Source organism: Methanolobus psychrotolerans (assembly GCF_002243045.1).
In the GTDB taxonomy this organism is placed as follows: Archaea; Halobacteriota; Methanosarcinia; order Methanosarcinales; family Methanosarcinaceae; genus Methanolobus; species Methanolobus psychrotolerans.
Genome location: NZ_MBKP01000005.1, coordinates 1 through 57,671, shown reverse-complemented (window position 1 = coordinate 57,671; position 57,671 = coordinate 1). Strand labels below are relative to the sequence as shown.

The following is a 57,671-nucleotide window of genomic DNA, read 5'->3' as shown; positions in this document are numbered from 1 at the left end:
AAAAGCAGCAGAAACTTGAACAAAAAGTGACCAAACAAAAAGAGGATCATGTGGATGGCTATCTTGAGGATATGAGGAATCAGAAGTTTGAGGAATTCAAAGATAGTACAATCAAGCTCTGGAAGAAAGGCGGGATTAACTGGCCTCGTACTGTTGATCTCTATCAATTCAAGAATGTTGCTGAAGCAAAGGAATGGTTTGCCCGGAAAATGGCGGAGGTGGATTCATGACATTCATACCCGTCTCCAGGCGTTGCCATGAATGCAACAAACTTGTCCACGTAGTTGCGAGGGACCAGAAGGAAGTCACGTGTACATGTGGAGCGAAGTACAAAGTCTTTAGGGAAGGGCGGTACCTTGAGAAGATTTCCTCCGGAGCGGAGATAGAAGAAAGATCTCCCTGGGAGAAGTTCGAAACGAATCATGATTCGAACCAAAACGAATGAAGTGAATCAACCATGGCTACAAATAAAATTATAAAGTTTAATCTTGAAACCCGTGCTGTTGATCTTCAGGAGAAGAAAAAGCCATATGCTGAAATTGCAGAGCTCCTATCCAGCGAATCCGGGGAGGATATCACACAGTCCTCAGTGCAGCGTTTCTTTGCCTCCCGGGAGAAGGAGAAACAGATAGCTGTTGCAAAGTCCGACAAACTCAAGGCCAGAGTCGCGGAGGCAGAGATCAACACTATCGACGAGGCCATGGCATGTATTGGCGAGCTCAAGGATATCTGTAGCCAGGCAAAAGAAGAAGGGGATTTCCGGACTGCTATCCAGGCGATTGACAAGATCTACACAGGCCTGGACATTGTCAACAAGGTCCTAGGCAAATACAAAGTATCTCTTCCGGAAAGCAACTGTGGAGTAAACATTATGTTCTACTTGCCAGGAAACAACCGCGACGAACCAAAGATCGTAGGTGCAGGCCATGGCGATGAAAATTAAACCCCAGCCCGGGCCACAAGAAACATTTCTCAGCACACCCGCAGACGTGGCCCTATATGGTGGCGCAGCTGGAGGGGGCAAAAGCTTTGCACTTCTCCTTGAGGCACTTCGTCACATCAACCATCTTGGATATAGTGCTGTTATCTTCAGGAGGACATCTGTGCAGGTCCGAAATGCAGGATCCCTGTGGGACACGTCAGAATCACTCTATCCTTTTGCAGGTGGCCATCCAAGTGAATCAACTTTAGAGTGGAACTTCCCAGCTGGCACACGTGTCAAATTCGCTCACATGGAACACGAGAAGAACAAACTCGACTGGCAGGGGTCTCAGATCGTCCTGATTGGTTTCGATGAGCTCACACACTTCACGGAATCGCAGTTCTTCTATATGCTCTCAAGAAACAGATCTACCTGCGGGATCCGGCCATACATCCGGGCTACAACAAACCCGGATGCGGACTCGTGGGTGGCAGAGTTCATTGATTGGTACATTGGAGAAGACGGATATCCAATCAGGGAACGCTCCGGAGTCATCCGCTGGTTCATCCGAATTGATGGAACCATGATATGGGGTGATTCAAAGGAAGAGCTGATGGAGAAATACCCTGGCACCCTTCCAAAGTCTTTCACATTCATTTCTGCAAAACTGGAAGACAACCAGATACTGATGCAGAAAGACCCATCGTACAAAGCTAACCTGGAGGCACTTCCATTTGTGGAAAGGGAACGACTCCTGGGAGGTAACTGGAAAGTTAAGCCGGCGGCGGGACTCTACTTCAAACGCGAATGGTTTGAGGACAAGTTCATTGATGCGGCTCCGAAGTGTTCCAGATACGTGAGATTCTGGGACTGTGCGGCCACGGAAGCCAAGAACACAAATAATCCTGACTACTCGGTGGGTGTTCTTGCGGGAGAGCTTACTGGCAAATACTATGTACTCGATGTTCAACGGTTCAGGAAAAGTCCGGGTGCAGCAGATGAGCACATGAAACAGACAGCATATTCAGACGGCCGTGATGTTATGGTTCGGGAAGAGGAAGAGCCGGGTAGTTCAGGAAAGCGAGTGATAGCAACCCATGCAACAACCATCTTCAAAGGTTTTAATTTTCTCGGTGTGAAATCAACCGGTTCAAAGGTTGTCCGGGCTGGTCCGGTGAGTGCTGCTTGCCAGAATGGAAATGTGTACATCGTTCATGGATCATGGAACAACGAGTTTCTGTCAGAGCTTGAGGGATTCCCCGAACGTGCTCATGATGATCAGGTTGATGCTCTGTCGGGGGCATTTAATTCGCTGTTCCATAAGCCTGCAAAAGTGCCCACGTTTAGTCCCGGTTTTGGATTGTCAGGAGGACTGAGAATATAATTCAACTTTCCTTTATATACTCACATCCTTAACCATTTCTTCATGTCGCTATTCAATAAACTATTTTCAACTACTTCCCCCACTCCAACATCAAAGAAAAGCACCCCAATTGGGGCACATGTTGGTGACGATCCCTACCAAACATACATCACCACATTGGCATGGATAAAGGAAACCAAAGCCAAAATGCCTGACGGTTCTGTGTTTGAAGTTACTCCCTCAATGAGAGAAGAAGCATTCAAATCAGATCCTCTTTTGAAAGGTACCATCACACCATTCCTAATGAACAGTCTGTTGGGCAGTTATGTCCTCAACACAGCGGACAACAAGAAATTCCAACCAGCAATCAAGGAAATCAGGCAGTACCTGGTAGAAATCGGTTTGCTTGCTGCGTTCAGAGACGATTTCAAAGACTATACAATCATCCATGGTCATTCGTTCAGGAGAAAAGACCCCAACAACGACAGTATCGAACGCCTTGCGCCTCTAAAGAATTCCACAATCGCGACTTATAGGGACCCATGGGACTCAACTGTCGCTGCATATCATCAGAAAATCTACGTCAATAATTCGTGGACAGAGAACTCATCCACAACTGAATACAACACCTGGTTCATCCCGGGGGGGAAGATGTATGTGGAAGGGGAGGTCAGTGATCCGCGAGCTCTTGATATATTTGGCAGTATCAAAGAGAAGTATGGTATCACTGACACTACTAACCTGAGAGTGGATTCAACCGATCGCATCATTGCAATGCACAGAGTAGAACCTGGTGAGCCTGCACCAATCGACAGCGCAATCCTTGCAATCTGGCTCAAGCGTCTCCTTCTCACAAACTCTCCTAACATCATCTTTAGAGTGCTCTCTCCCTTTGTACACATCAAAAATGGACTTGTCCTCGAGGTCACCGGTGCAGATGGCGGTAAGGATCTCATCACCACTGTGCCACAGCAACCCCCGGCCGGAATGGAAGAGACAGACCCTGAACAATACGCTGCTCAAAGCTCAATGTACAACACGTGGATCAGTGCCTGCAAAACAGCCGCAGCAAATGTTTTGAAATCACTCAAAGATGGAGGGGTGTTTTCCTCAGGGCCAGACACTGAGATGCAGGTCATTGAGTCCGGTAGGTCTGTCCCGTCTGCATTCATCAAAACCATGCTCGATCTTCTTGATCAGGAGATAGGGCAGGCATTCGGTTTCCCTGTTGCCCTGGTCAAAGCCAACGGTTCGGAGCTGGCAACATCACGGACTATCCTGGAACTGTTCAATACTACTTATGCAGGCGTGAGACATGACTACGAAGTTGTCGCAGATGAACTTATCCGGGATAAGTTTGCAGGGAAATCATGGACATACTCAGTTCCAGGGAAAGACGACACCACGGAAACAGGCACATTCACGTTCGCAGATATGGAATGCAGGTTCCAGCTCGACACAGTAGATGTGAAGGATCGCCTGAGTGAAGCACAGGCAAAGCTCACGGATGCTCAGACCCTCCAGGCCATCAAGTCAGTTGGTGCTGGCCGGTCAGATATCCAGGCACTTGGGGAAGAGGCTGGCTTTGGTGTCCTGGACCTGGACAACTTTGACAATACTCTAGTCGATACAGGACAACTATCTGCCCAGGAAGATCTTAATACACAGGCAATCACGAGTACATCAAGGGAAGATCTGACACCATCCGAATCAGATGAGAGTGACCTGAAGGAAGATCTCCTGAAAGCCTACAAGGACATCCAGAACGACTTCCAGGAGCTGGTATAATGGACTTCCGGACAACTATCACGTGGTATTGCGTTGGCATGGTTACGGCCATGATCTACATATGTGGACTGATGGTCAATGCCCGCTGAAACCATCCAGGACCTGGAAGGTCAGATAGACCAGCTCATTACCAGGTTGAACATCCGGATGAGAGATATGGTCGCTCTGAGATTAGCAGCTGCTTTTGTGGCAGGATCCCGGAACCTCACGTCAACGGTTTATTCTGCAGATAAGGAAAGACTTTCACAGGTCCAGCAGAATGCTATCAAGCGTCTATCTGCTGAACATTTTGGATATATTTCCGAGTTTAACAGGGCAGCCGGAGAGCAGATCAAGGACAGGGCAAGAGAACTTCTTACAGAAGGCAAAGGATATGCAGATATCTCAAAGGAGGTACGGGAATATGCCAAAGGTGTTTTTGGTGGCAGCGAACGTATCATAATCAACCATGTAGGTCAGACAAGGACTGTTATCCAGGTAGGGAAGAACGGAACACTCAGAAAGATCGAAAAGAAAATCACAAAACCATACGTCACCAATTCAAAGGCATATGCTGACATGTTGGCCAGGACTTCCACACACTCTGCCTGGGAAGAAGGCAGAGCACTGGAATACCAGAGAATGGGGTTCAAGTTCTGGAGGTTCACTGGTCCGTCTGATGAAAGGGCCAGGGACCATCATATTGCAGTCCTGGGAAGGGTATATGAATATGGCACCGAACAGTCAGACCTTGCCCTACAGCTGCTGCATGAGCCAAACTGCAGGCATCGACAAATCCCATTTTTCAACGATGAAGATCTTGATACTCCACAATCCTTTTATGACGAAATCAAGAGGAAATCAGGACTGTACTGGGACGAGGAAGCAGGGGAATGGAATTTCAGGAGGAAGACAGTTGACTTTGGCACCACTCCAAAGAAGGAAATTCCATACACGATGCGCGAAGACCTCACAGGCGGCGAGAAAGAGCATATAGGGACCTGGCAGAACGAATCAAAGCCTATTAATGCAATCCCTAGAAAAATAGAGGCAGTCACAAAAGATATGACTGTGGAGGAAGTCGAGCGATACACAGGTATCGGGCTGGTACTCGAAAGTATTGTCAAGAAGAGCAAGCTCGAAGACGATATGGTTCTGAGGCGAGGCATCGGGGAACCAATCATCTCCCGGATCAAGGCAGGAGAGATAGAGCTACGCGACCACGGCTTCTCCGCATTCTCTTATCATGATGGAGTGCCAATCAGGTATGCGGAGTTAGTTAAAGGGGATGACGGGGTATGGGAGAAGCACTTCTTTGAGATGAAAGCGAAGAAAGGCCAGACTGCGCTATTCATCGGAGACACCAACGGGCACTATGATTCGGAAGTATTGTTTGCAATGGGGACTACTTTTTATAGAAAAAAATCCAAGTCTATGATGGTATCAGAAAACGGCGGAACTCTTCGATACGTATATCATACAGTTGAGCTAAACGAGTGATGTCATGGCTAAAAAAAATAAATGGGCAAAGGACAGCGGGGAACGATTTGTGATGAAAGGTCCAGGAATTATTGGGAAAAAAGGCCAGATTAGCCCCAGGGCCGCCGAGGAAGGCGAAAAACACTTCCTCGAACTTGAAAAACTGTGGGGTGTCAAGTTCGAACCGTACCCTCTTCCGGGTGACCCGGGCTACGACGAAAACAAACAGTAACTTATTTTTTCAACTTTCCTTTTTATACTGCATGCTCTGACTCTAGAGTATGCTAATTTCAACAATTCTATCCGAAAAACCACTCATCGAAGGTAACTCGGTCACATTGCCCATGGTTAAAGTAGGCACAAAAGCTTATGACCGCAAAGGCAAGGAGTATGCCCTAACAAAAGAAGCATTGGAATCTGGTGCAGAATCCTGGATTAACGGAATTGTCACAATCAACCATATGGTCAAGGAAAAGGGTAAGATAACAAAGTCCTGGTTTGAAGATCCTTATGTATACGCTACTTTTGAGGACCTTTCCCAGGAAACCATTGATGCTATCAACTCAGCTGCATACAGAGGGGTGTCCCAGGAATCAGAGCCATTGGAAGTCAAAGGATCAGATATCCTGAAGCTTAGGGGTACAGGAAGTACTTTCGTATTCTATCCTTTCAAACCAGCCTGCCCGATGAAGGAAGGGTGTGGTCTACCAATCGTATCATGTGATCCAGATTTCAACTTTCCTTTATATACTCATACTGAAAATTCTGAAGTAGATACTCCCGGAGGGGTAAACATACCAGAAGACGCAACAAAACTTGAATCAACTATCTCTGACCAGAAAACAGAGATTGAAACACTCAAGTCCACTATCGAGAAGCTCCAAAAGGAGTCTATCGCAAAGGACGAGAGCCTGAAAAGCACAATCGATGCAGCCGTCAAAGCAGGCATCGAGGGAATACTCAAATCAACACGGGAGCAGGCAGAAAGAGAAGCGGTCATCACCGAACTCAAATCGTGTGTTTCAGATGAGACCATTGCATCCTTCAAAGACGTTCACGTGGATGTTCTGAAAAGCACACTCGCAGCCATCCGAGAGAGTGTAGGCAAGCGCATCGGTGCATCTGCAGGAACTGGTGTCCAGAGCACAACCAACGAGGTAGACTATGCCAGCCTCGGTGTAACATCAATTGAGGTGGAATAATGGCAGTTGGAGACCTGAAGGGCGAGGAATGTGTCGTTATAACAGTAACTGCCGGCACCACTGTCACAAAGGGGCAGGTAGTACACCTCGAAGCAGACGGGAAATGGGACCCAGCTGTCCTCACAGACGCTGGCAAGTTTGGAGTAGCAATCACAGGTGGAGCAGACACCGAAACCATCAGCGTGTGCATATGGGGGAGGGTAGAAGTTACCTCAACCGCCGCAACGATTGCAAAGGGTGCAACCGTGATGGCTGGATCAACCGGTCTTGTAGTCGCATCTGATTACGGGGTATACGGCGAAACACTTGGAACAGCAATGGAGGCAATTGGATCTTCCTCTGCTGGAACTGTATGGATAGGGCTGGTGAACTAATATGGCTGGAACAATTACACCTACAAACATAGATGGCTCACTTGATGCCAAAAACATAGCAATGAGGGTGCTCAAAGGCGCTGTAGAACTCACTGACCTCGCACCGATGTGTATGAGTGTTCAGGTACCGGAACTTGTAGCAACCATTCCAGTATACAGTGTGCCATCTGGGAACGAAGATCTCGAGCCGATGGAAGAGTCTGATATCGGTGGTTCCGATTTCACAAAAGTGGACTTCGACCTCAAAAAGGACCGTGTCAAAGTCGCGGTCACTGACGAAGCCAGGTACAAAAGCAGAGCCGGGGATCCCCTCACCCTTCAGATAAGTGGTGCATCCGACAGGCTTGCTCAGCTTCTCAACAAAAAGATCGTCGCAGCAGCAAAAACCACTCCGCAGACAGACGCCGGGGCAGATTGGTCAGGCGCAAACAATCCACTTGTAGATCTTGCAACAGCAATTGCTGCACTGAGGCCATACAAAGCAGACTACTGCCTGATGGGAAGCACTGCATTTGCCAACTACACCGGAAAAATCAGCATTCCAACCGCGAGCCAGATAGGAAATGCTGTTTCTGTGATACCTGGGTACAACATCCCTATCATGGTGTCAACGGAAATGACAGCCGACTCCGCCGCCGTGGTTGCATCCAGAGCACCGGGCATGGTGATAGGCAATGGTCCGGTCAAGGTTCGCAGAAAGGACCTTATGAGTGGTGCTGAGGTGTACCAGATTGACGTCTGGAGAGAGGTAGTTTCCAACATCCACGACACTGGAAGCACGACCAACAAGGCAGTCTATGTGCTCACCGGCCTGGACGGCTAACCCCGTCCTCTGTTTTTCGGGTGAACTATCGTGGCACTCATCTCAGATACAGACGTTGAGCTGGAACTACAGACCAGCTTGCCGGCGGGATATACAACCGCTTTCATAGAAACCCTTTCCGACACAGCCGAAAGCATAGTTCAGAATGCAACTAACCGGACATCATTCACCGGTGGTGCTGCTGATCTCTACTCAAGGGTAGTGCTCTGTTGGATTGTCAACTCTCTGGTTTCTCCGAATCCTTCACTGATGAAAGGTTCGGTGACACAGATCAAAGAGGGCGATTCACAAATAACATTCGGGAATGGTCGTGGTGTATCCACCTATGCGGTTGAGTATAGTGCCTTGATAGAAACCCTGAAAATACGGACTAGCGGAACCAACTACACTTACACTAATGAATCAACATTCTATTCTGAGGAGGATTCTGAATGAAATATACCGACGAGTTCACACAGGAGCAGGGGGATAAACCTCGTGGAATCCCCCTAACAGACTCCGAAGGTGTTGAACTCACACCTGATACTGATGCACCTGCTTTCTATTGTCTCACAGCAGCTGGTGCAGAGACTCTTAAATTCTACATCGATGCTGAAAAGATCAGATACTACAGCATGGTCGATATCAATGTGACTGCGTCTGCTTCTGTTACACTGGCAGTTGCTTTGAAGTGGCGTGTTCTTGGTGCAGATAAGGAGAAATATGCATATTCAATGGCTCTCACCGGAACACAGGCACTGCAGGGAATGTCAACGGCATACCCGCTGATTGAGGATGTTCCGCCTGGCACAAAAGCATGGATTGAGGTGGCCACCGGTGGAGCTGCAACTGTCGCTGTAAACGTAATGGGGAGGTACAAAGCATGATGTATCCCACACAGGAGTTTGTCAAAGCTCAGATCAAAGCAGACAGGTGGCCAGCTCAACCAGGGGAGATCCTTGACATTAGGTCCCTTTCTGATAGAGAAGTGAAAATCATTGAACTGTACAATCAGGAAGAGATCATCAAGCAGTTGAAAAGGATAGGTGACCTGCTGGAAGGACAGCCAAAACCTAAGAAAAGGACTGTTAATCGGATAATCTCTGACCTGTTAGATGATGGTCAGTTGAATAATAGTGTTGAAAAATAGTAGAGAAGGGTTTTTATTTCCTTCTCTTGAAGAACAGTGCTAGTCCTATTATCGCTATCATGGGGAGTGCGATTGTTGGGAATTCTGGTATATTGTTTTCCTGATTTGCCCACTGAACAGGGTTGCCTTCTACAATTATCCTAAGTTCAGTATCCCCACCGAACGTACTTCCTGGGTAACATATTATGGCGCCGTTGTTATAGACTGTTTCAAAACCCATGAAGTCACCGTAATTGTTAATAATGCCGTTGTTAGTTATGCGTTTAGCTAGAGATATTAAACCGTTATTATTGATAATCCCAGTTTCCATGTTTTCAAAATGGTATAATGGTAGTATATTCATTTGACCAAATGTTTCAATCAAACCATGGTTATATACACTGCCTATAAACCCAAGGGTGCCAGTGTTATACACTGTCCCATAATTGTTGAGGATAGCAAAATCACTTACACCAAAAGAACCACTGTTATTGATATAAGCAAAATTGTTAATACTCGTGTCCCCAAAATAAAGTGTCCCTTCATTGATGATAATGCTATTGTTTTCAAAATTAAACTCGCTCATCTGCGTTCTAAACCAGTCACCCCGATTGACAAAAGTTCCATTTTGCTTGACAGTGAACTGACTAACACTTACCCTCAGTGAATCCCCTTCGTTGATAAAAATACCACCTGACTCGATAACAAAATTTGCTGCTATGGAAAGCGAGTCACCTGGGTGTATCCAAAGAGTTTCACCATCGTGAACTATAAATGTTTCGTTTATTTCACCTGGGTTGAGGATCTCCCCGGCTGCTGCCGTACTAACAAAAAAGATAGCTAAAGCTAAAGCTATCAACAATATTTCATTTAATTTCATTATACCACCGTTAATTAAATTTTTAACCCTATTATGTATAAGAAATCATATCATGTTTATTAAGTTTTCTAAACACGTTTCAACTTTCCTTTATATACTCCAATTTTAACTTTTTCTCATGCAATTTAATTGGAATATTAAATCCCTCTTTTTCATATGTTTTGCAGTCTTAATATTGACATCAGGCACAGTGAGTGCAGACAAAGTGAATATCACAGTATCTGAAGATACATCGGTAAGAGAAACAGAACCGAATACAAATTTTGGAACAAATACAACATTGTTTGATAGACGTGATGCTAGTTACAATGATAGAGTGTATTTCAAGTTTGAAGTAGATAAACCGGTCACATCTGCATGGTTGAACATCTATGTAAATAATGGATACCAAATCAACGGATTTAATTATTTGACTTACATATCTAATAATTGGGCAGAGAATACAACTACATGGAACAGTGGCAGACCCACCACGGATGTTAATGTGAATGGAGCCACAATTCCAGCATTCACGAGTGGATGGAACAGTATCAATGTTTCTAGTTATATATCCAGCAGTGGCACTCATTCTTTTGGAACAGCTACAAGAAATGGCTGGTGGTTGTTACTTAGTTCAAGAGAAGGAGATTATCCAGCATATATAAACGTTACTTATGCAGACACATATGATACAATTTATGTTAATGCCTCGCATCCGTCTGCCTCTGATTCTAATAACGGAACAGAAGATTATCCATTTGAAACCGTATCGGGAGCAGTACAATTAATTAATTCAAGTGGGAATATCTACATCACAGGAGAATATAACGAATCTGTTACTATTTCCGGTTCTGCTAAAAATGTAACTATATCCGGATACGGCGATTCTGCAAAAATATATACCACTGGTGACGAGAACCCAATCACATTATCTGGTCAGAACAACCTGACAATCAAAAACATTGACATTGAAACACAATCAACAACTACTGGACAAAATACACTAGTATTTGATACTGTTTCAGGCTCTAACATTTTAATTCATAACTGTAATATTTCATCATTTTATGGAACACCTGTAAGTTTCGCGACTGGTTCTGATGTAACAAATGCAACTATTAGAAATTGTAATATTACAAGTGATGAATCCTATGCTGGTGGTTCTTTTTACTTTTCTAGCAGTGCATCGGTGAACGGCGTTACTCTGCAAGATAATTACATGTATTCTAGTTATTCTAGTAGCCATGGCATAACAATTGATGGGAATGCTGGAAATAACATCACAATACTAAACAACAATATCACTGCTGGCTATGACGGAATAATGACAACAACACAGACAAGCGGTACATTTGTAGAAGGCCTAAACATCGCAGGAAATCATATATGGGCTGCTCAAAAGAACAACGGTGGTTCGGGCATATATATCCGTGCAGGCGCAAATAACAATACAATTGCCTATAACCACATACATGAAGCTGTGTATACTGCCATAAAATTAAATCTGAATGATTATAATACAGTTCATTCAAACGTTGTCTATCCGGATGGATACGGTCATAATGCAATCGAAACAAAGGGTTCGTTTGGCTGGTTCTATAATAATTCTGTGCTTGGTCACAATGCGAGCAATGGAGACTCTTGGAATGTGTTTTATGGCGCTGGAGAAGAAATGGAATCATATAATCTAATTGAAGATTCTACTGCGCAAAACACAAGAGACAGGCTCATTGCAGCAGGCGGTCATCAAAATAATATAATATTCAGGAACATAACCGCAACCAATCACGATGGACAGGGAATATATACGTTTGGATACTGGTCACCAGGATATGAATATCTAACATCTGATAAACTTCTATTTGATAATATTTCTATAAATTTTGCAAATAGTGATGAGTATCCGATTACAGTTTTCTCACCCGGAACATCGACTACTGCAATAAATGAAACCGATAGTGCAAACTATTCAAGAGATACTATTACATTTATTGACACTAACGTGACTGTCAATACGAAAATGTGGTGGATGGTTGATTATTATAATAATGGTGGAGTTGAAATTCACAAAGCTGACGTATATGCAATTAATCCAAGTTCAGAAGCAACATACTGGCAAATCAATTATCCCGATTATTGTGATTCAACGCTACATCTTGGATATTATCCAAACATCAAAGTAGTAAATCCATCCGGTCAGAATGTTGAAGGGGCAACACTATCATTCTCAACAACTGCAACTAATCCAGAAACAGGAGAACAGATATATCCTCATAATCTGGATTATGGTGGTGTAGAAAAGGCATACACAGACACTATAAACAGTTCTTTGACTCTTTCAGATGGCGAGCTTCCCGACAGATATGAAAATGCATCCGGTGCAGTTGCATTGACAAAATCAACGAAGTATTACACAACAACAGGACAATCGCAGGATGTTACGTGGACTGTCACTGCAACTAAAGACGGAGAAACAGATACTGCGACTATTACCCCTGATATGCTTGTGTATTCTCCTGATTCATCAGATAGTCAGAGTACACTCGTTACATTAACATTAGATGTTGATGGGGAAAGCGGATCTGGTGGATTCATAGCAATCGTAGGAGCATTCATTCTCGCTGCAGGATATTTCTGGAACAGGAGAAGATGGTAATCAATTAGACGGAGGCATCAGAATATGACCGAAAATGAAACAACGAAAGGAAATGCAATACTTTCCCACAACGCCGATGAAATAGCAGCACTTGTCACAATCGTAGCGGGTGCGGGTGTGGCAGCCTATATGCTCGTCAATGGAATAGACGTCAACGAGACTGCAGTAGGGGTCCTCACCATGATGATGGGCACTCCACTGGGGTATCTGTTCGGGAAAGCATAAGGGGCTAGAAATGGCAGAGAACGACCTACTCAGTGAAATATGCAGATCACTTGGGAGAATTGAACAGAAGGTTGACGATGTTCGCAGTTCATATTCTCGACAATTGGTTGCGCATGAGAAACTCGATGAGAGGGTTTCTTTTCTTGAGCAGTGTAGGCAGCATGACCGGGGAATAGTGGCAGGCATTTCCCTGGTTGTGTCTGCACTTGTGTGGTTTTTTTTGGTTTTGACGGGGAGGATATGATGCCATTTTACGCATTTAATTATCCGCGGACCATTAAAAAAGTGGATGTCACAGAGGGATACACCAACCAAAGCACGGGGGCATGGGTCCCGGAATCCACAACCGAAACTGCGATGTCTGGCCATGTTGCAGATATCAGTTTGAAAGAACGTCAATACCTGGATCCTGGTATAGTTGAGAAAGGTGTCAGAACGCTAACCTGTGATTCCTCGCTTGCAATTGTTCCGGGCGACCGTATCAAGATCACAGAAGAGGACACCACCATCACAGAATGGCTGGTCAACTCAAAGATGAAAGAGTCCAACCTGATGGATCAGTATGTTGATGTGTCCCGCATCACGTACTTGATGGTCAAAAGATAAATATAAATATAAATTATATAAGAGTATATATGGTAGTATGTTTTTGTGCAAGAAATATGGACGTGTGGCTGAAACGGAGTATCCTGTCATCTGCACTAACAAATGTTCTGACTTCTACAAATGTGACCATCTCAAAATACCCCTTTTGATCCACACAGTCAATGTTTCCTGTACTGCACCGAATATTGCAGAAGATATATTTTGTATTTCAGTATTTCCAACTGTTGAGACACACGAAGACGCTTACATCAACGACATAGTAAACCATGATAGAAACAACATTGGTATCCTGTGCGAATCCCGATTGTGATACTCTTATCCCGATGACTCGTATTCAGAAGAGGAAGTTCAATTCGGTCTACTTTGTAAAATATAGGCAAGTCGCACTCCCCTACTGCTGCAAAGCATGCCAAGAAAAACATCGGAGGGAACTGAATGGTAGTCCGTGTGAGTGCTGATACAGCTGGTACTCTAAAGGCCCTGGACAAACTCAGAGAGGATCTTGATAATGGTACACAAGAACGTCTTGAGAAAGCCGGTGTGTTCCTGGAAACAAAGATGACAGAGAAGATCATGTCACGTTTACAACCACCACTGAAGGCTCGTACTGTGGCCAGCAAGGGAAGTTCAACACCTCTTATAGACGAAGGCGAGTTGTTGGACCAGATTGACCATAAGGGTGGTCCGGGATACGTTGAGGTCGGTGTGTTTGGATCAAGAGCATTGATTGCACGGCATCATGAGTTTGGAGCACCGAAGGCAAATATCCCGGAGAGGTCGTTCATGAGATCAGCCTCCCGGGAAAACAGAAAACAGATTAAGAAGATCGTCAACGGCAAATAATTCAACTTTCCTTTATATACCCGAAAACCAACCACCTCTTGCAGAGAACCTGTGTTTCTAATTACAAGTGGAGAACCCACCGATGGCAAGAGCATTATCCGACACACAAAAGAAATCTATATTCACATCCATTCCCGCATCGATTACTGGTATAAGTGCCTCAAAAATATGGAGCAATCAGGCAATCACATCCTATCCTACAATCACGCTCAATATTTCTAATGATGGTATTGCATCATATGTCTTCGATGTTTCTTCCGGACAGCTCTACTATCAGTCCACTCTCACGATCCACATACTCACTACGAACCAGTCCGGGCAGAACGGGGCAACTATCGCAGAATCATTTGCATCGCTTGTCTGCTCCACGGTCGAGGGCTGGACAACGCCACTCACCGGTGATGTCAGGATATTCAACGCGCAGGAGGATATCGCCAGCATAGGCAATCTGGGATATGACGAAGGGGTTTTTGATTACATTGTTTCGATTACACTCTACCACTCATGAGGTCAAAATATGGCAGAAAACACCACCGAAAAGACCAGCGAGCTTGACATAGCCAACGCTCAGCTGGAAATACTCGAAGCCAAGGTCATAGAACTGAAGGCCGAAAACAACGGTCTGAAAGCACAGAACGCAGAACTCATCCGGCTGATTGCCGAGAACACCATGGCACAGACTGTTCTATCAACTGCAGCTGCTGAATTGTCAACTGTGATAGACAGCAAACAGAACTCTCTCCACGTTGTTCCCGACAGTTTGACAGGCACGGAAGCAAATGTACTCAGGGCAGCCAGGCAGGCAGAAATTGATGAGCTTGTGCTGAAACAAAACAAATACAAGGCATACATCAGAGGTGAATTATAATGGCAGTGATTGACGGAAGAACGGTCCGCTGGGCTGAATATATTGGCGAAGAAACTCTGGGAACAACACCCACAAACCCAACCATGTTAGCATTTCCTGGTGATCTCGTCGGGATTGATGTGCAGTCAGGACCTGAGATGGAATCCTATAAGATCCTCAAGGGTGCTACTGACACAGACCCCCTCTCATGTGGGGAATCTGTCAAAACCGGAGAAACACATCAGGTCACCATCACTTTGAAAGTATCCGGAGTTACATGGCTTCCATATATCCTGCTGGGAGCGACCACGTCAGCGTATGCACCGGGAATTGTATCTCACCCTATTAGTATCGGTCTTGTGGCCGGTACGGAATACTGTGTTCTTGAAGGCTGTGGATGGAAGTCTGCCGTTCTCGACTTCCCTGACACCAGAACAGCTGCAACACTCACACTGACATTCATGTGCATCGGAAAAACTGACTGGAGCGAAACAGATTACAAAGGCACTGGCTCCCACGCATCTGCACCAACCGCAGCACCATACACAATGTCAAGTATCACGCTGTTCGAGTATGATGATGTATCCCCCGACACATCAGATGTCTACCTCGAATCTCTTAAGATAAGCATTGAGAACGACATCGAACCGGTCTATGATCTCAGTTCAGAGGCAGCCAGCAAGATAGGCGACTGGTCGTTCCTTTCACGGTCAATGCAGGTGGACATGGGCATGTCTATGATAGGCATGGGCGTCCACGACGACATCCTCGACGGCGATGCTCATAAGATTGACTTCACACTGGGGACCAAGGCATTTACTTTCTCAAACCTGTACTGGACCAACGCGCCATCGGTGAACCTGTCCCCTGCATCAAAGGTCGGTATGACCCTCACCAGTGATGGTGAAGCAACAAGGATAGCAATTGCATGAGGTGAGTAGGTTGGAGTACATGGGAATCAAAATATACGACGAGCCTAGAAAAGGCTCTGTCAAACGTGTTCAGAATCTGAAGAATCAATGGTACATCCGGAACTTACCGCTTGAAAAACTTGACCCGAAAATGACTGTATCGGGTGCTATTCAGGAATGTCTCAGCAAGGATCCTGAACTGCTGTTCAAGTTCACCGAGTTCCAGCAGGATGTAGAGGATTTCCAGCTCATCATGCTGGCAACCGTGCTCACATACGATGAAACAAAGGCCCTTGAAGACCAGATGACCGTGAAAGAGTTTGAGGAGCTTGTGAAAACATGCAAGACTGCTATCGGTGGTGGTGTAGATACTTTTTTCGGAGAATCTGCTTCCGATATGTCCTCGACAACGGAGACGACCCCGGAGAACCTCGACTATATGAGCTCATCCGGCCAGCCTGGTGGTTTGTCGGAAGAGTCAACCGGGCATTAGACGGACACAGGAACGAACTGCCTGAACTATCAGAGTTTTCGATATGTGAGAATATGAACATGACTCCGGAAGAACTCGATATGATATCGTACGAAACATTCATGCAGTGGAGTATATTTCTGAACAGGAGGGCAGAACACAATGCTAATAGGTAATGTTGAACTACCTGCTGTCAATGTTTTCAGACCCGGCAACGTTGTCAGGCCGACTGAGAACATATATCCACTTGGTAGTATGGGGATTGTTGTTGCTGAGTTTGAACCGGACCTGCCTGAAATATTGATATCTGGAAACATCCTGCAAAAATACGCAGGGACACGGACAGTATACCAATTGAAGGAGGATGCAGAGGCTCTCACACAACGCCTGTCGGGGTATAACTACATCCATAACATAAAAGGTCGCTCTGGGTGGATATCCGTAGATTCAGTAGACGTGGATGACAACACCGGGTCACTGTGGCCAGTGACAATCACCGGACAGTGGTTTGATAAGGGCAATTATGTGATGATGCTGACTGCTGACCAGACCACGCATCAGAACGACTGGGACATAACGGGAGAATATCGTTTTGTAGTTCCAATTGGAGCTTCGTGGTACTCACCTGAAGAGACCGTACACGACAACATCACAGTTGAGGATGGTACTCAAAAATCCATACAACCCGATGCAGTTCATGTCTATGTTGAGATGGGTAGTGCAGAAACAAGCACTGGGGAATGCAGGTGTTACGATTACCCCTCCCCCCCTCAAAAACAGGTATTTTCGACCGCACATATTTTTGAAGGTTCTGTGGTGGTCACAAACGGGCTATACAAAATAATACTTGCTGCAAATGTTCTATATGTGTATTATTTGAGTGGCGGTGAGTGGACCCTCATGACCACTCTCAACACATGGGTCAACGGAACCAATGCCGTGACCACACTCACCCAGGATAAGATTATTGTCAGGCGTGGCAACGACCTTAAGATCACAATGGAGACAGCCCGGCCTCCACACATATACTGCGATACTGCTGTTCTGATTGTGTCACCTTCCGTTGATGATCAGACCACGACGACAGACAACTATCTCACATTGGCAAGCGGGGTCTACGTTGCATCTAACATGGAGTTTTCCATCACTGATAATTACATTGATGCTGGTCACATGTGGATATTTCGTGCAACCTCTGGGGCTTCCGATGCGGCCCACAACTGCCTCGTGAAAGGAAATGTTCTTAGACAGGTGGTGAGGCGATAATGGGATCAGAAACAATTGAAAAGACGGTAATTCGCATAGAAGCGGATGTCAAAAACGCGCTCAGCCAAATTGACAAGGTCAAAAAGGAAATTGGTGGTGTAGAAACAGAAACCAACAAAGTATCTTCCGGTACAGGCAAATCGTCTGTATTGATGACAGCAGCATGGGCAGCGGTTGCTGCTGCGGTGGTTGCTGCTACGGCTGCCGTTACCGCATTCACGTTATCGTCCGCAAAAGCAGCTTCCGAAGTAGAGCAGTATATGGTTTCGCTTGGCGTTCTGTACCGGTCCGAACAGGCCGCCGCAGAACAGATGCAGTGGATATTCGAGTTTGCAAAAAGTACTCCTTTCGAGGTTGCAGGGTTAGTAGATGCAACTGTCAAGCTCAAAGCATTCGGCCTGGAGGCACAGGACGTACTGGAGATTATAGGCGATACTGCTGCAGCTACAAGCAAACCAATCGACCAGGTGGTCAATGCCTATGGCCGTCTTTCCGTGGGGGATACTGGCCAGGCTATTGCTATGTTCCGAGACATTGGAGTCAACCTGAAGAACATAGAAGAACTGCAGTTTGATGCACAGGGTTCGCTCGTGACCCCAATTGCCGAAGCCATGCCTATGGTCAAGATGTACCTGGAGGATCAGTTCGGTGGGCTAATGATAGCCCAGAGCCAAACCGCACAGGGTATTGGTTCCAACATCAAGGATGCAATGTACCAGGCACAGCTTGCGTTTGCAGGGTTCGACCAGGAAACTGCCGAATTCCGAGAAGGTTCTCTTTTTTCCGGGGTGAAGGATAGCCTGCAGGGTGTTCTGAATGTGCTGAACATGATCAACTTCGACGAGATAGGGAAAACGGTGGGTAGCTATCTCAAAACATCACTAAACCAAATTGAGGATATGAAGAGAGGTCTCGACGGTGTTGATATATCCGGTATCATTGGCATGCTCAAACTGTTTGGTGCTGCCTGGTGGAAAGTTTTCCAGTTGATTGACGAGTATAACATCTGGGAGTATATAGGAAAAGCCGTGAAGATCTCCATCAACGCCATCAATGCATATCTGAATTTCTTTGTGAACGGATATGTAAGCGCAATGAATACACTCATCGACGTCTACAACACCATGGCCCCGATGCTCGAGAAAGCAGGCATGGAGTTGGAGTCTCTCCAGCGCATCAGCCTGGACAAGAGTCTGTCAAACCTTTTCAAAGACACCGAGGACGCAGCCGGAAAAGCAAAAACAGAAATTGAGGAAACAACCGACGCGGTGAAGAAACTGCAGGAACAAAGCGGATCTATTCCCGGGTGGGCAGGCCAGAGCGACTACATAAGAGCACGCTTGACAGAGACAGGAGGTCGAAACATCAGCGATCTTCTAGGGATGGCCGGAGTCTCCTCAAACATCGGTGGTAATCAGACGGTGGGGTCACTTACAGCAGTGAACAATCAAAACAGTCTCAATCCCACTGCATCACTTGTGGACATCAACCGCAGCGGATTCAATACGTTGGCAGCAAAGTTGGATAGTGGGTTTGCAGGAATGATCAATGCAATAGGGAGTATATCATCACCCGGTAGCAGTGGATTTGCAGGAACATCAAACAATGACAAAGTGAAAAACAACATAATAGGATCCACCCTGAGCGGGAAGCTTGGTGTGGGTCAGGTACGACTGAGGTATTGAAAATGGCGTTTCGAGCAATGAGAGAATACAAAATGGTGGTTCCTTCTGGGTCCGTGTTCACGTGGGCTGCAACAAACCACTCGCACATGATGCTGTCCAGCGATATCACTATACCTGCCTCGATGGGTTCATCTGCAATCACCTATAATTATCCGAACTCGCCCAGCAGCGGTACAGCTTCATTTTCGTTCATATTTCCGGAAGTATACGATATAGTAAGTGTTTTTGACGGCACAGCATACGGAACAGTGACAGTGACCGTGAACATGCCAAGTATCAACACCACAAATTCAATACAGATTACTTCCTGCACAATCAATCTTGTAGCTGTTGACCAGGACGGCAATGAGCGGGACCTGATACCGCTGACAACCATATATTCTACAAGCTTCGGGCTGGCCGGTTCTGGCGCAGAGACGATGACAAAAACTTTCATGTGGTGGCAACAAATCAACTCCGTTGACATTCAAATCAACGAAAGGATGAGGTTGGATTATACGATGCCGTGGGTTGCTGCAGGAAGTCTGTCCCCTCGGAGCGGAACAATCGTACTGCAAAACGGAGAGGACGGAGACCAAACAACGATATCACTACCGGTTGTGATTTCATGATCTACCCGAACATAATCTATCATCCTGATTCAGATACAACTGTGTTCATAGATACACTGCAACAAATAGGCAACAGTGCATCAGCCGAAGTGGTTGTGTATCAAAGTTCCCTCGATGCATCTATTAAGGCATTCACGGGGGGTTTGGGTGCCAGAGAACTCACCCTTGTAGGAAAAATCAGTTCAGACAATGTTGATACTCTTAGAAGACAATTACAGTATCTCCGAGGAAAACAAGTATACTTGATGCTGGGGGCTCAGAACCTCGCAACAGTTGCCAGGATCACGAACTTTGACATGCCAGTTGCTGTGGGGACATACACTCCCCTTACACTGGACGTTGTTGCTGAGAGTGAGACCGAGGGTCAGTTCTGGGAAGCAGAGGACACGACGCTCACCGATGGAGGAGGTGCAACGGTATCGGCAAGCACGACCGCGTCGGGTGGTAGTGTAGTAGGTATCACTGCCCAGAACGGCGGATGCTATGAGACCATATCACAATCCGATTTTGTGCTTCCGGTTGGCAACTATACCGCATTTGCCCGCGCAAAAGACGCAAACAACATCACGGACGACTTTGAGCTGCAGCTGTACAACATCACTGAAGGTGGGGTCCACACAGCATCAAACGAGACGCTGGCCAGCACATATGGGATGTACACGATGGATTTCACAATCGATTCTTCTGATGCCGGTGATTCGTTGTATCTGGGTGTATTCAAGGACAAGGCCAACGTCAACTTCCTGATAGTTGACTTCTTCGGGTTCGTGAGACTATGATTGCCGAGATACTGAACATTGTGTTTCCGGTTCCTCGGCAGGCATCCGTGGCAAGGATCTACAAACCATATCTCGCCAATATGCTGGAAACAAAATTTCCAGATGCAGACATCAGATTATCAGACACATCATTCAAGCTTGTCGATGCCAAGCAATTCAAGGCGTTCTTGAGTCGCAATGCAACCGATGGTAGAAAATATATCAGGGAATCCCACGACTGTGACGATTTTTCTTATATCCTGCTGGGCGACGTCACAAAGTGGGACTCAGATCTTGCGTTTGGGATAGCCTGGGGAACCAACTCCTCGGGAACTAACCATTCTGTCAATCTGGCCATCACCACGTCAGGAGACATTGTATTAGTAGAACCGCAAAATGACGAGATCATCCATAACCTAAGTGCGTGGGATATCAGATTCGTTTTGATGTAGTTGTCTATCTACGTTTTACGATTCATCTCCATGCTCTTGTATGAACCTTATTTTTAGCTTTAATTATTACCGTCTTAAACAATCTTATTTATATAATTTCTTATAAAATAAGCAAAAGGTTTTATTTTATGATTTCACATAGATAACTAAAAATATCTTAATCCCTTTTGTGTGGTGATTAAGCATGGTATCATCTGCTGATAAAAAAAAGGTAGCATTGTCTATAGATGGCGAGAAAAAAGTGCCTGCCATAGACTTTATAAATTCAATTCAACATATCCAGACCATTCTATATAATGTTGGAGATTATCTTTATGGGAATCCCTTCCGGACGAGTGGGGACTTCCCGCAGGCAGTTAAGGACTCATGTACATTACTTTTTACTGACCTCAAATTAGGTAGTGTTGATGCAGAATTGGAAGTTGGCAACGGCCAAGTGGGAATTACAAATCAAGGCACATTAGGTGAGATGGCAGTTTGTACTACACGAAATCTCATGGAAGCTATTTCTAGATTTGACATTTCTAAAGAAGAACTGCACAATATAATAAGTGATCCACATAGACTTAATAGGTTATTAAAAGAGTTTTATTTAATGTCTCCTGAAACAGTTTCTCCCAGAACAGTTTCAATCGGATTCTGTGGTGAACCAATGATACCACTTAGCCCCAATCACAGATCAACGTTGAAGGAGCTAATGCATAAACCAAGTGAAGAACACGAAAAAGAAGTATTTGGTTGGGTATTCGATTTAAGGGTCGATCAGCAGAAAAAGATTATGATTGACACTCCCGAGGGGCAAATCAATTGTTCTTATAATTCTTTGATCGAGGCGGAAGTTGTTGAACACATTGGCAAATTTGTGAATATTAAAGGCACAACTAGATTGCACAACCGTAATTATATTATGTACATAGACACCGAAGACTCCATTGAAAAATCATCTCAATACTTTATTAAAGAAATGAGCATAGAAACTCACAGAAAGAATATTGAGTGGCCAATAACACTTGAATTTGAAAAAGAAGATGACCTTTATATTGCCTCTAATGATGAATTAGGAATACTTGCCACTGGTAAAAAGATGAGCGATGTAATCCAGGACGCAAAAGAGCAACTCTTTATATTATTTAAAGAATATGTATTGTATGAAGGAAAACTTTCTGAAAGTGGGCATTCTCTCTCAAAAAAACTCAAGGGGATAGTAGGGGATTGCCGTGGTTTCCTTTAAAACAAAAGATATAGAAAGCGCTTTTATAAAGAAGGGTTTTCAGGTTATTCCTGATAGTCATCATCGATTGTATATTTATCATACAGATGATGGTAGGTCTGCTGCAAGAACATTTATCAGCCATGGAAATAAGGAATATGGAGATGCTCTTTTGAGTAGAATGAAAAACCAATTAGGGCTTACTAAAGAAGAACTGCATGATTTAATCAAGTGCCCTTTAACAAAAGAACGGTTAAGAGAGCACTATAATAACGGATGGTAGTGTTAAAGCAATTCCCCGAACTTCTCCGGATACTCAGAGATATCACTTTTCATTCTCTGCTAACCTGGCAATTTCCCGTGCATCGTATAGTCGCATCTTTTCTTCGAGTGCATCTATCCTGTTCATCAATATACCCTGTGTATCGTCACGTTGCTTGAGCTCTTCCTTGAGTTCGAACTCTTCTGATATCAACAGATGTGGCACAAATCTCATGTAGATTTCTTTGAGCTGCTCGATGTCTGGGCGGTAGTATGCATCTTTTGTCCCGCCCAATGTATGCCCCATAAAATATTCGACAAGGTCAGAATCACAGCCTGCATTCTTCAGTCTGGAATTGAATATCTTTCGCATATTGTGACTACGGATAATATTGTACTGTCCTGGCGGTGTGTCTTTACCAGCTTTATTGGATATCCTTTTGTACATCTTTACAATTGCCACAGGCGCAAGCTTCCGTATTACTTCGTCTCTGGTTTCGAGATAAGTGTCGGGGATTTTTTCAGCAATGAAAAGATAACTGTCTTTCGTTGTCCTCTGCTTTTCCAACTGTTTTGCAGTCAAAGAGCACCCGGTCTCGCATGGCCTGTCCCTGTATTCCAGATACTCCCATACAGCCTTTGAAGCCTCGGGACTGAGGAACGTAATAAAATCAAATACAACTTTGCCACGCCTCAGATCGAGCATGGTTATTCCGGTTTCTTGATCATAACCTTCTTTGAATTGCATTATTGTCAGTTCTGAAAGTTCATTCGCACCCATCCCAGATGAAAGACCACATAGCATTATTGCACGTTCACGGTGTGTAGTAGATGACAGTGCATCTCTTGTATCCTCTGGAGAAGGTATCTTCGTGTGCTCTTTTTTTGGTCTGTCCCTGCTGCCGTTTCGTGGTAGCTTTGGCAGATCAATATCATTGCGTGCATAGAATGACCGCACCCCTGTCATATAACCAGAGATTGTAAAAGGCGCAAGACCCGAGTCTATCAAATGCTTCCTGAAACTAACGATGTGTTTTTTTATCCTGCGTTGTCGCGGGAGTTTACCGGACCTAATATCTTCTTCGGCTTCTTCTATCAATGCCGTGGGCGACATCTTCACAAAATCAGTATATTTTTGCATACTCAATATGTACAGCTCGCGTGTTTTGGGACGCGGATTAAGAACATCTAGCCACTCAATTATTGATATATCGTCTTCTAGGTCGCCTTTTTTCATAATTAAAATCAATAGTAACCATATTATAAGTACTTACTTAACCATAGTGGACTGGAATCTGTGATTGCAACAGATTTAGTCAATTTTCATAATGTCTAAAATCATAAAAAATGAAGAAGAGGAAGCTAAGAACTATCTTCACTTCCTGTAAACCATGCAGTAACCTGCAAGGAAAATTGACAATATACCCATCATGCTTCCAAACGCAGGAGTACTCTTCGGCTGAGGTTCGGTAACATTCTCCCCGGCAGCTCCATCCAAATCATTTACTGAACCTGTTGGCATCGGAGTTGCAGTGTCATCAGAACTCTTTTCTTTTGAATGGCCTACTATTGCAAATGGAGAGAATCCATTTGTACCGGCTTCAAAGTGAAAATACTCACTATCTTCATCCACCAGCCTTGTATCAAGTTCCTCCCATTCCCCGCCTAAATAGTGCAAAAGCCGGACGGAACTCTCATCAATGCCATTTTCCAGTAGCCATAACTTACCGACCTTGAATCCGATCACACAATCCTTTATATTTTCGGGATTTGAGAATCCGGACTTGCCAACCCATATGTTAACATGACGATAGACAGTCCCTTCAGGCTCCTTGTCAACAAGGGTAGAGGTATCATACAGGCATTCGATAGTAGCTGAGATCTCACCCCAGTTACGTGAAGCTGTGAACTGGATATATTCTACCTCATTGTTGTCATCGTCAAAGTCGTATGATGTAACAACATCCTTTTTCACGAACTCTGATCTTACGTCCTTAAACGCGATGTTCTCATAAGTTTCACCTGTGGTACCACCACCACCGCCTCCTCCGCCACTGCCGGAGCTGGTAGTAGTGGAAATGGAACCTGTGCCTGAACCTGCTTCTACAACCAGATTTGCTGAAACCTCATTGGACCAGTCACCATTGTTATCTTTGACTTTAAAGTAGATCGTGTGATTACATGCAGAGAGTTCGGAACTTGTGAAAGTGGAGTATGTGCTTAACTGGCCATCGATGTTAGAGCGCCAGTTGTAGGCAACTATGTAACCATCTTGATCGGTTCCATTTCCATAGAAGCTTACTTCTGAGCCGTATGTTGTTTTGTTTGTTGATAGGAGTAATGAGGATACAGATGGTGCATAATTGCTCATTGATCCTGTAGTTTCGTATTCTCTATAAGGGTAGAAACGTAGTGAATCACTGTCAGCAATTCTTAGTTTGACACCTTCGGCAAGTTCTATTTCGTACCCTTTCCCTATAGAAATAGCTCTAAAGTTAAACATACAAATATTATCCTCTGTAATAGAATCTACTACCAATTCCCCAAATCTGTCTCCTGTATTAATTGCAAGATAACTTTTAGAATCTACTAACCAGAGTCCATTCAGGACTATATAACTGTCTGTTTGTCCGGAAGTTATTTCTTTGATATTTGTGCGGAGAACAATGATATTTTCCTGAGAACCTATATCTTCTTTACATTCCAGAGTAAACTCTCCAGCAAAAGCATCTATCTTTTCACTATACAGTAGTTCTCCGTTCTTGAATATGCTTATAACCGCAGTATTATAGTCTTCAATATCATTTACGATTAATTCATAACCTTCTGGAAGCTCCAGTGGTGAACCTATTTTCAAAGTATATTGTGAATCAGAATCGATTATCAGTTTTGCTAACTCATCCGGTCTGCTGTCTGTAAAGGACACATATTCTTCCCCGAAAATGCCTATCATAGGATATGTTTCATTATTCTGGATGTTGTTTTCAGGAGTGAAATTTGCAGCATATCCTTTTTGAATAAGTGTAGTGTAATAAGTGATTCCTTCTTCTTCGATAGAGCTATTTGAAATATAGTTGATATTGAGTTGCTCTGTTCCGATGTTTTCTTCAAAGTCATATGCAAAACCTGCAAAGTCTTTGTAATTCCAGGATAATTCATCATTCCATATAATTGGTCCTGTAGCTACCGTACCTCTAAGTTCATATTCATCAGTAGAATAAATATCCTTTTTAAGATAGAAATTTTGCTCACTGGAATTTGAGAGTTTTATTGATAAATCCAGTGCTATGGTTGTGTCTGCTCCTTTTTTCAGAATGATATCATCATGATTATTGGACATAGTTATTCTGTTATTGTCCAAAAGATCGATATCTAGTTCGCTGAACCGGTCTCCATAACCAATTTCAAGCAGGTTATCTTCATTACTGTCAATCAACCACATTCCTTCTGTTACTGCAAGGGCATCTACTTGACCCTGGAATACGTCACTTACAAGTAGTCTGTATATAAGCACATGAGACTCGTTTCCAATGTCAGAATATGATTCCCATACTGCTAACCCACTACTTACATCTATTACTTCATCATCAACGAACTCTCCGTTTTGGGACAGTTCCATCCATACTTTATTTCCTTCAACATCAATCTGTTTTGCTGTGAGAACATATCCATCTGCAAGTTCAAGGGATGAGTTTGTTCTTAATGTATATTTGTTACCATTGTCAACCAGTAATTTTGCAAACTTACATTGTGTGTTAGTTTCAATTTCCGTAATCGGAACATATGGATCACCAAGAATTCCTATTATTGGATACGTTCCATTTAGTGAATATCTGGTGTTTTCAAAATCTGCTTTGTACATGACCTGTTGAACAGAAGTCAGATAAGTGATGCCATATTTTCCAATATTTAAGTCATTGTTTCCACTATATGCCATATTTGCTATAACGATTGTCTCAGTTGACAGGTTTCTGTCCATGTCACAATAAAAACCTGCAAAGTTGGAAGCATTGATTTCTATGAAAGTATTGTTGTTATTAAGTGCCACTATATCATTTTTGTCATATACAGGGCTTCTAATTTCGATATTTCCTGTATGGGTAATATCAACTGAAGTTAGTGGTTTTATTATTCTCCAGTCCCATCTTATAATATCTGTTCCATTTTCATTTGATACAAAAGCAGTAATGTCATAATCACCTGATGCATAGGCATCCGGATTATAGGATGCATCTGTTATGGAATAATTGATCTGTTTATAATCTCCATCTAAATACCATACAACATCAGAAGGATAATCCAGGCTTATATTAATTGTAGGATTCTCATTTTGATAATTTCTTATTTCATAATCATCATAAGAATCAATATTTGCTGGTGTATTTTCGGGTATTGTCTTTTCAATTACCGGATAGTAATAGAGTGTACTGTTATCTGCAACTTCCAATTTCAAACTATCATAAATATCAAATCTCTCTCCCGATAATAAATTGATATAATTCCAATTAGAGAAAGTTATTGACTTATTTGAAATATCAGTTACTTCCAACATACCATATTCATCTGAAATTTCATAATCCAAGATATTATCAAAGTCCAAAATCCATACTCCATCAATTATAAATTGATTGGAAAGTGGACCCTCTATTTTTTTAATGTGCAATTTCATAACTCTTACATCGTCTACACCAGCAATGTCATATTCCCATTTCCATATAGCATCTTGAGATACCGGGTCAAAGGTGATAGTGTCATCAATGGAGGTTCCGCCATATATCCAGTTTCCTTTTTGGAAACAAATGTAAAACTCGTCTTCTTCTTCATCGTAGGAATAATGAATACCATAGCCATCCTTAAAATCAATATTACCACTTCCGGTCACAACATATTCTTTATTTGTATCAAGAAGCAGTTTTCCAAGTTTTGCCGGATTTCCCTTTTCCAAAGGTATGTATTTTTCTCCAAGTATACCTACAACTTCATATTGCTCTCCGTCAGAATTTAATTCGTCACATGAGAAATTACTTTTCTGGATAGTTATTGTATATGTGAGGTTGCCTGGGTGGATTATTCGTTCAGTACTCGTCAAAGGTTGTGTTACTTCCAGTGTTTCAGAAGATATGGCATTATCAATATCATAGAATAGACCCGCAAAATTCAAATAATTCCATGATTCCGGGCCTGTTGCAATGGCACCTGGGATGTCATGTTGGGTTGATTGGTCATATGTTTTAATCAGACAGAAACGTAGTGCCTCTGAATCAGCAACTTTAAAGTTAAGGTCATTGGCAACATTCATAGTACTATCTTTTTCAAGAATAATGTTATTCAAATTGTTCATTCTGATTGAATCATTATCCACCAGTTGAACTTCCATTTCATTGAATGTAGATCCCATTTCGACACTGATAGTATTTTCAAAATCAATTAACCATATTCCTTCTACAACAACAAGTTCGTCGACCTGTCCCGCGAATACATCCGTAACAAGTAATCTAAAAACAATGACATTCTCTTCATCCCCAATATCCAGATCATACTCCCATGTTGCAGGACCGCCGGAAAGATCAATAACTTCATCTTCTATGAACTCTCCATTTTGGGATAGTTCCATCCAGACTTTATCTCCTTCAACATCTATTTGTTTTGCAGTAAGCTCATACCCTTCCGGGAGCTCCAAAGCAGAGCTCTTTCTAATTACATGTGTATCGTCACTATCTAAAAGCAATTTTACAATCTCATCGGGATTTTCATCTGAGAGAGACACATATCTGTCACCAAAGAAACCTATTGATGGATATGTGGTAGGATATGTTGATCCATACGCCTCTTCATTATCAAAGTCTGCTTCGTAATTTACCTGAAGGATTTCAGTTTTGTAGTTGATAATTCCTTCTTCAATTGTCCTGCCATCTGCTGACTGGCTGGAATTGGTCGAATTACATATCCTAAATGATTCACTGCCGGTATTGGTATCCAGATCGTAATTAAAGGCTTTGAAATTGGATGAGTTTATTTCAATTGCATAATGCCCGCTTCCAATATGTATTGCATTCTCGTTAAAAATAGAGTTGAGATCACTGCCATTATAAACCTGACTTCTAATATATGCCTCATCATCATTTTCCACGATCATTAGGCTTGTAACTTCTGCTGACCATTCATCTTCATTGTCTTTTACTTTGAAATAAATGGTGTGATTTCCTGGTGACAATGTATTGGTGCTGAAGTAAGCATCATCACTCAATATTCCATCAATACTGGATTCCCAGCTATATTCCTGGATGAAACCATCGTGGTCAATACCAATTCCTGCAAAATAGACCATTTCACCAGTCTTTACATAACCGGGAGATATTGAGAATATTGAGGCTTCAGGAAGCAGGTTTTGGTAGGAATAAAGAGGTAAATTGTCGACATTATTCAGATTAAGAACGTAAGATTCATCACAAATTCCATCTTCATCTGTATCTAAATGTGTCTGGCTAAAATCTGTTCCATCAGGATTTGTCCAGCAGTTTCCTCCTATATAGGGTCCACCAACAATATTTTCTCCTGCTGTTTTATCGACATTCCATGTGTTAGATGCATTAAAATATTGTTTCAGGTTTACAGTGTTGTTGAAATAATTGTTGTAAAATAAATTTGCAGAAGAACCGCTGTAGATGGTAATTCCATAATAGTAGCTGTTTTCTATAATGTTTCCCATGATCAAATTTCCTGTATTGTCATGATTAAAAAACAGTCCATTTCCACTTGCTACCGCCCTATTTGGAGTTATGTAGGAGCTAGAGGCGGAGCTCAATAGTAAATGTGTGTTATTTTTGCTATCATTTTCATTTGAGGAAAATACTATCTCTTTTGTAAATAGCTCAAATTCATCGGAATAAGCAGTGTTTGAAGGTTGCATGCTCTGAACACTAATACTTGAAGACAGGACTTCATAATAGTAAGTGTGAATTATAGAATTATTGACCAATGAATTGTTATGGGACGACTCGTGGAAATATATGCCGTATACTTTGTCATCTTGTAAATGATTATCAATAACAGTATTATTGCAGGATTTTACAAGATCAAATCCGATAAAGTCATTAAATGAATAAGTTGACTTTATTTCATTATCATTACTTTCAAAGAGACATAATCCAATATAATCGTTAGATTTCAGGGTATTATTGATGATCTCGTTATTATCTGAATTGTTGAGGTAAATGCCATACTTGTTTGACTCAACGATGTTGTTCTCTATAAGGCATCCTGAAGATTCATAGAGGAATAATGCCTTAGAATAATTAGCACCTCTTAGGGTGAACCCATTTAAGATAACATTGTCTGCATTTATTGTTATCAAATTTTTATCCTCATCAAGAGGTTGAATTGTGACGTGGTCAGGACCAGGTTTCGAAACAATAGTAATACTCTTGTTTATGTATATGTTCTCAGTAAAAATGTCTTCACAAACATAGATGGTAGCACCTTCAGACACGGCATTTACAGCAGCTTGTATCGTAGTAAAGTCTGCACTACCATTCCGGGCAACAGTAACATAAGAGAGACAATCAGAAAACAATGGAAGATTGTCCACATTGCTTCCTTCAATGGAATAACTTTCATCACAAATCCCATCTCCATCCACATCTACCTGTGTCTGGCTAAAACCTGTGCCATCTGGACTTGCCCAGAAATTACCACCGAGATATGGGCCGCCAACTATGTTAGTTCCGGTTGTTCTGTTAGTGTTCCAGACATTTGAACACTCATCTTTCGCATTGTTAGTATTGTTGAAGTAGTTGTTGTAGACAAGATTGCTATGGGCTGAATATTTAAAATGCACTCCATATTCTGAATTGTTGGAAACAATATTATCGTTTAGTGTATTGTAAAGGGAATTACGTATAAAAAAACCTGATTGGGAATTATCGGATACAGTATTGCCACAAATGGTATTATAATATGCATAGAATAGAGTGATACCATAATTATTCAATGTTACATCATTATCAGTTACTCTACTATTCTCTGACATAGTCTCAATATTAATTCCATGATTACAATACGTGATATTATTTCCTGTAACTGTAGTGTTGGGGGATTCATAAAAAGAAATACCATTTTCACTACAGGAACTGATATTATTGAAGGCCAATGAATTGTTACTTGACATGAAAAGATTAATACCAACTACACCAGAAAATGCACTGTTGTTGACTAGGATGTTTTCCTCAGAACAAAATAGACTAATGCCTCCACCATTCAAAAATACAGTATTGTCAATTAGAATATTATTGAAAGAACAATCCAGAAAAATACCCTTATAATTATGTGATAAAACATTGTCCTCTATCAGATTATTTTCAACACGATCAAGAAATATTCCAGAATAATAATAGTCAGGATATAGTTCATCAGCATAAGAAGCACCCAATCTCGTGATATTAAAACCGCAAATCGTCACATTATCTGCAGTTACGTGAATAACATCGTCCCCTGAACTTGCAGACAGAATTGTAGTGTCATTTGGATTTTCGGATTCTGAAATAATGGAAACGGATTTGTTCACATCGATATTTTCAGTATAGATTCCCGGCATAACAACAATTGAATCCCCGGAATTCGCATTGTTTATAGCTTCCTGAATTGATGTGTAGTCCCCGTTGCCATTACAGTCAACAGTAACAGTTCCAGCCATTGCATTCCCAATAGACAGTATAGAGGAAATACATATGAACATTAAAAATATCGTTTTACAATGATAAAATTTCACGGATGTAACCCCATTTTATAGATGAGATTCTTGATATATAAGATTAATTAATTTGAGCTGTTTTATAATATAATGCCTTGAATCTCTGGAAATCGTCACATGAAAAGACGTAAACTTGAGAGTTATGTAAGGAGGAACTTATAACTATTAAAAATAGATTTACGCGACCATAATTTACATCTCACAATATTGAACAGACATTACAAGTTCAAAATCTTTATGTATCGGAAGGATAATATTTTATTTATTCATAAAAGTAAATATTATGAAAGGAGGTGGAAAATGGGGCTATTTAGTGATTTCAAGGACTTTCTTTATGAGTATAAAGTAATTCCACTGGCAATTGCTTTTATTATGGGTATTGCAGCGACTGCTCTGGTAAAATCTTTTGCTGAGAACATAATAATGCCAATTATTACTCCCTTTGTAGCTGGAGGAGCATGGAAAACAGCAACTCTTGCACTCGGTCCTATCGTGATCAGTTGGGGAGCATTCATAGGTGAATTAGTTAACTTCATTATTATTGCATTTGTTGTGTTCATAATTGCAAAGAATGTATTGAAAGAGGAAAAAGTAACAAAAAAGTAATCTCAGATGATTTTTTACATTAAGCAACACACAACCGTTATAAAAGTCGATCACGGTTGTGCCAGCTTTTTAAGTTAAAGATCAACCTGACATCAATTACTAACTTTTTCCGAGGTTAAAGATAGGCTTCTGTAACATATCGATGCATCATCCTGTGGCTGTTGAAATAGTAGGCAATTATTTCAATGGAATTGTTCATGAGGTTTACCCATTCATCTTTTCTGTTGTAGTATTTGGGAATCATGATATATTCCAGTTTATTATAAAGATCATCCAGCTCCATCATTTCGATCTGCTCCGGGGACTTGTCCACCTCCGGTTTGGGTCCGATGGAATAACCTGTGACACCTTCGACACAACCTTCTATCCACCAGCCGTCAAGCACACTGAAATTAACAACACCATTATGAGCTGCCTTCATTCCACTGGTACCGGATGCTTCAAGTGGCTTTTTAGGAGTGTTCAGCCAGACATCCACACCTGATACGATCTTTAGAGACAGGTCCATATCATAATTTTCCAGGTAAGCGACCTTTATTTCACCTTTGAGTTCTTCAGCATATTCAAATATCTTTTCGATGAACTGCTTTCCCTGAATATCCCGTGGGTGGGCTTTTCCTGCAAAAACCAATTGTATCTTTCCGGCTTCATTTACTTTCCTTAGCCTTTTCAGGTCGGAAAAGATCAAAGTAGGCCTCTTGTATTCTGTGATACGCCTTGCAAAACCAATTGTCAGGGTATCATATTCCATGTCAAGCCCGCATTCAATGTTCACATGATCGATAAGCTCTTTTTTCGCAAGCCTGTGGGCATCCCATATTTCGTTATCCGGTATGCTCCTAACCCTGACCAGAAGCTCCGGCTCATTTGCCCATCCTGGAAGATACGTATCATAAAGTTTTCTGAAATGGGAACAAACCCAGGTATAAGAATGAACACCATTTGTTATGGAATTGAACTTATATCCCGGGAACATCTGTTCTGATATCTGTCTGTGTCTTTTTGCCACACCGTTAACATAGTTGGAAAGATTCAGACCAAGAAGGGTCATGTTCAGTTGATTTTCCCCGCCATATTTCTTGAGAATCTCAAAATCAGAATTCTGCCCAATCAACTCCATCACAAGGTCATGCGAAAATACATCATGCCCGCTTTCAATCGGTGTATGGGTCGTAAAAACACACAGCTCTTTTACCTTAGACGGAGAGATGTCGTTCTGGCGCAGTAATTCAAGAACAAGGAGACTGGAATGACCTTCGTTCATATGATATTTGGTTATGGAATAACCCAGCTCTTTCAGCATCCTGACCCCGCCGATACCCAATACCATTTCCTGCTTCAACCGATATCTACGATCTCCTCCGTAAAGACTATAAGTGATCTGCCGGTCTTCCAGAGAATTTCCTTCAATATCAGTGTCCAGGAAAAGTACAGGAACTGTTTCCTGAGTAAGGCTTCGGTGCTCATATAGCCAAGCCCTTACCTTAACATTCTTGTTTTGAATTCGCACGGTCACTTCAGCAGACAAAAGCTGCATGAAATCAGAGGGAGACCATTCCTGAGGATGCTCGGTCTGCCTGCCGGCAGAGTCAAGCTCCTGCCTGAAATAGCCCCTGTTGTTAATAAGAGTAACACTAATAAACGGAAGCCCCAGATCAGCACTTGCCCGTATGGTATCTCCTGCCAGTATGCCCAGACCACCGCTATAAGTTGGAATATCCTTCTTTAACCCGATCTCCATTGAAAAATAGGCTATCTTCCGCCCTTTCCCACCAATTACATTACTCATATTGCTCACACCTTCGTGTTCTATTAAAAAATATAAGGATGATATAGTATTATAGTATCTTTCGCTTAAGAACTAAAAAGACTTTTTGATAGGGTTTTATTGAACTATGGAAGTATATGGTTTTGAGAACTTCATCTTTATTCTATGGTATTCTGCCATTGCCAAAAGATGTTAAAATGTTATGTTCCTTCATAGATTGATCGTGGGTAAAAGTTGCTGCTGTGATTTATCCGACTTTCCGCAGATGTCTAGAGAAAAACGGATATTTTCCTTTAGCGTAGATTTACGCATACTTATATCAAATAGATGTTAATAAATGCTACTTATCAATATAATTATGTTACGATTAATTGATAAATAATTGCAATCCAGATAATTGGCAAAATTCGAGGACATCTGCGGAATATAAGATTTATCCTGAGTTCCCAAGTTTTAAGCGCATATCAGCAGGAGATGTAAATAGAAAACGCCACTAGAATTTGATTTTTACTTCTTGCCAAACGGAATAATGTTGTAAAATATAAGCACATATTTCCGCATCAAGAGACGCGTATGCGCCTAAAAAGGCGGAAGTCAGGATTTATGGAATTTACATCCAATTTAAATTAAATGAGCTCGCGGATGCTGCAAAAGAACTCCAAACTAAAAATAAGAACTAAGCATATTGAAAAGCTTTTATACTTAGGTAATTAATAAAACGATTAGATTTAAGTTCATCACACTTTTTTACTGATTACAAAATCCACAAAGCTTCCCGCAAACTCCCTGTAAGAACTCGCAACCAGGTGAGCATAACATCCAAGTGTATTGTTAACCGTGAGTCCGTCCCAGCCATCGATGATGCCAGTGCCACGGGAAAGCTGGATGGCGAACTTCGCATCCTCTGGGATCTCGGTCACTTCGGAATGGTGAAACTCGTGACCGCGGAAATCGTTGCCTGCCTTTCCGATGACTGTGTCCATGGCAAGTGAACCTATATTGTAGCTGACCACACGCTTGTGGCCCATGAGAGTGTGGCCGGGGAGTGCACCCACCATATCATGGGTGGATTCAGGCATCTCTGCCATGTTATAGGCTCCTTTGCCTTTTACTCCTGTGCTCAGCTTTTCGGTCAGGTACATAAGACCGCCGCATTCCGCATAGATGGGCAGGCCAGAGCGTGAAGCATCCAGGATATTCTCACACATGGAAACGTTGTTTTCCAGTTCTGCCGCGAAAAGCTCGGGGTAGCCGCCACCGATGTACAGGCCATCCACATCAGGAAGTTTTTTGTCATGGATGGGACTGAAGTATTTGATATCGGCTCCTGCCATCTGGAGCAGTTCGAGATTGTCATGATAGTAAAAATTAAAAGCTTCATCAAGAGCAACACCGATGACCGGGCGCTCTCCTTCAATCTTGCGAGGAGTGAAAACGGTCTTTTTCGGACGCTCAAGAGCGGGAGCTGTATTAGCCATCTCAAGCAAGCGGTCTATCTGAATGCCATCCTTGATGGTATTCTTAATGAAATCGATCCTCTCATCGAAATTATCAGCCCTGCGGCGCTCCTCTATTGCAGGAACAAGCCCCAGATGCCTCATTGAGATCTTCATGGAATTGTTACGGCGGATAACACCGATTACAGGAATGCCTGTGTAGAATTCAATGGCCTCTGTGGCTTTTTGTGCATGCCTGGGACCGCCTATATTGTTCAGGATGACACCGGTGATATACACATCCTTATCAAATGCCTTGAAACCACCTACCAGAGCCGCAGCAGAGCGGGTAATGCTCCTTGCATTGATGATAAGAATAACAGAGCATTTCAGTATCTTGGCTATCTGTGCGGTGCTGCCCGTATCCGAAAAGCTGTCAAAGCCCTCATACAGGCCACGGACACCCTCAATAACAGCGATATCAGCATCGTTGTCAACCTCTGTTCCGTGGATGAAAACATCCCTCACACCCTCCTCATCCATAAGGAAACCATCGATATTGCGAGCCCTGCGGCCTGTTATCTCGGAATAGTAACTGGGATCTATGTAATCCAGCCCCACCTTATAAGGTTGGACCTTATACCCGGCCTCGGTAAGAGCCGCAAGCAGGCCAATGGTAATCGTGGTCTTACCCGAGGATGAACTGCCTGCAGACAGAAGTATCCTTGGTATTTCCTTTGCTTCCCTGACAGGAGGATTGTCGGACATTGTCGTCAACCTTAACGTGTAAGCTCACGCAGCCTTTCATCTTCAAGAGCTGTAGGCATAACCGAACTGTCGTTGGACATAATAGCGTGCGCAAGCTCACGATAGACACCTGCAACCGGCGAATCAGGAGCTTTTTCAAGCACCGAGAAACCATCCCTTTCACAGTCCTGAACAACCTGCTCCTTTGGTATGAAAACCATAAGTTTGCTGCCAATCTCCTCTGAGAACTTCCTTACTATCTCCTCTTCCCTGGTGACACTTCTGGAATTGCAGATAATACCAGATAGTTTGGTATCTATCTTTGCAAGCCCCCTGCAAATGTTGTTTGCAGCATATAATGGCATGTATTCACCTGATGTGAGGATATAAGCCTCAGTCACAAGTCCCTTGCGTATCGGCGCAACAAAGCCGCCGCACACAATATCTCCCGGAACATCATAAATGATCAGATCCATATCTTCTATGGACTTGCATACCTGCTTGAGTTTCTGTATGGCAACAATAATACCGCGTCCTGCACAGCCAATACCAGGTTCAGGCCCACCTACTTCCACGCACTTGACACCCTTGTAACCTTCATAGACAATGTCTTTTTCAGTAACATCGAGCTTTTGCCTGAGCAGGTCAAGGATAGTTGGTATTCTTTTACCACCAAGAAGTGTGATGGATGAATCACTCTTTGGGTCACATCCGATTATCATTACTTTATAGCCTTCATCGGCACAGGCTGCTGCAACATTGGAAGCAGTACTTGACTTACCGATGCCACCTTTGCCGTAAATGGCTATTCTTTTATTTGTCATCAGATAGCCTCCGATTCCCCGTCCAGCATATCCTTTGCAACTTCACGCATCGTTGCTCCGAACTCGGACTCAACGATGTGGTTCACACCAAGTGTTTTTGGATGCAGGTCTATCTCCACAATAACATTTTCATGTCCCATTTCCTTTAAAGGAAGAACCTGCCTTGGACCATTGGTAACAGAAATTACCTCCATTCCAAAAAGGTTGTCCATGGGTATCGCGTGGGGAACACCGGTAATGACTGCAAAATCAAAGTCACTGTATTTTTCAGCGATCAGTTCGCTTACCTTCTCACCGGTAATTGGGTATTCATCCATGCCACCGATGTTCTCGTGTATAGTGACACCTTTTTCCCTGAAGTCATTCATGATGCATGTCGCATGATGGCGAACCCTTGGTAGACCAACATTATCATCCACATTTGCCATATTGATGACATTTCCTTCAACACCAAGATGAACAGCCATTTCGTTAATGGCAACAGTGATGTCGGCGAACATATAGCCGGTCTCTTTCTTGGCATTCATAATAGTAAGACAGCGTTTGCCATCTTTCAGATGATTTATGATCTTTTCAGCAACCTTGTACTTCAGGTCTCCACGTGAAGGTGCCAGATATTCCCTGCTGGCCGCACCATGGCGCTTTTCAACATTAGTAGCTTCCTCAAGAAGGAATTTCTGTCTTTTAAGCTCCACTGCATCAATAACGCCAGCCTCACAAGCAGATTCAAGTGCCATCAGAACACCTTTTGTATTATTAGGGTATCCTGCATGCACTTCTACTTCTATAACAGGCACATCCAGATTCGCATCCAGAACCGGCTCTCGAAGCTCCTCACCGATGATCATACTGGCACATGTACCAACAACACCAATGAGCTTGGGATTGAACATCTTATTCACCTTTACAAGTAAAGATGAAAGTTCATCGCGTCCTCCAAAGACAAAGCCATTCTCATCAAGAGCAGTGGTCACAACATGTATGCCATCTTCTTCAAGAAGTCTTGCATGCTTAAATGAGCATCCGGGAGGACCGTGAAGTATAGCAACATCAACATTCAGGTCACGCAATGTGTATAACGCAGCTACGATGGAACTTGGCCGCGGGTGTATTATTGAGATATCGTTTTCCGCCATATATATCACTTTAGAGTTATCTCATTATTATATTTGTTTAATTTCGTAATAAATAGTATACTTAATGCCTCTATGTTTTTCTGCATTATCTAGTTCTTTATTGTATAAAAGCACTAATCATGATTAAAAAACGAAGAATAAAGATATGATAAAAAACAGTATAAAGACACAGGATATAAAAAAAGGAATCACCTCACCTGAAACATTTCACACACGACAATATTATATCCTTTTGTGAAGAGACCTCAAGTGCCATTTTAAGCCCTACTTCAAGTCCGGGAGCAAAAACAACATTATCTTGATCGAGTTCCCGCATGCGTTCACCTACAAGTACCAATTGTCCAATGTCCGCACCACGCCTCCTGACAAACTCCGAAACATCCTCCGGTGGCAGACCCTCACAAACCTGGGCAGCTTCCTCACCAAGTACCAGGATTACCCTGCCACAACCCGCCACTCGTTTACTTAAAGCATAGTCAAAAGAGCGCTCAACTGAAAGTATATCCATACCGGAGTTGGAATTGTCGATCAGTTTTCTTCCGGAAAGTTCCTTCTCCTGCATCCTCCCCTGTAGGCCTTCAAAAGAACCAATGACTGAGGAGATATCTTTTTCAGACACTCCCATCCACATAGCCACAGAACCTGAAGCTGCAAAAGCAGTTACATACGACCTGGAGTTGTAACAAGGCGACAGAACTGAGGAAAAACTACCATTCCTGTGCTTTAAAACTAGAGTATTAGCCATATCATCCTCAAAGTGCACCTGAAGGTCTGCATCTCGCCCCTCTGAATCGCTAAATGTGAAAAAGGTCCTGTTGTTCTTCTTTGATTTCTCCAGTGCTTTCCTGTCCCTTGCATTCAGGAAGAAGACCTCATCCGGTTTGCCATCGGAAAGCACAGTTACTTTGGAATCACTTGAAGTGGAAGTTGAAGCTGCTATCATGTAATCGGGCTCCAGCGTGGTGATAATTCCCACATCAGCAAACCCGGTAAGGCCAATAGAGACTTCAAAGATATAGCAATCTGCAGCAATACCCAGTTCATCAAGCCGGTCAACCGCAAGTAGCACACTTCCGGGAGCTATGCTTAATCCCAGGTGGACTACTCTTGAATATCCCTGCTCCCATAATTCAAGTCCTCTGGAAGTATGAAGTATGACTTTCATCTTCCTTGAAAGCATTTCAGCAAGCAAGGAAGCAGAACTGGTTTTGGCTTTCGAGCCCGTGACCTCAATTACAGTAGAATCATCAAGAGAACCTGTCATAGATAATATAATACCAACAGCCTTGTGGTGAGTCATAATCTCAATGTCCTTTTTTCGGGCATCTGAAAGCATGGCATATCCGGGATCCAGATGTACAGGACTTACTATAATGTCAAACTCATCAACAGGCACTGGGTCTTTTGAAGTTTTTATACCGTAATCTGATTCGAGTCTCTTAAGAACATTTCTATTCACAGTCCTGTAAGCATCTATTGCTGTTACATTAAATCCAAGACCCACAAATTTTTCGGCAATGATGATGCCTGCATGTGTCAGGTCAAGAACTGCAATGTTGGCATGGTCTAACATAGTACCACAAAATATCGATTTTAAAAGAGAAAAATAAGTTAAAGATACGGATGAAAAATAAAGAATGGGAATAACTTAGTTCTTTCCATCGTCTTCTTCATCATCCTTGTAACTGTCAGAGCCTATCATTGCAGCGGCTATTGAATCAATGCCATCAAGCCATTCTGCGACAAGACCATAAGGAACTTCTTCCATTACCTTCTCCGAAAGTTCCTTCCCACTGATAACAAGGGCACCGATCTCTGCAATAGTACCAAGAGCGATTTCGATATCATCAGAAGATTCGGCTTCAAGTGCAACCTTTACAAGGTCCCCGATGTCGACACTGCTATCATAGTCACCACTCAGATAAGCTTCACATGCTGCAAAGCCACCCATGAGGGAGGCCTGGAGAGAATCGATCATCATATCTGCATCCTCTGAGATAGAATCGATCTCTGCAAGTGCAATGTCCCTTATCTGCGCAATATATTGCAATGCAGATTCCTGGGATATCTGACCTTTTTCCTGTTTTGCAATTATCTTCAGGCATGCAAGGATGATGTCATCCTCCATGTTGACAAAGATGGCTCCTTCCTTTCCCTGGGGCTCGTCGGATTCATCAAATTTGAAATTGCTTTCTTTTACCTGGTTGATCCAGTTATTCCAGCGTTCTGCTGTATAAAAATCATGATGGAATACATCACCGTCCTTCCCTGACATTTAAATACCTCTATAATAATATGAATTTGATCTTTTCATTTTATTCCTGTGAATTGCTTTTTATATAAAAGATGTTCGCAACGAAACTATAATTTTAGCTCCACCTTTTTAAGGGAACACCCTGGCACCATACTTTCGTCCATTGGACCGAGCACCTTTACAACTGTGCATTTGTCTCCGTCCTTAAGACCTTCGGGATAGAGTATATCATATACGCTGTCATCGAAATCCTGACATTTTGGAGACTCGTAGCTCACCTTAGAACCTTCTACTGCCTTTCTGGAATCAATTGCAGCAACAACAGGAGCACTTTCAACCTCTACTGTCAGCACACCGCCATCATGAATGAAACATTCGTGGACAGTATCACCCCTGAGCTTTGCAACACGGTACTTACGACCTGGCTCCAGATTCATACAGGTTCGCCTCAACTTGCATTTCTTACACTCACGAGATTCACCCATGAATATGAAATCTCCGCCTTCTTTTGCAAGCCTTGAACCGATAAGTGTAATGGTAGTGTTAGTATCTGTCATATAATCACCTTGATTAATTGAATTTGACTATAATTTAAATGACTATGAGATCACTTTTGTTAAGCGTGCGACTTTCTCAGCAGCCTCGGGAGTAAGACCCGCACCAAGTATAGTATATCTCTCCGGACGTATCTTATGTGCAACAAGAAGCGCCTCTAATATATACCTATCTTCAATCCCAAGTTCCTTAGCTGTTGTCGGTGCCCCGATTATATCAAGACATTCCTTTATTTTCTTCCAGTCCCCGCCATGCAAGTACATCATCATTATTGTGCCTACTCCACATTGTTCACCATGTAAGGCAGAGTTTGGTGCAACCATATCAAGTGCATGGCTGAACATATGTTCCGATCCTGAAGCGGGCCGTGAGGAGCCTGCAATACTCATGGCAACACCACTTGATACCAGAGCCTTAACAACTATCCTCACAGAGCTTTCCATATCTGGTTTGATATCTTCCGGGGAATCCATCAGTATCTGAGCTGTCATTCTGGAAAGAGCCGCTGCATATTCACTGAAAGGCTCATTCCTTAGCCTGTGAGCAAGCTCCCAATCAAGAACAGCAGTATAATTGGAGATAATATCCCCGCATCCTGCAGCAAGTAAACGGTAAGGTGCACTGGATATTATATGAGTATCCGCTATCACGGCCATGGGAGCATCGACCTCTATGGATGCCTTCTTACCTTTATCATGTATCGAAGCCCTTGAAGACACAATACCATCGTGTGATGCTGCAGTAGGCACGCTTATGAAAGGCAGGTTAAGCTGTGTAGCTGCAAGTTTTGCCACATCAATGGACTTACCACTTCCCACCCCCATGAGGTACTTTGAATTCGCTTCCCCTGCCTGAGAAACCACTTTTTTGACCTCGGTCATGGATGCTTCATTTGAAACCGTTATGCAAGGATTATAACCGCATTTATCGAGCAGGTCAAATACAACATCCCCGGCTATCTTTTTAGTATTATGCCCCGTAACAATAAAAGCACCTTCACGGAGTTTCAGGTCATCACAAACGTCCTTTACATCATAAATAACATCAGGACCTACAACAACATCCCTTGGTAACTGCATCCATTTTTTTTTGCCTTTTGTCGGGATCACTAATATACCTGCCAAAAACTGTGTAATTGAATGTTATAGTATAATCAAGTTTGTACCGGATATTAATAAATATTAGCCTGTAAGAAAAATGACAGGCTTTGTATGGGGAAGTTTCTCTTGATTTATTCCGCTTTTCCCATAAACTCTTAAATGTTAGTGGTATTAGGATATTCCTATATTATGTTACTGCTGTGATTATAATGCCATTAATAGATAAAGTTACCCGATTCATTAATGATTATTACATAGACCCTATTTTACATGATAGTGGCTACAATATCGTTAATACGGTTACATGGGCTATTTTGCTGGGAATCTGTATTTTCGGCGTTGTAAAGTTGTTGAAAAAACTGGATATAAAGATAGATGATAAGTTTACTGCATCAGTAATCCCTTTTATCCTTGCAGGTTCATCTCTCAGGGTTATAGAGGATACTGGAATACTCACACCTCCGGCAAGTTACTTATTCATAACTCCAAATATCTATTTTGTAGTCTTTGTAATAACAGTGTTCTTCCTTGTTCTTTCAAAATGGCTCGTAAAGGCAAAAGGCAGCGGAGACTACCGGAAGAACTTTGCAGGCTTTGGGATTGCATGGCTTGTGGCAAATCTTGTAGTCCTGTTCTACCTTGAAGATCTGGTTCTTCCCTGGGTACCAGTCTTTGTCATATGTGCGGCAAGCATGATAGTATATATTATAAAAATCGTATTCGACCGTATAGGTTTTGATCTACTCCGAAGCAAAACCAATATAACAATACTATGGGTTCATCTCATGGATGCATCTTCTACCATTGCAGGAATCGATTTTCTCGGATATTACGAAAAGCATGTGGTTCCAGCATATTTAATAGATATTACAGGTACTGCATTTGTTATGTATCCGTTAAAACTATCTATATTCATCCCGGTACTATATCTACTTGACAATCATTTTGAAGAGGATGAAGAATCACAGACATTAAAGACCTTTCTGAAACTTGTCATCATAGTCCTTGGATTATCGCCTGCATGCAGGAACACCATCAGGATGGCATTCGGAGTCTAAGCCAATGCACGACGAAAATACAAGAGAGAGATTCAGGACATACGTTCACGAGTTGAAACCATTCATATGGACCAGCCTGTTAATCTTTGTATTGTCAACTATTACAGGTTACGCCTATTACACAATCAACCCTTCATATGCACTGGATTCACTTTCAGGGCTGGAAGAACTCGCAGAAATGATTAAGGGTCTTTCGCCTTTAGAGATAATGCTGCTGATATTTGTGAACAATGCTGTGAAAATGTTTTTCGCGGTGCTGCTGGGTTTTGCTCTGGGCATAATCCCATTTGGATTTCTGGTACTGAACGGTTTTGTCCTGGGCGTCTTTGCGCATTTCCAGGTAGTTGAAAATGGGACACTGTTCATAATAGCAGGCCTGACACCTCATGGCATAATCGAAATACCAATGCTGATAGTCTCATCTGCCATTGGGATGAAGATCGGCTATGTGGCATTGCAGACACTTCGTTCAGAGCCTGCAGACCTTAAAGCAGAGATCATCCGGGGAATCAAGTTCTATCTTCACTGGCTGTTTCCGCTGATATTTCTTGCAGCTGTAATAGAGACTTTCATAACACCTATAGTAATTTACATGATAACCGGTATTTAAGATTCCAGCCAAACATTTGTGACGTGAACAGGTTTATTAATAGTAAATACAATGTCTGGAAAAAACCGAGGGCAAATAATGATAGACAGAAAAGAGATCGCAGAGATCATTGAAAATTATGATTTGGATAAGGTAAAGATAGGTGCTGTAGCATCACACTCAGCACTTGATGTCTTTGACGGTGCAATTGAAGAGAATTTCAGGACATTTGCAGTATGCCAGCAGGGCCGTGAAAAGACATACACAGAGTACTTCAAGTCACAGAGGGACAGCAATGGCAAAATTATCCGTGGTATTGTGGATGAGTACGTTTCATTGAAGAAGTTCAACGAGGTCACAAAGCCTGAGAACCAGAAAAAACTAGTTGAAGAAAATGTACTTTTCATACCTAACCGTTCCTTTACATCCTATTGCGGCATCGATGAAGTAGAAAATGACTTCAAAGTACCTCTTGTAGGAAGCAGGAACATGCTTCGCAGTGAGGAGAGAGGCATAGACCGTGACTATTACTGGCTACTTGAAAAAGCAGGATTGCCCTTCCCTGAGAGAATCAATGACCCGCAAGATATAGAGGAACTTGTGATGGTAAAACTCCCTCATGCAGTAAAAAAGCTGGAAAGAGGATTCTTCACAGCAGGAACCTATGAGGAATACCAGAAAAAAGCACAATCCCTCCTGAAACAAGGAGTCATTACTCAGGATGCACTTGACAATGCAAGAATTGAACGTTATGTGATAGGTCCTGTATTCAACTTTGACATGTTTTATTCACCCATCGAAACAGAGATGAACAAACTTGAGATCCTTGGTGTTGACTGGCGATTTGAAACAAGTCTGGACGGACATGTTCGTCTGCCTGCACCACAACAGATGACACTTGCAGAGCACCAGCTCACGCCGGAATACACCGTCTGCGGCCACAACTCTGCAACCCTGAGGGAATCTCTTCTTGAAGAAGTATTCAGGCTTTCCGAGAAATACATAGAAGCGGCAAACAAGTATTATGACCCCGGAGTTATTGGTCCGTTCTGCCTGCAGACCTGTGTTGACAAGGACCTGAACTTCTACATATATGATGTAGCACCCAGGGTTGGCGGTGGAACAAATGTACATATGTCAGTCGGACACCCATACGGGAACACCACCTGGAGAAAGCAAATGAGCACTGGTCGCCGCGTTGCCTTTGAGATCAGAAGGGCTATTGAGACAGATAAGCTTGAGAAGATAATAACGTGAACTGGCTTAATACTATAGTCTGAACCAATGTTCAGACTCCTTTTTTTGTTCTTTACTTTAAATTAATATACACCTGTGAATAATAGCCTTTTTATATAATTGTGTGTATAATAGTACTGCTCATGAATATCAATAGAGTCCCAACCGGAATAAAAGAACTGGATGGAATACTGGAAGGAGGTTATCCACTACAGCAAGGCATCCTGATAAGTGGTCCCCCTGGTTCAGGGAAAACAATTCTTGCAACCCATTTCCTTTACAAATCATGCAAAGACGGAAAAAAGTGCATGCTTATGCTTACTCATGTTAACGTAGAGAGTTTTCTGGAACAGGCTCTGAGCATAGGAATCGATTTTCAGGCATGTATTGATAAAGGAAGCCTCTTTATAAAGAAAGCTTTTGAAACGCGTACAAACAAGATCTACAATGCTGCAAGACATGGGACAGGAATAGGTTTCCTGGAAAAAGATTGTGTCCAGAACGTGCAAGACATACCTGATGACGTGGAAATAGTAGTAATAGATAATCTTGACATGTTGTCCCTCTATCACAGCACAGAAGAATTTGCGGACAAATTTTTTACAATCAATGATATTCTTTTTGCTAAAAAGTGTACCACTCTTTTTTTAATAGGCCATGAAGAATCAAGAGTTAAACATGCCATCGCACAACACACATCCTTTGGAAACATAGAACTTTTCATGGACCGGGACCCTATAACCGGAAAAGGCATGCGCCAAATGTATATTCCTAAAATGAGATGTACTTATCTTTCACTGGAACCTCTTAACTTCAAGATCACACACGAAGGTATAAAAATAGAGAAGATATTCCAGAGGGATGAAATGATAAAAGGTGCACTGGGGCCTTTACTGTGAAAACAGTATTTACAGGTGCTATTCTTTAAGTAGTATATGCCATAGTAAGGTATATACATCATTAAAAGAATAAGGCATGGTTTGCCATACCATAGTATTTGCATTTTCTGGTTTGTTCGAAATCATTTAAATATGATTAATCGAATGATACACCACAAATCTAAATAGGTAATCTATTAAACTTTAACCCATACTAAATTTATTACACTTTTAGAATATTGCCCAACCGGGAGGGAAATCAAAAATTGAGTCAACCTTGTGTTAATATCGGCATGGTAGGTCATGTCGACCACGGAAAAACCACACTTGTCAGCGCGCTGTCAGGAGTATGGACAGACACACATAGTGAAGAGATGAAGCGTGGAATATCTATCAGACTAGGATACGCCGACACTACTTTCAGAAAATGCCCTAACTGCCCAGAACCCCAGTGTTATACAGTCAAAGATACATGTGAAGGATGCGGCGAACCATCAGAAGAGATAAGGACAGTGTCATTTGTAGATGCACCTGGCCACGAAACATTGATGGCAACTATGTTATCCGGTGCAGCTATAATGGATGGTGCGATACTGGTTATCGCAGCAAATGAAACATGCCCACAGCCTCAGACAAAAGAACACCTGATGGCACTGAACATTGTAGGCATCCAGAATATTGTCGTTGTACAGAACAAAATAGATCTTGTTTCCAGGGAAAAAGTCATCGAACACTATCACCAAATTAAGGAATTTGTTAAAGGCACAGTTGCCGAAGGTGCACCAATCGTACCAATTTCAGCGCAACAGAACATTAACATTGATGCACTTATCATGGCGATGGAAAAAATGATCCCAACCCCTGTGCACAAAATCGATAAACACCCGCATATGCTTATTGCAAGGTCTTTTGACATTAACAAACCGGGAACACCTATAAATAGGATAACAGGCGGAGTCATTGGAGGCACACTTACAGAAGGTGTCCTGCACCCTGATGATGAACTTGAAATCAGACCCGGTATGAAGGTTGAAAGTGATGGAAGTACACGATGGGTACCAATCAAAACAAAGATATCAAAGATAATTGCAGGCAAGGACCATGTGGAAGAAGCAACTCCCGGAGGATTGCTCGCTGTCGGTACAACTCTTGACCCGACACTTACAAAAAGTGATTCACTGACAGGACAAGTTGCTGGTCTGCCAGGAACATTGCCACCTACACATGATGATTTCAAACTTGAGCTTCATCTGCTGGAAAGAGTAGTAGGGGTTTCTGATGAAGAAGAGATCGGCCCTATAAAAACCAGTGAGCCACTTATGTTAAATGTTGGTACAGCCACCACAGTAGGTGTTGTCACAAGTGCCCGCAAAGATATTGCTGAGGTTAAGTTGAAGAGACCTGTATGTGCAGAGATAGGCTCCACTGTAGCTATCAGCAGGCGTGTAGGTTCACGCTGGCGCCTAATAGGTGTAGGAGTTATTAAGGATTGAAGGTAATTATTGATACTAACGCATTGATGATACCGGTCCAGTTCAATGTTGATATCTTTGAAGAATTGAAAAGATTAGGGTATGATAACTATCTAGTCCCTACATCCGTTATCAACGAACTGGACATTCTGACACATAATCTCAAGGGTCAGGACAGAATAGCTGCAAAGGTTGCACGGTCAATGGTAGACAGATGCGAGATAATCCCTGCTGACGGACACGCAGATGATATCATTCTAGACCTTGCAACCAGTCTTGCCGCATCTGTGCTCACAAATGATATCAGACTTAGGAAAAGGCTGGAAAACAGAAACATTTCGGTCATATGTCTGCGACAGAAGAACAGGCTTGAGATAATATCGTAATGATCACATAAGAGATCAGTTTAAAATCATATAAGTTGTTAAAGGCTAATGATACAGGATTATTGGAGTTAGTCACCATGTACAAAAAGATGAAACTTGCCGATACAATTCGCGTTGCACCCGATCTTTTAGGCAAGGATGTTAACGAAAATGTCAAGAATGCTTTGAGAAAAAAACTTGAAGGCAGGATAGACAAAGAGATAGGAGCAATCGTTGCCATCACCCAGATAGATAAGATAGGAGAAGGACATATCCTTGTAGGAGATGGTGCTGTATATTACGATGCAATGTTTGAAGCGATCGTATTTGTACCAACGATACAGGAAGTCATAGAAGGAGAAATTGTTGAAACCGTTGACTTTGGAGCTTTCATCAGTATTGGAGCTATGGACGGACTCCTTCACGTGAGTCAGGTTACTGATGACTTCATGTCATATGACGGCAAGAATGGAAGACTTGTCAGTAAGACTGGCGGCAGGTCACTTGCCGAAGGAGACAAAGTAAGGGCACGTATAGTTGCGGTGAGCATCAATGAGAGAGATCCAAGGGAAAGTAAGATAGGACTTACAATGCGCCAGCATTCCCTGGGTAAATTCGAATGGCTCGAAGAGGCTAAAAAGCCATCCGCAGAAAAAGAACAATAATAATATCGGAGAGTATTAGATGAGTGAACAGGTTTGTCGGGAATGCCACCGGATAATTGCAGGTCAGACATGTCCCATTTGCGGTTCAAGCAATCTCAGTTCTGACTGGAGTGGAATGATAATAATTATCGATCCGGAACGCTCAGAGATAGCAAAGAAAATGGACATAAGGGTTGCAGACAAGTATGCATTGAAGGTGCGCTAATTGGGCCTTCAGTTAACTTTACCCGATACACTTCGTCCACAGTTTAAAGAGATATTTGGATGTCTTTACAGGGGTAAAGGCGATGACACTATCGAAAAACTTTCCAAGGACCTGGGTAGCCCCACAAAACTTATATCCGTGGGTGATGTTACTACCTTCCACTTGCTCAATCTTGGAATAATACCGGACATCCTAATTGTGGATGAACGCACAAAACGCGGACCGGCATCAAACCGGGTCGTAGTGGGTACCAAGCATAAAGGGTTCACTGAAATATCCGTTGACAATCCAGCCGGGGTAATAACCGAAGATCTGATAGACGCTGTAGGAAATGCGTTGAATACAGATGAACATGTCAGGATATTTGTGCGCGGCGAGGAGGATCTGGCTGCTGTACCTGCGATTCTTATGGCACCGGAAGGATCAGCTGTTCTTTACGGACAGCCGGATGAAGGTGTTGTACTTGTCAAGATAACACTACCTAAAAAGGAACAAATGAAGAACCTGTTAACTGAGATACTCAACGAACAGGAACATACTACAGAACAAATCGAGATTATTCGGAGGAAACTGGATGGATATCAAAATCATAAAAGATAAAAAGAACGCACTTCTCAACAGGCGTGAATTAGAACTCAAAGTTGCATTTGACGGAGCAACACCATCAAGAACTGATGTGAAAGGCAAACTTGCAGCTATGCTTACAGTACCACTGGAACTTGTAATTGTACAGAAAATGGACAACGAGTTCGGTAGGCAGGAACTTAAAGGATACGTCAAAATCTATGACGATGAAGCTCGCATGAAGCAGGTCGAGGAAGCATACGTTCTTGAAAGGAACAAGCAGCCTGAAGAAAAATCAGAGGAATAATCATGGCAGTAAAAGATTACTACAAGGTCAGTGGCGATTCTATTGAGCGCACACGCCAGTCCTGCCCACGGTGTGGCGAGGGTGTATTTCTTGCAGAGCACAAGGACAGGCGCTCCTGCGGCAAATGCAACTACACCGAATTTAAGAAATAATAACACATGATACAGCCCCGTGGGTTGTTTTTTTATTTTTAGACTTTTTTGACATTAAATCTGATTCGTTAGTGACATCTGTATTAAATTATGGATTTATTTTGCATTTGCAGCATTGATCAGGTTACATGATGATCCATAGATTATTTTATAAAAAATATAATAATTACTGCATACGAGTTGCTTAGGCTCATCATAAAGATTTCAACCTACTGATAAGTATTTTATACATAGATATCCCGAAAGGTTTAATTATAGGCACATTGATTGCATATGTTAGTTTTAAAGTAAACGGTGATGATTAAATCAAATAAGTTGCATAATGTAAAACACTACAAATGCAACTATTATTAATACAATAATTAGTGGCAATAAAATATATACCATATTATAAAAAAAGGGGGATTCGATGAGTTACGTTTACGCAGCCGTGATAGGCATACTTATAGGCATCTTCATATTCGGATTAAAGACAGGCGTAGGATGTGGATTTTCCACTGTAAAACGTAGAGATGTACTAATACTTGCAAGTGGTTATTTCATCATTTCCATAATCCTTGGAAGTCTGGTGGAAATGGTGGACCAGTCATATCTGGAAGGTATTTCCAATCTTGGAATGACATTGCATGTTTTCGTTGCGCTGGTCCTGATTGGCGCTGGCATATATACACAAAAAAAATGGTCATGTGGCCATGACGTTTCAAAGAAGACCTTCCTTGTGATCTCCGTACCCTGTCCGGTTTGCCTGACTGCACTTTTTGTATCATGCATGGTATTGGCATCAACCCTTGAGATCAGCGGATGGAAAATAGGGATCCTGGTAGGATTTGTTTTCTTTATTTCAGTAATATCTTCAACATGGGTCTTCAGAAAAATGAAAAAAACACCTGAAGATCTTGGAACAGCAATGATGTTTCTTGGAATTTTCTACCTTCTTGGAGCAATGGTAGTTCCTGCTTACATCAAAGCAAAGAAACTCAACATGACACTGAGTAGTGGAGGAGAACTCGAAATTGTTCCGCTGTTGATATTCGCCCTATTCATAATTGGAGGCTATGCCCTCAATAACATAAGAGGTCAATAAAAATGGATGCTACTTCTTCATTGTTTGGAATATTGTACACTTTTTCAGCTTCATTGCTGTACCCAGTAGTTATCATACTAATATTACTGGTGGTCTTCTCCCTGATGCTTATAGGAGAATTCCTGTCAGAATATGCAAAAAGACACAGAGATATAGGAAACCTTGAGCTTTGCTGTAACAAGGTAAGAGAACATATCAAATCCCGGGAATTTGGAAAAGCCGCCGGATCCTTGCGCAATGTAAAACAGAATTTCATGGTCACAAGTTTTGCAACTTCTGCTGCAGACCATCTTGAAAAGAACATGATACCTGCTATTGAATGGCTCTCACAGGAATATGAGATCCGGATGGCAAAGAGACTTGAACAGACAAGGATCGTTGCAACCATTGCACCAATGCTTGGCCTGATGGGGACTCTTATTCCACTTGGACCTGCACTGATAGGCCTGTCACAGGGGGACATCGTACAACTTGCAAACAACCTCATGATAGCTTTTGCTACAACTGTTATCGGACTGTTTGCAGGAACAATCGGATATGTACTCACCCAGGTAAGAAAAAGGTGGTACTGGCAGGATATGGCTGATATAGACTATATCCTCGATACCCTGGAGGTAGGGGAGTGAAAAGGAGAAGATACCGACGGACAGGACTAATTAATAATGAGGACGAACAAAACCCCCTCACAGGAGTTGCTAACCTCTTTGACATCGCAATGGTCTTCTCAGTTGCACTGCTGGTGGCACTTGTGATGTCTTACCAGCTTCCTGAACTGCTCAGTCCCACAGACGATATTACAATAGTTAAGAATCCTGGGCAAAAGGACATGAAGATAATAATCAAGGAAGAAGGAAGACCCATTGAAGTCCTGAATATGACAGACCAGATAGGCGGTGGAACAGGAGAAGCGCTTGGAACTGCCTACAAGCTGGCAGATGGAAGGGTAGTTTATGTACCGGAAGAGGAGGGGGCGAACACTACCTCTACTTAATTTTTTTCTCAAATTCACACAACTTTAATTGTTTTAAAACAATTAAAATTTAATATGATATAAAATTCAGGGAACTAAAGAACGAAAACAGGTGATTCGGGCACTTCGGAAAAAGCTTGGCGGCGCTTCCGAAGTGCTCACACGCTATCGGGTGATAACATGCAAAAGAGAAGTATATCAATACTAGTAATAAGCATATTGTTGATGGCACTGCTGACAACGGTTGTATCGGCAAACGGAAATGACTACTACTTAGTTGCTAACACGACCAGCGACGCTGATGGGAATTTTGTCTTTGAGGATATCCCAAATGGTGAATATACTCTCTATGCCGTTAACCTCTCTTATTCAAACATGTATGATGAATGGAGATGGTATAATGGAAAAGTCGATGTAGTAGTTAACAGTTCGGATATTACAGACCTTGCAGTTGAAGTTGAAAGCGGATCTGAGATTGATGAAAAACAGGCGTTGGCTTACTTGGACAAATCCTCAATATCAGGAAATACCTACCTGTATGCGAGAAGTACTTATTACTACAAAGCAAGTACTGTTGTTCTTTTAGACAGTGATACTGAGGAATTAATTGCAAATACTACCAGTGATGCGAACGGCAATTTTGTCTTTGAGGATATCCCAAATGGTGAATATACTCTCTATGCCGTCAACCTCTCTTATTCAAACATGTATGATGAATGGAGATGGTATAATGGAAAAGTTGATGTAGTAGTTAACAGTTCGGATATTACAGACCTTGCAGTTGAAGTTGAAAGCGAATCTGAGATTGATGAAAAACAGGTGTTGGCTTACTTGGACAAATCCTCAATCTCAGGAAATACCTACCTGTATGCGAGAAGTACTTATTACTACAAAGCAAGTACCGTTGTTCTTTTAGACAGTGATACTGAGGAATTAATTGCAAATACTACCAGTGATGCGGACGGTAATTTTGTCTTTGAGGATATTCCAAATGGTGAATATACACTCTATGCCGTTAACCTCTCTTATTCAAACATGTATGATGAATGGAGATGGTATAATGGAAAAGTCGATGTAGTAGTTAACAGTTCGGATATTACAGATCTTGCAGTTGAAGTTGAAAGCGGATCTGAGATTGATGAAAAACAGGTGTTGGCTTACTTGAGCAAATCCTCAATATCAGGAAATACCTACCTGTATGCGAGAAGTACTTATTACTACAAAGCAAGTGACTTGGTTTTGTTAAAACAAAAAGTGACTACTGAAATCACTAATGCACCGCATCTGAACATATCAATTGTAACAGGTTATTCATCCTATGAAGAAGAACTTGCCAACTTTACACAGAGGATTAACTCCAACCCTGATTTAAATATCACAGCCAGTTACTACCTTACAACGAAACTGCCAGCAGATATAGACCTCAGCAACATGGATATCATCTACATTGTGATGGTAACCCAGAGTGCAGCAGAGTTTGAGGATACGATTCAGACGGCCATTGAGAATGGTGCACTGGTAATCGGCTCCAACACTTATTTGCCAGAAAGTGATTACACCCCTCCTTCAGAATATGATGACACCGACTTTAAACAGCTCTTATCATCTTACTGGTCCGGTGCTTCTTTCGATGATAGCAATTTTGATAATCTTATTTTCTTCCTGGCACAGGAATACTATGACCGTGCTGACCTGACAGTAGAAGCACCAAGCGGATTGTCAAGAGCTATATATCATCCTGCAATGACAGATTCACCTGTTGAGTATTTCACAGGTGATGCAACAGATTATTTTGACTGGTATACCAACAGAACGCAAGGACATGCCTTTGATGAGAATGCATCAACCATCGGCATCACATTCTATAGTTCATACTATCCTGATGACATGAACCCAATCGATAAACTCATAGAAGGATTTGAAGAAAAAGGTGTCAATGTAATTGCATGTTACGGGAAAGCCGGATACTATGTTGATCCTTATCTGAACCATAGCAATCAAACAAAAGTGGATGCTGTTGTTTCCTTCCACTACCGTGGGAATTACTTTGACATTGAAGAACTTGGTGTTCCTGTGATGAATGCTGTGCTCAACGGATACATGAACACAAGCCAGTGGATAGAAACAAGCACCCCTCTGCCTGTTACAAACATGCTGAGGATATACGGGCCTGAAACGGATGGACTTATAGATCCTATCATGATCGGTGCTCTGGAAACTTTCACAGAAGACAACGGCACTGTTGAGAAATACATAACTCATGAAGGTCAGGTCCAGTGGCTCATCGATCGCACCATCGCCCAGGCAAAACTTGGCATTGAAGATGAATCTGACAAGAAGGTTGCCATCATCTACTATAACCACGGCGGAGGCAAGGATAACATCGGGGCATCGTATCTTGAGGTCACGCCAAGTATCGTCAACCTCTTGGAAGGTATGGAAGATGCAGGTTACAATGTGGATAGTAACCTGCTACCCAACAAGACAGAACTTGTGGACCTTATGATATACCAGGGAAGGAATGTCGGTACCTGGGCACCTGGGGAACTTGAAGCACTTGTTGATACGGGAGAGGTTGTGCTGCTTCCTGAAAGTACCTATATGTCATGGTTCAACGACCTCCCCGAACAGAGAAGGGAAGAAGTCGTTGATATGTGGGGCGAGGCTCCCGGGAAGATAATGGTCCACACAGACGACAACGGGGAAAGTTTCATTGTTATCCCGGAGATCAGGCTCAGTGATAATGTGATCCTTGCACCGCAGCCAACCAGAGGATGGTTGCAGGACAATGAGGCACTCTACCACGATACCGAACTGCCGCCACATCACCAGTACATTGCATTCTACCTGTGGCTGCAGCATGAGTTCGATGCCGATGTCATGGTGAACATGGGAAGGCACGGGACCGTTGAATGGTTACCAGGTAAAGATTTCTGTCTTCTCAGTGACGAATGGCCTGCACTTATGGTTGGTGATATTCCGGTCATCTATCCTTACGTTATGGATGGCATGGGTGAAGGCATGCAGGCAAAGCGCAGGGGCAATGCTGTAGTTATCGATCACCTGATACCACCTGTGATATCTGCCGGTCTTTACGGCAATTACAGTACTCTCAGCAGTGAGATAACTTCCTACCAAACCTCTCTTGCAGAGGATGAGAACCTGAAACAGGCTCATCTGCAGGACATAATTGGCCTGGCCGTTGAGCTTGGGCTTGATGAGCATGTCAACATGAGCCTGGCTGACAGCAACGAGACAGTTGATGAATTCCTTGATGAGCTCACGGATGTACTCTATGAACTAAGGAGCCTGTCAATGCCATACGGACTGCACATACTGGGAGAGGCACCCGAAGACCAGGCACTTGTGGGAATGGTCAATTCCATGCTTGGCAGCGGGTTTGCAGAAAAGGTGGCAACGTATAACAGTTCGGAATCTGCACACTATGACATACTGTCAAAAGTCCTGATTGACGATGAGAATATGACTGCTGCACAGGTGCAGGTATTGGGTACTACTTCAGCAGATGTTGAAGCTGACCTGAACACCGCCATCTATTACGCAGAACTGCTCTCTGAGACCGGGAATGAGATCCAGCAGGTTCTGAAAGCCATGAACGGGGAATACATACGGCCAAATCTTGGCGGTGACCCGGTACTGCGTCCGGACACTCTCCCATCTGGCAGCAATTTCTATGCTTTCGATGAGCAGCTCATTCCTACACAACAATCCTGGGAACAGGGTAAGGCCCTTGTTGACCAATGGATTGCAGAGTACGTGGCCACTAATGGAGAATATCCCACAAAGGTCGGATACATACTCTGGGCAGGTGAGTCCACACGCCATGAAGGTATAATGGAATCACAGCTCCTCTATATGATGGGAATAGAACCTGTATGGAACTCTGCTAACGGCAAGGTGGAGAACGTTAAGTTCATCGATTCCTCCGAACTTGGAAGGCCACGCATTGATGTCATTGTGCAGATATCAGGTCTGTACAGGGATACTTTCCCGATGAAGGTTCAACTCATCGACAAGGCTGTAAGGCTTGCATATGAACAGGAAGAGACGGACTTATACGACAACTATGTTGCACAGAACACAGATGCATTGCAGTCTTTCATGAATGATACTATAAAAGATGAAGACCTTGCACTTGACATCGCACTGTTCAGGGTATTCGGTCCGGCTGACGGTGCCTACGGTACAGGGATGGCAAATGCAGTGGACGCCAGTGATACATGGGAGAATAACACCGAACTTGCAGAACTCTACGTCAACAAGATGAGTTATGTCTACGGAGAGAACATCTGGGGACAAAACATAGCTGAATATGTTAAGATGCAGACTGGCCAGGTAATTGACATCGACAACTCGATGGTCTTTGAGAACAACCTCAATGACACAAGGGCTATTTTCCACAGCAGGAGTTCCAGTACATACGGCTCACTTGACACAGATGACTTCTACCAATATATGGGTGGACTGTACAATGCCATCAAATACATCTCTGGCAATGCTCCTGAAGCTTATGTAGTGAACCTGCAGGACCTTAGTGACCTTGAGATACAGACACTGCAGACCTATATTGCAAACGAACTATATTCAAGGTACTTCAACCCATCCTGGATGAGCGGCATGCAACAGCATGGTTTTGAAGGCGCCCGTGAGATGGAGAGTTTCCTTGATAACCTATGGGGATGGGAAGCCCTTAACCCTGACCTCATTAGTGATGACATATGGAACAAGGTGTATGAGAACTACTTCGCCAATGCCGAGCTTAGCGGCTGGCTGAAGGAGAACAACCCATACGCCTACCAGGCAATGACTGCAAGGATGACCGAGACCGCCAGGAAAGGTAACTGGGATGCTTCTGATGCTGCCCTGAGAAGTCTTGTTGCCGAGCAGATCAAGTCCGTAGCCGATAGCGGTGCAACATGCTGCCATCACACCTGCGGGAATATACTGAACCAGGAGTTCGTAGATGGTATAGCACAGGCACTTGTTAATGCAGGAGAGCTCAGCCAGGCCGAACTTGACCTGTACAGGGCGATCATGAAAGCAGCTACAACTGCAACTCCAACTGCAACTCCAACTCCAACTGATCCATCAGCAAGCCCGGCAAGTTCTTCTTCCAGCTCAGGTAACACCGGGAAAGAGCTCAGCATCGTGGAGACAAGCTCGGGCAACCAGACATACATGGAGGAGGCAGGCGCAGGAACAGATCTTGAACAGGAAGCATCTTTGAGATCCCCGAACCAGGACAACTATATAGAAGGCTATGAGATGACAAAGGAGAGTACTGTTCAGGATACATCAAACAGCGGTCCTTCAATATCAGGTTCCGATATTCTTGCCTCTGTTTTAGTATTGGGGGGTGTCGGTGCCATCTATATGGGTTTTGTTAGGAGGAGACAATTCTGAGAGATCAGCATTCTGGCACATTTTATTTTTTGTGCTTTTTTACAATAATTAAGGAATTGAATTAAAGAATAGATAGAAAAACTGTGGACACTCCCTCAAGCCGCCAAGCAAAGCAGGGAGTGCCCTTACAAGTTATCGGGGGATAACATGCAAATGAAAATAAAATCGATATTGGTATTAAGCATTTTGTTGATGACAGCACTAACGAGTGTTGCTGCATGTGCAGAACAGAAAACGAAAATTACTTACATCGCTTACTCTGAAGCTTATTCTGAGAACGAGGCTCTTGAGATTGCCAGTCAGAGCATCGACCAAAGTGATCTGATTGAATACACTTTCATTGAATATGCTAACTCAACATACGGTGCCAGCGCCGAGCTACTTTCCGCTGCTAAGAGTGGTTTCCTTGAAACCCAGGATGTTATCTTCTGTGATATGATGGGGAGCAAGACATTCAACGCTTACAATGGTACCATAAATGAGAGCTTTAAGGCTGCACAGGATAATGGAGCCGAACTTTACAGTATCCGTTCCAGCACCACCCCTTCTTATTTTGATTACAATATCTCCGGTTGTGCTGAACCCGATCCAATATGCACATATTATCAGGGAATCGATACAACTGATGCAGGTATTGAGAATGCCGAGAACCTTCTCAAGTACCTGACAATGAGGACAAGGATCACTTACATCGCTTACTCTGAAGCTTATTCTGAGAACGAGGCTCTTGAGATTGCCAGTCAGAGCATCGACCAAAGTGATCTGATTGAATACACTTTCATTGAATATGCTAACTCAACATACGGTGCCAGCGCCGAGCTACTTTC

General features: G+C 42.8%; 57 protein-coding genes and 1 pseudogene (1 of these 58 running past the window's edge). 47 read left to right on the top strand and 11 right to left on the bottom strand.

Annotation, left to right across the window (positions count from 1 at the left end; all coding sequences use genetic code 11):
• The 13 genes from BB781_RS02555 to BB781_RS02495 all read left to right on the top strand — a co-directional run.
• Positions 1–230 carry the 3' portion of a hypothetical protein gene (locus tag BB781_RS02555; RefSeq protein WP_094226939.1) on the top strand. It extends 220 nt beyond the left edge of the window, so 230 of the gene's 450 nt are visible here — the last part of the coding sequence; its start codon lies beyond the left edge, outside the window; its stop codon occupies positions 228–230.
• Complete coding sequence (locus tag BB781_RS02550) at positions 227–445, top strand: hypothetical protein (protein WP_094226938.1); 219 nt, start codon at positions 227–229, stop codon at positions 443–445. Before BB781_RS02555 ends, BB781_RS02550 begins: the two co-directional genes overlap by 4 nt.
• A 12-nt stretch (positions 446–457) precedes the next feature.
• The gene (locus BB781_RS02545; RefSeq protein WP_094226937.1) at positions 458–943 is read left to right on the top strand and encodes a hypothetical protein; all 486 of its coding nucleotides are present in this window, start codon (positions 458–460) and stop codon (positions 941–943) included.
• Positions 927–2,306, top strand: coding sequence for a phage terminase large subunit (gene terL, locus BB781_RS02540; RefSeq protein ID WP_094226936.1), 1,380 nt, complete (start codon positions 927–929; stop codon positions 2,304–2,306). The genes BB781_RS02545 and terL overlap by 17 nt, the downstream gene beginning before the upstream one ends.
• A gap of 42 nt (positions 2,307–2,348) precedes the next feature.
• The gene (locus BB781_RS02535) at positions 2,349–4,073 is read left to right on the top strand and encodes a hypothetical protein (protein WP_129582612.1); all 1,725 of its coding nucleotides are present in this window, start codon (positions 2,349–2,351) and stop codon (positions 4,071–4,073) included.
• A 78-nt stretch (positions 4,074–4,151) separates the two neighbouring features.
• The gene (locus tag BB781_RS02530) at positions 4,152–5,552 is read left to right on the top strand and encodes a phage minor head protein (RefSeq protein WP_094226934.1); all 1,401 of its coding nucleotides are present in this window, start codon (positions 4,152–4,154) and stop codon (positions 5,550–5,552) included.
• 4 nt (positions 5,553–5,556) lie between these two features.
• Positions 5,557–5,763: a hypothetical protein gene (locus tag BB781_RS02525; protein ID WP_094226933.1), complete on the top strand. Its 207-nt coding sequence runs from the start codon at positions 5,557–5,559 to the stop codon at positions 5,761–5,763.
• Between the two features lie 49 nt (positions 5,764–5,812).
• Positions 5,813–6,733 carry a hypothetical protein gene (locus tag BB781_RS02520; RefSeq protein ID WP_129582611.1) on the top strand — a complete coding sequence of 307 codons (921 nt, stop codon included), beginning with the start codon at positions 5,813–5,815 and terminating at the stop codon, positions 6,731–6,733.
• A complete protein-coding gene (locus BB781_RS02515) occupies positions 6,733–7,107 on the top strand; it encodes a capsid cement protein (RefSeq protein WP_094226931.1) in 375 nt (124 codons plus the stop codon). Before BB781_RS02520 ends, BB781_RS02515 begins: the two co-directional genes overlap by 1 nt.
• A gap of 1 nt (position 7,108) precedes the next feature.
• Entirely contained in the window at positions 7,109–7,930 is an 822-nt protein-coding gene (locus BB781_RS02510; RefSeq protein ID WP_094226930.1) for a hypothetical protein, read from the top strand.
• A gap of 30 nt (positions 7,931–7,960) precedes the next feature.
• A complete protein-coding gene (locus BB781_RS02505) occupies positions 7,961–8,365 on the top strand; it encodes a hypothetical protein (protein ID WP_094226929.1) in 405 nt (134 codons plus the stop codon).
• Positions 8,362–8,796, top strand: coding sequence for a hypothetical protein (locus BB781_RS02500; RefSeq protein ID WP_094226928.1), 435 nt, complete (start codon positions 8,362–8,364; stop codon positions 8,794–8,796). Before BB781_RS02505 ends, BB781_RS02500 begins: the two co-directional genes overlap by 4 nt.
• Positions 8,793–9,059 (top strand): hypothetical protein, encoded by a 267-nt coding sequence (locus BB781_RS02495; protein ID WP_094226927.1) that lies wholly within the window; start codon positions 8,793–8,795, stop codon positions 9,057–9,059. Before BB781_RS02500 ends, BB781_RS02495 begins: the two co-directional genes overlap by 4 nt.
• Before the next feature lie 13 nt (positions 9,060–9,072).
• Here BB781_RS02495 and BB781_RS16030 read toward each other — a convergent pair whose 3' ends face one another.
• Complete coding sequence (locus BB781_RS16030; protein ID WP_094226926.1) at positions 9,073–9,918, bottom strand: PEF-CTERM sorting domain-containing protein; 846 nt, start codon at positions 9,916–9,918, stop codon at positions 9,073–9,075.
• 118 nt (positions 9,919–10,036) lie between these two features.
• Between BB781_RS16030 and BB781_RS02485 the strand changes: the two genes are divergently transcribed.
• From BB781_RS02485 to BB781_RS02405, 17 genes are all read left to right on the top strand, one after another.
• Positions 10,037–12,553, top strand: coding sequence for a DNRLRE domain-containing protein (locus BB781_RS02485; RefSeq protein WP_094226925.1), 2,517 nt, complete (start codon positions 10,037–10,039; stop codon positions 12,551–12,553).
• Positions 12,554–12,577: 24 nt separating this feature from the next.
• Positions 12,578–12,778, top strand: coding sequence for a hypothetical protein (locus BB781_RS02480; RefSeq protein ID WP_094226924.1), 201 nt, complete (start codon positions 12,578–12,580; stop codon positions 12,776–12,778).
• Positions 12,779–12,788: 10 nt separating this feature from the next.
• Positions 12,789–13,022: a hypothetical protein gene (locus BB781_RS02475; protein ID WP_094226923.1), complete on the top strand. Its 234-nt coding sequence runs from the start codon at positions 12,789–12,791 to the stop codon at positions 13,020–13,022.
• On the top strand, positions 13,019–13,384 hold the full coding sequence (locus tag BB781_RS02470; RefSeq protein WP_129582610.1) for a hypothetical protein: 366 nt from the start codon (positions 13,019–13,021) through the stop codon (positions 13,382–13,384). Before BB781_RS02475 ends, BB781_RS02470 begins: the two co-directional genes overlap by 4 nt.
• 43 nt (positions 13,385–13,427) lie before the next feature.
• Entirely contained in the window at positions 13,428–13,694 is a 267-nt protein-coding gene (locus BB781_RS02465; RefSeq protein WP_129582609.1) for a hypothetical protein, read from the top strand.
• A gap of 125 nt (positions 13,695–13,819) precedes the next feature.
• The gene (locus BB781_RS02460) at positions 13,820–14,227 is read left to right on the top strand and encodes a hypothetical protein (RefSeq protein WP_094226920.1); all 408 of its coding nucleotides are present in this window, start codon (positions 13,820–13,822) and stop codon (positions 14,225–14,227) included.
• 82 nt (positions 14,228–14,309) lie between these two features.
• Complete coding sequence (locus BB781_RS02455; protein ID WP_094226919.1) at positions 14,310–14,735, top strand: hypothetical protein; 426 nt, start codon at positions 14,310–14,312, stop codon at positions 14,733–14,735.
• A 9-nt stretch (positions 14,736–14,744) separates the two neighbouring features.
• Complete coding sequence (locus BB781_RS02450; protein ID WP_094226918.1) at positions 14,745–15,095, top strand: hypothetical protein; 351 nt, start codon at positions 14,745–14,747, stop codon at positions 15,093–15,095.
• Positions 15,095–16,006 (top strand): hypothetical protein, encoded by a 912-nt coding sequence (locus BB781_RS02445; RefSeq protein WP_094226917.1) that lies wholly within the window; start codon positions 15,095–15,097, stop codon positions 16,004–16,006. Before BB781_RS02450 ends, BB781_RS02445 begins: the two co-directional genes overlap by 1 nt.
• A gap of 19 nt (positions 16,007–16,025) precedes the next feature.
• Positions 16,026–16,478 (top strand): hypothetical protein, encoded by a 453-nt coding sequence (locus tag BB781_RS02440; protein ID WP_129582608.1) that lies wholly within the window; start codon positions 16,026–16,028, stop codon positions 16,476–16,478.
• 141 nt (positions 16,479–16,619) lie between these two features.
• Positions 16,620–17,723, top strand: a complete 1,104-nt coding sequence (locus BB781_RS02435) for a hypothetical protein (RefSeq protein WP_094226915.1) — start codon at positions 16,620–16,622, stop codon at positions 17,721–17,723.
• A complete protein-coding gene (locus BB781_RS02430) occupies positions 17,723–19,408 on the top strand; it encodes a hypothetical protein (protein WP_094226914.1) in 1,686 nt (561 codons plus the stop codon). Before BB781_RS02435 ends, BB781_RS02430 begins: the two co-directional genes overlap by 1 nt.
• 2 nt (positions 19,409–19,410) lie before the next feature.
• Positions 19,411–20,019: a hypothetical protein gene (locus tag BB781_RS02425; protein ID WP_094226913.1), complete on the top strand. Its 609-nt coding sequence runs from the start codon at positions 19,411–19,413 to the stop codon at positions 20,017–20,019.
• Positions 20,016–20,798, top strand: coding sequence for a hypothetical protein (locus BB781_RS02420; protein ID WP_094226912.1), 783 nt, complete (start codon positions 20,016–20,018; stop codon positions 20,796–20,798). The genes BB781_RS02425 and BB781_RS02420 overlap by 4 nt, the downstream gene beginning before the upstream one ends.
• An 80-nt stretch (positions 20,799–20,878) precedes the next feature.
• Positions 20,879–21,229 (top strand): lectin MOA-related protein, encoded by a 351-nt coding sequence (locus BB781_RS02415; protein WP_129582607.1) that lies wholly within the window; start codon positions 20,879–20,881, stop codon positions 21,227–21,229.
• A gap of 184 nt (positions 21,230–21,413) precedes the next feature.
• Entirely contained in the window at positions 21,414–22,460 is a 1,047-nt protein-coding gene (locus BB781_RS02410) for a hypothetical protein (RefSeq protein ID WP_094226910.1), read from the top strand.
• Positions 22,447–22,722, top strand: a complete 276-nt coding sequence (locus BB781_RS02405; RefSeq protein WP_094226909.1) for a hypothetical protein — start codon at positions 22,447–22,449, stop codon at positions 22,720–22,722. The genes BB781_RS02410 and BB781_RS02405 overlap by 14 nt, the downstream gene beginning before the upstream one ends.
• Before the next feature lie 42 nt (positions 22,723–22,764).
• On the opposite strand, the gene BB781_RS02400 is transcribed toward BB781_RS02405, so the two are convergent.
• A complete protein-coding gene (locus BB781_RS02400; RefSeq protein ID WP_094226908.1) occupies positions 22,765–23,937 on the bottom strand; it encodes a tyrosine-type recombinase/integrase in 1,173 nt (390 codons plus the stop codon).
• Positions 23,938–24,075: 138 nt separating this feature from the next.
• Positions 24,076–31,392: an S-layer protein domain-containing protein gene (locus tag BB781_RS02395; protein WP_164997748.1), complete on the bottom strand. Its 7,317-nt coding sequence runs from the start codon at positions 31,390–31,392 to the stop codon at positions 24,076–24,078.
• Positions 31,393–31,749: 357 nt separating this feature from the next.
• Between BB781_RS02395 and BB781_RS02390 the strand changes: the two genes are divergently transcribed.
• Positions 31,750–32,055 (top strand): MscL family protein, encoded by a 306-nt coding sequence (locus BB781_RS02390; RefSeq protein ID WP_094226906.1) that lies wholly within the window; start codon positions 31,750–31,752, stop codon positions 32,053–32,055.
• 115 nt (positions 32,056–32,170) lie between these two features.
• Here BB781_RS02390 and glgP read toward each other — a convergent pair whose 3' ends face one another.
• From glgP to BB781_RS02350, 8 genes are all read right to left on the bottom strand, one after another.
• A complete protein-coding gene (gene glgP, locus BB781_RS02385; protein WP_242492502.1) occupies positions 32,171–33,844 on the bottom strand; it encodes an alpha-glucan family phosphorylase in 1,674 nt (557 codons plus the stop codon).
• A gap of 716 nt (positions 33,845–34,560) precedes the next feature.
• Positions 34,561–36,027 carry a Ni-sirohydrochlorin a,c-diamide synthase gene (gene cfbB / locus BB781_RS02380; RefSeq protein ID WP_094226905.1) on the bottom strand — a complete coding sequence of 489 codons (1,467 nt, stop codon included), beginning with the start codon at positions 36,025–36,027 and terminating at the stop codon, positions 34,561–34,563.
• 11 nt (positions 36,028–36,038) lie between these two features.
• Positions 36,039–36,830 (bottom strand): Ni-sirohydrochlorin a,c-diamide reductive cyclase ATP-dependent reductase subunit, encoded by a 792-nt coding sequence (gene cfbC / locus BB781_RS02375; protein ID WP_094226904.1) that lies wholly within the window; start codon positions 36,828–36,830, stop codon positions 36,039–36,041.
• On the bottom strand, positions 36,830–37,966 hold the full coding sequence (gene cfbD, locus BB781_RS02370; RefSeq protein WP_094226903.1) for a Ni-sirohydrochlorin a,c-diamide reductive cyclase catalytic subunit: 1,137 nt from the start codon (positions 37,964–37,966) through the stop codon (positions 36,830–36,832). The genes cfbC and cfbD overlap by 1 nt, the downstream gene beginning before the upstream one ends.
• Before the next feature lie 193 nt (positions 37,967–38,159).
• Positions 38,160–39,539, bottom strand: coding sequence for a coenzyme F430 synthase (cfbE, locus tag BB781_RS02365; protein ID WP_094226902.1), 1,380 nt, complete (start codon positions 39,537–39,539; stop codon positions 38,160–38,162).
• 75 nt (positions 39,540–39,614) lie between these two features.
• A complete protein-coding gene (locus BB781_RS02360; RefSeq protein ID WP_094226901.1) occupies positions 39,615–40,241 on the bottom strand; it encodes a DUF2150 family protein in 627 nt (208 codons plus the stop codon).
• Positions 40,242–40,327: 86 nt separating this feature from the next.
• On the bottom strand, positions 40,328–40,777 hold the full coding sequence (locus BB781_RS02355) for a UPF0179 family protein (RefSeq protein ID WP_094226900.1): 450 nt from the start codon (positions 40,775–40,777) through the stop codon (positions 40,328–40,330).
• A gap of 42 nt (positions 40,778–40,819) precedes the next feature.
• A complete protein-coding gene (locus BB781_RS02350) occupies positions 40,820–41,854 on the bottom strand; it encodes an NAD(P)-dependent glycerol-1-phosphate dehydrogenase (RefSeq protein WP_094227035.1) in 1,035 nt (344 codons plus the stop codon).
• 230 nt (positions 41,855–42,084) lie between these two features.
• Between BB781_RS02350 and BB781_RS02345 the strand changes: the two genes are divergently transcribed.
• The 16 genes and pseudogenes from BB781_RS02345 to BB781_RS02270 all read left to right on the top strand — a co-directional run.
• On the top strand, positions 42,085–42,933 hold the full coding sequence (locus BB781_RS02345) for a DUF63 family protein (RefSeq protein WP_340637503.1): 849 nt from the start codon (positions 42,085–42,087) through the stop codon (positions 42,931–42,933).
• 4 nt (positions 42,934–42,937) lie between these two features.
• Positions 42,938–43,543 (top strand): stage II sporulation protein M, encoded by a 606-nt coding sequence (locus BB781_RS02340; protein WP_094226899.1) that lies wholly within the window; start codon positions 42,938–42,940, stop codon positions 43,541–43,543.
• Positions 43,544–43,621: 78 nt separating this feature from the next.
• A complete protein-coding gene (locus BB781_RS02335) occupies positions 43,622–44,779 on the top strand; it encodes a formate--phosphoribosylaminoimidazolecarboxamide ligase family protein (RefSeq protein WP_094226898.1) in 1,158 nt (385 codons plus the stop codon).
• A 122-nt stretch (positions 44,780–44,901) separates the two neighbouring features.
• The gene (locus BB781_RS02330; RefSeq protein ID WP_094226897.1) at positions 44,902–45,657 is read left to right on the top strand and encodes an RAD55 family ATPase; all 756 of its coding nucleotides are present in this window, start codon (positions 44,902–44,904) and stop codon (positions 45,655–45,657) included.
• 245 nt (positions 45,658–45,902) lie between these two features.
• Positions 45,903–47,129: a translation initiation factor IF-2 subunit gamma gene (locus tag BB781_RS02325; protein WP_094226896.1), complete on the top strand. Its 1,227-nt coding sequence runs from the start codon at positions 45,903–45,905 to the stop codon at positions 47,127–47,129.
• The gene (locus BB781_RS02320; RefSeq protein WP_094226895.1) at positions 47,126–47,494 is read left to right on the top strand and encodes a DNA-binding protein; all 369 of its coding nucleotides are present in this window, start codon (positions 47,126–47,128) and stop codon (positions 47,492–47,494) included. The genes BB781_RS02325 and BB781_RS02320 overlap by 4 nt, the downstream gene beginning before the upstream one ends.
• A gap of 77 nt (positions 47,495–47,571) precedes the next feature.
• Positions 47,572–48,138, top strand: coding sequence for a DNA-directed RNA polymerase (locus BB781_RS02315; protein ID WP_094226894.1), 567 nt, complete (start codon positions 47,572–47,574; stop codon positions 48,136–48,138).
• 19 nt (positions 48,139–48,157) lie between these two features.
• Positions 48,158–48,343 carry a transcription elongation factor subunit Spt4 gene (gene spt4 / locus BB781_RS02310; RefSeq protein ID WP_094226893.1) on the top strand — a complete coding sequence of 62 codons (186 nt, stop codon included), beginning with the start codon at positions 48,158–48,160 and terminating at the stop codon, positions 48,341–48,343.
• Positions 48,344–48,943: a GTP-dependent dephospho-CoA kinase family protein gene (locus BB781_RS02305; protein ID WP_094226892.1), complete on the top strand. Its 600-nt coding sequence runs from the start codon at positions 48,344–48,346 to the stop codon at positions 48,941–48,943.
• Complete coding sequence (locus BB781_RS02300; RefSeq protein WP_094226891.1) at positions 48,918–49,214, top strand: 30S ribosomal protein S24e; 297 nt, start codon at positions 48,918–48,920, stop codon at positions 49,212–49,214. The genes BB781_RS02305 and BB781_RS02300 overlap by 26 nt, the downstream gene beginning before the upstream one ends.
• Positions 49,215–49,216: 2 nt before the next feature.
• Positions 49,217–49,366: a 30S ribosomal protein S27ae gene (locus tag BB781_RS02295; protein ID WP_094226890.1), complete on the top strand. Its 150-nt coding sequence runs from the start codon at positions 49,217–49,219 to the stop codon at positions 49,364–49,366.
• Between the two features lie 409 nt (positions 49,367–49,775).
• On the top strand, positions 49,776–50,450 hold the full coding sequence (locus BB781_RS02290; RefSeq protein WP_094226889.1) for a DUF2162 domain-containing protein: 675 nt from the start codon (positions 49,776–49,778) through the stop codon (positions 50,448–50,450).
• Between the two features lie 2 nt (positions 50,451–50,452).
• Positions 50,453–51,076 (top strand): MotA/TolQ/ExbB proton channel family protein, encoded by a 624-nt coding sequence (locus BB781_RS02285; RefSeq protein WP_094226888.1) that lies wholly within the window; start codon positions 50,453–50,455, stop codon positions 51,074–51,076.
• On the top strand, positions 51,073–51,441 hold the full coding sequence (locus tag BB781_RS02280) for a DUF2149 domain-containing protein (RefSeq protein ID WP_094226887.1): 369 nt from the start codon (positions 51,073–51,075) through the stop codon (positions 51,439–51,441). The genes BB781_RS02285 and BB781_RS02280 overlap by 4 nt, the downstream gene beginning before the upstream one ends.
• Positions 51,442–51,600: 159 nt before the next feature.
• Positions 51,601–56,844 carry a cobaltochelatase subunit CobN gene (gene cobN, locus BB781_RS02275; RefSeq protein WP_094226886.1) on the top strand — a complete coding sequence of 1,748 codons (5,244 nt, stop codon included), beginning with the start codon at positions 51,601–51,603 and terminating at the stop codon, positions 56,842–56,844.
• Positions 56,845–56,991: 147 nt separating this feature from the next.
• Positions 56,992–57,671 (top strand): annotated as a pseudogene (locus BB781_RS02270) (cobaltochelatase subunit CobN); the annotation flags it as partial.

Coding starts and splice junctions, on each gene's coding strand:
- BB781_RS02430 (WP_094226914.1), top strand. CDS start 17,723: ATGGGATCAGAAACAATTGAAAAGACGGTAATTCGCATAGAAGCGGAT.
- cfbB (WP_094226905.1), bottom strand. CDS start 36,027: ATGTCCGACAATCCTCCTGTCAGGGAAGCAAAGGAAATACCAAGGATA.
- cfbE (WP_094226902.1), bottom strand. CDS start 39,539: ATGTTAGACCATGCCAACATTGCAGTTCTTGACCTGACACATGCAGGC.
- BB781_RS02545 (WP_094226937.1), top strand. CDS start 458: ATGGCTACAAATAAAATTATAAAGTTTAATCTTGAAACCCGTGCTGTT.
- BB781_RS02470 (WP_129582610.1), top strand. CDS start 13,019: ATGATGCCATTTTACGCATTTAATTATCCGCGGACCATTAAAAAAGTG.
- glgP (WP_242492502.1), bottom strand. CDS start 33,844: ATGAGTAATGTAATTGGTGGGAAAGGGCGGAAGATAGCCTATTTTTCA.
- BB781_RS02515 (WP_094226931.1), top strand. CDS start 6,733: ATGGCAGTTGGAGACCTGAAGGGCGAGGAATGTGTCGTTATAACAGTA.
- BB781_RS02330 (WP_094226897.1), top strand. CDS start 44,902: ATGAATATCAATAGAGTCCCAACCGGAATAAAAGAACTGGATGGAATA.
- cfbD (WP_094226903.1), bottom strand. CDS start 37,966: ATGGCGGAAAACGATATCTCAATAATACACCCGCGGCCAAGTTCCATC.
- BB781_RS02500 (WP_094226928.1), top strand. CDS start 8,362: ATGAAATATACCGACGAGTTCACACAGGAGCAGGGGGATAAACCTCGT.
- BB781_RS02440 (WP_129582608.1), top strand. CDS start 16,026: ATGGGAATCAAAATATACGACGAGCCTAGAAAAGGCTCTGTCAAACGT.
- BB781_RS02400 (WP_094226908.1), bottom strand. CDS start 23,937: ATGAAAAAAGGCGACCTAGAAGACGATATATCAATAATTGAGTGGCTA.
- BB781_RS02315 (WP_094226894.1), top strand. CDS start 47,572: ATGTACAAAAAGATGAAACTTGCCGATACAATTCGCGTTGCACCCGAT.
- BB781_RS02390 (WP_094226906.1), top strand. CDS start 31,750: ATGGGGCTATTTAGTGATTTCAAGGACTTTCTTTATGAGTATAAAGTA.
- BB781_RS02495 (WP_094226927.1), top strand. CDS start 8,793: ATGATGTATCCCACACAGGAGTTTGTCAAAGCTCAGATCAAAGCAGAC.
- BB781_RS02475 (WP_094226923.1), top strand. CDS start 12,789: ATGGCAGAGAACGACCTACTCAGTGAAATATGCAGATCACTTGGGAGA.
- cfbC (WP_094226904.1), bottom strand. CDS start 36,830: ATGACAAATAAAAGAATAGCCATTTACGGCAAAGGTGGCATCGGTAAG.
- BB781_RS02290 (WP_094226889.1), top strand. CDS start 49,776: ATGAGTTACGTTTACGCAGCCGTGATAGGCATACTTATAGGCATCTTC.
- BB781_RS02295 (WP_094226890.1), top strand. CDS start 49,217: ATGGCAGTAAAAGATTACTACAAGGTCAGTGGCGATTCTATTGAGCGC.
- BB781_RS02485 (WP_094226925.1), top strand. CDS start 10,037: ATGCAATTTAATTGGAATATTAAATCCCTCTTTTTCATATGTTTTGCA.
- BB781_RS02340 (WP_094226899.1), top strand. CDS start 42,938: ATGCACGACGAAAATACAAGAGAGAGATTCAGGACATACGTTCACGAG.
- BB781_RS02420 (WP_094226912.1), top strand. CDS start 20,016: ATGATCTACCCGAACATAATCTATCATCCTGATTCAGATACAACTGTG.
- BB781_RS02520 (WP_129582611.1), top strand. CDS start 5,813: ATGCTAATTTCAACAATTCTATCCGAAAAACCACTCATCGAAGGTAAC.
- BB781_RS02345 (WP_340637503.1), top strand. CDS start 42,085: ATGCCATTAATAGATAAAGTTACCCGATTCATTAATGATTATTACATA.
- BB781_RS02450 (WP_094226918.1), top strand. CDS start 14,745: ATGGCAGAAAACACCACCGAAAAGACCAGCGAGCTTGACATAGCCAAC.
- BB781_RS02425 (WP_094226913.1), top strand. CDS start 19,411: ATGGCGTTTCGAGCAATGAGAGAATACAAAATGGTGGTTCCTTCTGGG.
- BB781_RS02550 (WP_094226938.1), top strand. CDS start 227: ATGACATTCATACCCGTCTCCAGGCGTTGCCATGAATGCAACAAACTT.
- BB781_RS02350 (WP_094227035.1), bottom strand. CDS start 41,854: ATGCAGTTACCAAGGGATGTTGTTGTAGGTCCTGATGTTATTTATGAT.
- spt4 (WP_094226893.1), top strand. CDS start 48,158: ATGAGTGAACAGGTTTGTCGGGAATGCCACCGGATAATTGCAGGTCAG.
- BB781_RS02410 (WP_094226910.1), top strand. CDS start 21,414: ATGGTATCATCTGCTGATAAAAAAAAGGTAGCATTGTCTATAGATGGC.
- BB781_RS02530 (WP_094226934.1), top strand. CDS start 4,152: ATGCCCGCTGAAACCATCCAGGACCTGGAAGGTCAGATAGACCAGCTC.
- BB781_RS02285 (WP_094226888.1), top strand. CDS start 50,453: ATGGATGCTACTTCTTCATTGTTTGGAATATTGTACACTTTTTCAGCT.
- cobN (WP_094226886.1), top strand. CDS start 51,601: ATGCAAAAGAGAAGTATATCAATACTAGTAATAAGCATATTGTTGATG.
- BB781_RS02395 (WP_164997748.1), bottom strand. CDS start 31,392: ATGGCTGGAACTGTTACTGTTGACTGTAATGGCAACGGGGACTACACA.
- BB781_RS02415 (WP_129582607.1), top strand. CDS start 20,879: ATGCTGGAAACAAAATTTCCAGATGCAGACATCAGATTATCAGACACA.
- BB781_RS02525 (WP_094226933.1), top strand. CDS start 5,557: ATGGCTAAAAAAAATAAATGGGCAAAGGACAGCGGGGAACGATTTGTG.
- BB781_RS02355 (WP_094226900.1), bottom strand. CDS start 40,777: ATGACAGATACTAACACTACCATTACACTTATCGGTTCAAGGCTTGCA.
- terL (WP_094226936.1), top strand. CDS start 927: ATGGCGATGAAAATTAAACCCCAGCCCGGGCCACAAGAAACATTTCTC.
- BB781_RS02535 (WP_129582612.1), top strand. CDS start 2,349: ATGTCGCTATTCAATAAACTATTTTCAACTACTTCCCCCACTCCAACA.
- BB781_RS02360 (WP_094226901.1), bottom strand. CDS start 40,241: ATGTCAGGGAAGGACGGTGATGTATTCCATCATGATTTTTATACAGCA.
- BB781_RS16030 (WP_094226926.1), bottom strand. CDS start 9,918: ATGAAATTAAATGAAATATTGTTGATAGCTTTAGCTTTAGCTATCTTT.
- BB781_RS02445 (WP_094226917.1), top strand. CDS start 15,095: ATGGCAGTGATTGACGGAAGAACGGTCCGCTGGGCTGAATATATTGGC.
- BB781_RS02335 (WP_094226898.1), top strand. CDS start 43,622: ATGATAGACAGAAAAGAGATCGCAGAGATCATTGAAAATTATGATTTG.
- BB781_RS02460 (WP_094226920.1), top strand. CDS start 13,820: ATGGTAGTCCGTGTGAGTGCTGATACAGCTGGTACTCTAAAGGCCCTG.
- BB781_RS02300 (WP_094226891.1), top strand. CDS start 48,918: ATGGATATCAAAATCATAAAAGATAAAAAGAACGCACTTCTCAACAGG.
- BB781_RS02455 (WP_094226919.1), top strand. CDS start 14,310: ATGGCAAGAGCATTATCCGACACACAAAAGAAATCTATATTCACATCC.
- BB781_RS02510 (WP_094226930.1), top strand. CDS start 7,109: ATGGCTGGAACAATTACACCTACAAACATAGATGGCTCACTTGATGCC.
- BB781_RS02435 (WP_094226915.1), top strand. CDS start 16,620: ATGCTAATAGGTAATGTTGAACTACCTGCTGTCAATGTTTTCAGACCC.
- BB781_RS02480 (WP_094226924.1), top strand. CDS start 12,578: ATGACCGAAAATGAAACAACGAAAGGAAATGCAATACTTTCCCACAAC.